The 57671-nt window shown below is 43.4% G+C and carries 49 protein-coding genes, 5 tRNA genes and 1 pseudogene (2 of these 55 running past the window's edge); 31 read left to right on the top strand and 24 right to left on the bottom strand.

Translation table 11 applies throughout. The features are described from left to right. The 4 genes from GPUN_RS05570 to GPUN_RS05555 form a co-directional block, all read right to left on the bottom strand. On the bottom strand, positions 1-230 hold the 5' portion of the coding sequence (locus tag GPUN_RS05570; protein WP_006004258.1) for a type II toxin-antitoxin system RelE/ParE family toxin. It extends 118 nt beyond the left edge of the window; only the first 230 of its 348 coding nucleotides appear in the window; the start codon lies at positions 228-230; its stop codon lies off the left edge, out of view. A gap of 275 nt (positions 231-505) precedes the next feature. After that, positions 506-943: a GNAT family N-acetyltransferase gene (locus GPUN_RS05565; protein ID WP_006004256.1), complete on the bottom strand. Its 438-nt coding sequence runs from the start codon at positions 941-943 to the stop codon at positions 506-508. Between the two features lie 210 nt (positions 944-1153). Continuing rightward, the gene (locus GPUN_RS05560; protein ID WP_006004252.1) at positions 1154-1996 is read right to left on the bottom strand and encodes a hypothetical protein; all 843 of its coding nucleotides are present in this window, start codon (positions 1994-1996) and stop codon (positions 1154-1156) included. A 3-nt stretch (positions 1997-1999) separates the two neighbouring features. Further along, positions 2000-2413, bottom strand: coding sequence for a GntR family transcriptional regulator (locus GPUN_RS05555; RefSeq protein ID WP_006004250.1), 414 nt, complete (start codon positions 2411-2413; stop codon positions 2000-2002). 895 nt (positions 2414-3308) lie between these two features. Between GPUN_RS05555 and GPUN_RS05550 the strand changes: the two genes are divergently transcribed. From GPUN_RS05550 to GPUN_RS05530, 4 genes and pseudogenes are all read left to right on the top strand, one after another. Continuing rightward, positions 3309-4811 carry a serine hydrolase domain-containing protein gene (locus tag GPUN_RS05550; RefSeq protein ID WP_006004245.1) on the top strand — a complete coding sequence of 501 codons (1503 nt, stop codon included), beginning with the start codon at positions 3309-3311 and terminating at the stop codon, positions 4809-4811. A 289-nt stretch (positions 4812-5100) separates the two neighbouring features. Continuing rightward, positions 5101-5466, top strand: coding sequence for a DUF6249 domain-containing protein (locus tag GPUN_RS05545; protein ID WP_006004243.1), 366 nt, complete (start codon positions 5101-5103; stop codon positions 5464-5466). A gap of 10 nt (positions 5467-5476) precedes the next feature. Next, positions 5477-5992 carry an RNA polymerase sigma factor gene (locus GPUN_RS05540; RefSeq protein ID WP_006004241.1) on the top strand — a complete coding sequence of 172 codons (516 nt, stop codon included), beginning with the start codon at positions 5477-5479 and terminating at the stop codon, positions 5990-5992. Between the two features lie 728 nt (positions 5993-6720). Beyond that, a pseudogene (locus GPUN_RS05530) lies at positions 6721-7110 on the top strand (IS6 family transposase); the annotation flags it as partial. A gap of 385 nt (positions 7111-7495) precedes the next feature. On the opposite strand, the gene GPUN_RS05525 reads toward GPUN_RS05530, so the two are convergent. Both GPUN_RS05525 and GPUN_RS05520 read right to left on the bottom strand, forming a co-directional pair. Next, a tRNA-Val gene (locus GPUN_RS05525) sits at positions 7496-7571 on the bottom strand. A 28-nt stretch (positions 7572-7599) separates the two neighbouring features. Continuing rightward, positions 7600-7675 (bottom strand) — tRNA-Val (locus GPUN_RS05520). A 355-nt stretch (positions 7676-8030) separates the two neighbouring features. Between GPUN_RS05520 and gltX the strand changes: the two genes are divergently transcribed. From gltX to GPUN_RS05480, 8 genes are all read left to right on the top strand, one after another. Next, entirely contained in the window at positions 8031-9440 is a 1410-nt protein-coding gene (gene gltX / locus GPUN_RS05515) for a glutamate--tRNA ligase (RefSeq protein WP_006004238.1), read from the top strand. Between the two features lie 117 nt (positions 9441-9557). After that, positions 9558-9633: transfer RNA gene (locus GPUN_RS05510), tRNA-Ala, on the top strand. 12 nt (positions 9634-9645) lie between these two features. Next, positions 9646-9721: transfer RNA gene (locus GPUN_RS05505), tRNA-Glu, on the top strand. 152 nt (positions 9722-9873) lie between these two features. Further along, a tRNA-Glu gene (locus GPUN_RS05500) sits at positions 9874-9949 on the top strand. A gap of 189 nt (positions 9950-10138) precedes the next feature. Next, on the top strand, positions 10139-11944 hold the full coding sequence (locus GPUN_RS05495) for a GGDEF domain-containing protein (protein WP_040520348.1): 1806 nt from the start codon (positions 10139-10141) through the stop codon (positions 11942-11944). Continuing rightward, a complete protein-coding gene (locus GPUN_RS05490; protein ID WP_006004236.1) occupies positions 11944-12870 on the top strand; it encodes a tRNA-dihydrouridine synthase in 927 nt (308 codons plus the stop codon). The genes GPUN_RS05495 and GPUN_RS05490 overlap by 1 nt, the downstream gene beginning before the upstream one ends. A gap of 130 nt (positions 12871-13000) precedes the next feature. Further along, complete coding sequence (locus tag GPUN_RS05485) at positions 13001-14398, top strand: amidohydrolase (RefSeq protein ID WP_006004235.1); 1398 nt, start codon at positions 13001-13003, stop codon at positions 14396-14398. Beyond that, a complete protein-coding gene (locus GPUN_RS05480; RefSeq protein WP_006004234.1) occupies positions 14395-15738 on the top strand; it encodes an amidohydrolase family protein in 1344 nt (447 codons plus the stop codon). The genes GPUN_RS05485 and GPUN_RS05480 overlap by 4 nt, the downstream gene beginning before the upstream one ends. 91 nt (positions 15739-15829) lie before the next feature. Here the strand turns inward: GPUN_RS05480 and GPUN_RS05475 are convergent, their stop codons facing one another. Then, positions 15830-16534 carry an arylesterase gene (locus GPUN_RS05475; protein ID WP_006004233.1) on the bottom strand — a complete coding sequence of 235 codons (705 nt, stop codon included), beginning with the start codon at positions 16532-16534 and terminating at the stop codon, positions 15830-15832. Between the two features lie 19 nt (positions 16535-16553). Between GPUN_RS05475 and GPUN_RS05470 the strand changes: the two genes are divergently transcribed. Both GPUN_RS05470 and GPUN_RS05465 read left to right on the top strand, forming a co-directional pair. Beyond that, entirely contained in the window at positions 16554-17246 is a 693-nt protein-coding gene (locus GPUN_RS05470) for an ABC transporter ATP-binding protein (protein ID WP_040520390.1), read from the top strand. A gap of 5 nt (positions 17247-17251) precedes the next feature. Continuing rightward, the gene (locus tag GPUN_RS05465; RefSeq protein ID WP_006004231.1) at positions 17252-19762 is read left to right on the top strand and encodes an ABC transporter permease; all 2511 of its coding nucleotides are present in this window, start codon (positions 17252-17254) and stop codon (positions 19760-19762) included. Positions 19763-19903: 141 nt separating this feature from the next. On the opposite strand, the gene GPUN_RS05460 is transcribed toward GPUN_RS05465, so the two are convergent. Beyond that, a complete protein-coding gene (locus tag GPUN_RS05460; protein WP_006004229.1) occupies positions 19904-20773 on the bottom strand; it encodes a DMT family transporter in 870 nt (289 codons plus the stop codon). Positions 20774-21114: 341 nt separating this feature from the next. Between GPUN_RS05460 and GPUN_RS05455 the strand changes: the two genes are divergently transcribed. Beyond that, a complete protein-coding gene (locus GPUN_RS05455) occupies positions 21115-23727 on the top strand; it encodes a VolA/Pla-1 family phospholipase (RefSeq protein WP_006004227.1) in 2613 nt (870 codons plus the stop codon). A gap of 1518 nt (positions 23728-25245) precedes the next feature. Here the strand turns inward: GPUN_RS05455 and GPUN_RS05445 are convergent. Then, positions 25246-26133 (bottom strand): TIGR01777 family oxidoreductase, encoded by an 888-nt coding sequence (locus GPUN_RS05445; protein WP_006004224.1) that lies wholly within the window; start codon positions 26131-26133, stop codon positions 25246-25248. A gap of 13 nt (positions 26134-26146) precedes the next feature. Next, positions 26147-26512 carry a dihydroneopterin triphosphate 2'-epimerase gene (gene folX / locus GPUN_RS05440; protein WP_006004223.1) on the bottom strand — a complete coding sequence of 122 codons (366 nt, stop codon included), beginning with the start codon at positions 26510-26512 and terminating at the stop codon, positions 26147-26149. Positions 26513-26691: 179 nt separating this feature from the next. Between folX and GPUN_RS05435 the strand changes: the two genes are divergently transcribed. Continuing rightward, complete coding sequence (locus GPUN_RS05435) at positions 26692-27750, top strand: AI-2E family transporter (protein ID WP_006004222.1); 1059 nt, start codon at positions 26692-26694, stop codon at positions 27748-27750. 83 nt (positions 27751-27833) lie between these two features. Here GPUN_RS05435 and GPUN_RS05430 read toward each other — a convergent pair whose 3' ends face one another. Genes GPUN_RS05430 through GPUN_RS05400 form a run of 7 tightly spaced genes read right to left on the bottom strand, consistent with a single transcriptional unit; the run spans position 27834 to position 34989 of the window. Continuing rightward, on the bottom strand, positions 27834-28133 hold the full coding sequence (locus GPUN_RS05430; protein WP_006004221.1) for a YciI family protein: 300 nt from the start codon (positions 28131-28133) through the stop codon (positions 27834-27836). 12 nt (positions 28134-28145) lie between these two features. After that, positions 28146-28970: a tryptophan synthase subunit alpha gene (gene trpA, locus GPUN_RS05425; protein WP_006004220.1), complete on the bottom strand. Its 825-nt coding sequence runs from the start codon at positions 28968-28970 to the stop codon at positions 28146-28148. Next, complete coding sequence (gene trpB / locus GPUN_RS05420) at positions 28970-30151, bottom strand: tryptophan synthase subunit beta (protein ID WP_006004219.1); 1182 nt, start codon at positions 30149-30151, stop codon at positions 28970-28972. The genes trpA and trpB overlap by 1 nt, the downstream gene beginning before the upstream one ends. 24 nt (positions 30152-30175) lie before the next feature. Further along, a complete protein-coding gene (gene trpCF, locus GPUN_RS05415; protein WP_006004218.1) occupies positions 30176-31594 on the bottom strand; it encodes a bifunctional indole-3-glycerol-phosphate synthase TrpC/phosphoribosylanthranilate isomerase TrpF in 1419 nt (472 codons plus the stop codon). Next, entirely contained in the window at positions 31594-32619 is a 1026-nt protein-coding gene (gene trpD, locus GPUN_RS05410) for an anthranilate phosphoribosyltransferase (protein WP_006004217.1), read from the bottom strand. Before trpD ends, trpCF begins: the two co-directional genes overlap by 1 nt. A gap of 1 nt (position 32620) precedes the next feature. Beyond that, positions 32621-33283: an aminodeoxychorismate/anthranilate synthase component II gene (locus GPUN_RS05405; RefSeq protein ID WP_006004216.1), complete on the bottom strand. Its 663-nt coding sequence runs from the start codon at positions 33281-33283 to the stop codon at positions 32621-32623. Next, entirely contained in the window at positions 33280-34989 is a 1710-nt protein-coding gene (locus tag GPUN_RS05400) for an anthranilate synthase component 1 (RefSeq protein WP_006004215.1), read from the bottom strand. Before GPUN_RS05400 ends, GPUN_RS05405 begins: the two co-directional genes overlap by 4 nt. Positions 34990-35741: 752 nt before the next feature. Between GPUN_RS05400 and GPUN_RS05395 the strand changes: the two genes are divergently transcribed. The 13 genes from GPUN_RS05395 (at position 35742) to fghA (ending at position 48045) form a co-directional block, all read left to right on the top strand. Continuing rightward, positions 35742-36587 carry a PHP domain-containing protein gene (locus GPUN_RS05395; RefSeq protein WP_006004214.1) on the top strand — a complete coding sequence of 282 codons (846 nt, stop codon included), beginning with the start codon at positions 35742-35744 and terminating at the stop codon, positions 36585-36587. A gap of 113 nt (positions 36588-36700) precedes the next feature. Beyond that, entirely contained in the window at positions 36701-37321 is a 621-nt protein-coding gene (locus tag GPUN_RS05390) for an L-threonylcarbamoyladenylate synthase (protein WP_006004213.1), read from the top strand. Positions 37322-37338: 17 nt separating this feature from the next. After that, complete coding sequence (locus GPUN_RS05385; RefSeq protein WP_006004212.1) at positions 37339-38166, top strand: segregation and condensation protein A; 828 nt, start codon at positions 37339-37341, stop codon at positions 38164-38166. Next, the gene (gene scpB / locus GPUN_RS05380; RefSeq protein ID WP_006004210.1) at positions 38153-38845 is read left to right on the top strand and encodes an SMC-Scp complex subunit ScpB; all 693 of its coding nucleotides are present in this window, start codon (positions 38153-38155) and stop codon (positions 38843-38845) included. The genes GPUN_RS05385 and scpB overlap by 14 nt, the downstream gene beginning before the upstream one ends. Next, positions 38845-39741 carry a 23S rRNA pseudouridine(2605) synthase RluB gene (gene rluB, locus GPUN_RS05375; RefSeq protein WP_006004209.1) on the top strand — a complete coding sequence of 299 codons (897 nt, stop codon included), beginning with the start codon at positions 38845-38847 and terminating at the stop codon, positions 39739-39741. Before scpB ends, rluB begins: the two co-directional genes overlap by 1 nt. A gap of 11 nt (positions 39742-39752) precedes the next feature. Then, positions 39753-40586 (top strand): tRNA pseudouridine(38-40) synthase TruA, encoded by an 834-nt coding sequence (gene truA / locus GPUN_RS05370; protein ID WP_006004208.1) that lies wholly within the window; start codon positions 39753-39755, stop codon positions 40584-40586. A gap of 228 nt (positions 40587-40814) precedes the next feature. Then, positions 40815-41705: an acetyl-CoA carboxylase, carboxyltransferase subunit beta gene (gene accD / locus GPUN_RS05365; RefSeq protein WP_006004206.1), complete on the top strand. Its 891-nt coding sequence runs from the start codon at positions 40815-40817 to the stop codon at positions 41703-41705. Between the two features lie 9 nt (positions 41706-41714). After that, entirely contained in the window at positions 41715-43049 is a 1335-nt protein-coding gene (locus GPUN_RS05360) for a bifunctional folylpolyglutamate synthase/dihydrofolate synthase (RefSeq protein ID WP_006004205.1), read from the top strand. A 39-nt stretch (positions 43050-43088) separates the two neighbouring features. After that, positions 43089-43739, top strand: a complete 651-nt coding sequence (locus GPUN_RS05355; RefSeq protein WP_006004204.1) for an SPOR domain-containing protein — start codon at positions 43089-43091, stop codon at positions 43737-43739. An 80-nt stretch (positions 43740-43819) separates the two neighbouring features. Continuing rightward, positions 43820-44314, top strand: a complete 495-nt coding sequence (locus GPUN_RS05350; protein ID WP_006004203.1) for a CvpA family protein — start codon at positions 43820-43822, stop codon at positions 44312-44314. Between the two features lie 21 nt (positions 44315-44335). Continuing rightward, positions 44336-45853: an amidophosphoribosyltransferase gene (gene purF, locus GPUN_RS05345; protein WP_006004202.1), complete on the top strand. Its 1518-nt coding sequence runs from the start codon at positions 44336-44338 to the stop codon at positions 45851-45853. A 145-nt stretch (positions 45854-45998) separates the two neighbouring features. Beyond that, entirely contained in the window at positions 45999-47144 is a 1146-nt protein-coding gene (locus GPUN_RS05340; protein ID WP_006004201.1) for an S-(hydroxymethyl)glutathione dehydrogenase/class III alcohol dehydrogenase, read from the top strand. A 1-nt stretch (position 47145) separates the two neighbouring features. Then, positions 47146-48045, top strand: a complete 900-nt coding sequence (fghA, locus tag GPUN_RS05335; RefSeq protein WP_006004200.1) for an S-formylglutathione hydrolase — start codon at positions 47146-47148, stop codon at positions 48043-48045. Between the two features lie 14 nt (positions 48046-48059). Here the strand turns inward: fghA and GPUN_RS05330 are convergent, their stop codons facing one another. The 3 genes from GPUN_RS05330 to GPUN_RS14525 all read right to left on the bottom strand — a co-directional run bounded on the left by GPUN_RS05330 (position 48060) and on the right by GPUN_RS14525 (position 51660). After that, the gene (locus tag GPUN_RS05330; protein WP_006004199.1) at positions 48060-48500 is read right to left on the bottom strand and encodes an ATP-dependent zinc protease family protein; all 441 of its coding nucleotides are present in this window, start codon (positions 48498-48500) and stop codon (positions 48060-48062) included. Between the two features lie 228 nt (positions 48501-48728). After that, positions 48729-51170 (bottom strand): S41 family peptidase, encoded by a 2442-nt coding sequence (locus GPUN_RS05325; protein ID WP_202946220.1) that lies wholly within the window; start codon positions 51168-51170, stop codon positions 48729-48731. Continuing rightward, positions 51094-51660, bottom strand: coding sequence for a PD40 domain-containing protein (locus GPUN_RS14525; protein ID WP_202946219.1), 567 nt, complete (start codon positions 51658-51660; stop codon positions 51094-51096). Before GPUN_RS14525 ends, GPUN_RS05325 begins: the two co-directional genes overlap by 77 nt. Before the next feature lie 307 nt (positions 51661-51967). Between GPUN_RS14525 and miaE the strand changes: the two genes are divergently transcribed. Beyond that, positions 51968-52762, top strand: a complete 795-nt coding sequence (miaE, locus tag GPUN_RS05320) for a tRNA isopentenyl-2-thiomethyl-A-37 hydroxylase MiaE (protein ID WP_006004198.1) — start codon at positions 51968-51970, stop codon at positions 52760-52762. Here miaE and GPUN_RS05315 read toward each other — a convergent pair. Both GPUN_RS05315 and GPUN_RS05310 read right to left on the bottom strand, forming a co-directional pair. Next, positions 52742-53464, bottom strand: coding sequence for a UDP-2,3-diacylglucosamine diphosphatase (locus tag GPUN_RS05315; protein ID WP_006004197.1), 723 nt, complete (start codon positions 53462-53464; stop codon positions 52742-52744). The two genes, miaE and GPUN_RS05315, sit on opposite strands and share 21 nt — an antisense overlap. Before the next feature lie 9 nt (positions 53465-53473). After that, positions 53474-53968, bottom strand: a complete 495-nt coding sequence (locus GPUN_RS05310) for a peptidylprolyl isomerase (protein ID WP_006004196.1) — start codon at positions 53966-53968, stop codon at positions 53474-53476. 131 nt (positions 53969-54099) lie between these two features. On the opposite strand from GPUN_RS05310, the gene cysS reads away from it, so the two are divergent. After that, complete coding sequence (gene cysS / locus GPUN_RS05305; RefSeq protein ID WP_006004195.1) at positions 54100-55479, top strand: cysteine--tRNA ligase; 1380 nt, start codon at positions 54100-54102, stop codon at positions 55477-55479. Positions 55480-55543: 64 nt separating this feature from the next. Here the strand turns inward: cysS and GPUN_RS05300 are convergent, their stop codons facing one another. Both GPUN_RS05300 and gloB read right to left on the bottom strand, forming a co-directional pair. After that, positions 55544-57226 carry a lytic transglycosylase gene (locus GPUN_RS05300; protein WP_006004194.1) on the bottom strand — a complete coding sequence of 561 codons (1683 nt, stop codon included), beginning with the start codon at positions 57224-57226 and terminating at the stop codon, positions 55544-55546. 60 nt (positions 57227-57286) lie between these two features. Continuing rightward, positions 57287-57671: the 3' portion of a hydroxyacylglutathione hydrolase gene (gene gloB, locus GPUN_RS05295; protein WP_006004193.1), read on the bottom strand. Its footprint extends 392 nt past the window's final position; 385 of the gene's 777 nt are visible here — the last part of the coding sequence; its start codon lies beyond the right edge, outside the window; its stop codon occupies positions 57287-57289.

The following is a 57671-nucleotide window of genomic DNA, read 5'->3' as shown; positions in this document are numbered from 1 at the left end:
TAAAGCGGAATTCGTTCATCATGGTAGTAGTAAATGACTCTTACGCCGCCGCTCTTTCCCTTATTGCCTTTGCTCCATCGCATTTTTCGAATACCACCAGTACCTTCTATTATAGCCCCTGCTTTGGGATGTTCAGATAAATAGTTGATAACACTTTTGCACTCTGATTCGGTTAGAAGAGAATCAGCACGTTTAATATATTCTGGTAATTCGGCGATTGTGTTTTGCATTGACGAAGTATAATCCATTGGATTATCTAAATCAAAAATAATTAACGGTAAATGTTAGTTTCAAGCGCTAGCCACCTATAAATTCCCCAGAGAAACGTGACTTTAGAATCTTCATCATTCGTAAAGTCTAATCTGAAAGTTGGAATGCTCTTATGTCGGCTATAGGTCGAAACTTACGTGAACCCTTTTGCAGCATACGTAGACAAATCCCTCATTTTTGGGACAGTACCGAAGCACTTTTGTAAAGCACCGATAGGCCTCATAATTCACCGCCCTTAACTTACTGATTGTGAGAGTTCTGCTGCCATATTAAAAAAACGTTCATCTTCAGCTTGTATAACAAAACCATTGCGTTCATATAATGTTAGTGCAGGACTTATTTTTAAAACCCTCAACGTCAGCGTGGTCAAATTAGCATTCAATGTTCTGCGCTTTGCCTCATTTAAAGCAGCTTTTCCAATACCTTTATTTTGCAACGTTGGCACAACTTGAAGGTCTCTCAAGTAACAATATTGGCCTTCAAATTGAAGCCGAAGCACACCGACGACTTCATGATTATATAAAATGTCGTAATTCTCTAGATCTTCGGTAGCCTGTAGCACTTTTGCCACATCCCAGTCAGGAGCTAAACGCTGATAATACTGGTACATATTATCAAAAGTAAATTGCGCGGCTTTCTGAAGATCAATTGAGCGCTTAAATGAAATACTCATTAAACCTCCTCATAAGTTTTTAAAAAGGCTCCATTGCAGCAACGGCTCATTTTCATTTTTTAACCCTTCTAATAACCAGCCCATAATAGTTTTATCTGTTTCTGATGATAATTTACACTATTTTGTGCAGAATAGGCGAACTCTTTAAGGTCAGCAATAGGTCACTCTTTGTCTTTTTGTTTGAAGAAAGAAAGCCCTTTGCACAAGGTTTTATACTTTAGATGTTGTATTTTGAAACACTGACTTCGGCAAAGTTAAAGAAAACGCACTAATAACCAGCACAACTTGAAAATACAAAGATTGAATAATAATTTTAAAAGCAACTAATTCGGTGCCTTGCACCCACATGCTTAATGAGATATGGAATACCGCAAGTGCTAGAATGAGCATGTTAATGTGGATAGCTCGTTTCTTAAGTGCATCACGATGCTCTGGAGACTCTAGACCATTTGTTTTGTTGTCTCGATAAAGAACAACAATAATGAAGGCAAACACAGCATCTAATGTAATCAAACCAAACAAGTTGGCATAACCCGCAAAGCCATCGAAGGGATGCTTCACGAAATAAATGACCGTTGTAACAAAAACAACGTTGGCAATCAGAACAAGAACTAAATTGGGTAATGATACATACTCTTTCCAAGTTCGAACCCGCAGTGAAGCGGTTCGCTTGTTGCCCGCATGCTGTTTAAAAATATTGAATAAGTGGCGATGGGTCAAAACCATGATAACAACGGGGATCATAGATAAAAGGTACATCACCATTAAGCCACTCTGGTCATCCCAATTAAGCAATTCTGTTTGATTCACAATAGCGTGAACAAGCATGAGACTCACCAACAACGTTACAATTACAACACTTGACCAATATCGCTTCTGAGAGGCTCTCAAATACTGCTCTACATCAGATTTGGCCTGCGGATAACGCACTAGTCCATACTGATTAGCTATATTTTTTAACTTACTAAAGCTCAATACTGGCACTATCACTAAAGTGACTAATACTTGTAAAATCATGATCATATAATTGGATTGCATTGACCAGTCAGACATTATTTATTCCTCAGTTTGCTTGGTGTCATTTGACACAATCGATTGTTTGTTACCTGATAAGACGTCTTGAAATACTATTCTGATTTCTGAGTCGGTAGCCCCCGCTTCACGGTATCGCGAAACATCTTGAGCAATGACTTCGTTCAACCATTTTTTAATGTCAGCATCTAGATTGTTAAGCGCCTCGCTATGCACAAATGAACCGCGGTAGCCTTTTGATTCAATCACACAATCTCGCTCTAACAATCGATAGGCTTTTGCTACGGTTTTGGCATTGATATCTAAATCAGTTGCTAATTGACGGATAGAGGGCAAAGCATCGCCGGGCAAAAGGTTCTTCTGCTGAACAGCTAATTTTATTTGCGTCATTAATTGGTTGAATAGCGGTTCTGGAGAATCAAGATCTATGGTAATCATCTAACTATTGTACCATCTATATAAGTGGTACAATTAAACACCATACGTGCTAATGGATCAAGAGGTACATATAAAATATTTTAGAAAATAGACATATTGGCTGGCCAAAGTATTGGAACAGCTAACTTGCGAGCGAGTATTCGGACAAGTAAAGTGAATCGGTATGAATATAAAAATTCATTGATAATTTGACCTCTCCTTATGTCGGCTATAGGTCGTAAATGCCCTTTTAGGCTGATAGCCAGAGAGACAACGTAGTGACAAAAATCAGTTCAAATTAAGTAAGTCCGACTGACCCCTATTGGCACTTGGCTGACAGACAGCACCGAGCGAGGCCGCCGTTCAAGCAGTCTGGATACTTTGAAATTTGGTGATGTTTTTGTTTGTTATCCTAATGAGAACTGCTCCGAAAGTGTGTTTGAAAACACATTTACTGCCGTTGACAATTCGTTGCTGTGTTAACGAAATAAAGGATCGGCCTCAAATCACCAGTAATATCGAATGTAGGAAAGGTTTTAAATTCAAACTACCTACGATAGTCCATAAATTGGATTTTTCACACGGTCTGCGCAGAAAGCGGCCCTTAGCAACAGTGAATCATTTTAGTGTTTTAGTTACCTTACACCATATTGACAAAGATAAGCTTGTGTATAAGGCCCAAAAGCTTGTGTAAATAATTATTAAATACAGAGGCTTAGCTATTATTTCTCAATTAACTCTTAAATCTGACATCCAAAGTCACCTCGGTGTGCATCTAAGTGTTAGTTAATTTAAAAGAGATTGTTATGAAGCAATTTGTACACCCCAAACTTATACATGCAGAACAGCGATCTCTCGACGAGACACTTTAATGCTTCATAAAAACAACCCAATAGAAAAAACAATAAGGAAGAGAATGATAAAATTTTTAGTAATTAATCCAATAGTGGCAATCTGTTTGTGCTTCACAACTTGCTTGTCTTTTGCACAGGTCGATCAAAACTCAGAGTTATTCAAAACGATAATGTCAAAAGATAGTCAGCTTTTTGAAGTAAGCTTCAACACATGTGATGTCAGTCAATTTGAAAATATATTAAGTACTGAATTAACGTTTTTTCATGACAAAGACGGTATATCTAATAAAAATGAGTTTTTATCCCAGCTAAGAAATGGACTGTGTAAGTCACCTAAAAAATACCAATCAAGAAGGGAGTTGATTGAGACAAGTACAGAGGTTTTTCCACTGTACAAAAAAGAGAATATATATGCTGCTATTCAAAAGGGTGAGCATCGATTTTATGAAACGTTAGCGGGATTTGATGAAAAATTTGCTAGTTCTGCAAGATTCACTAATGTTTGGTTCTTAGAAGAAAATGAATGGAAGCTCAGGACAAGCTTGAGCTATGATCATCAAGCCGACTTTAATATTTCTGAAGAAAATTCATTGTTCGACAATAATGAAGAAATCAATAGTTGGCTAAAATCGAACGGTGTACCAACGCTAGGGATTGGCGTTATTAAAAAAGGACAGCTACAGCAAGTTAGGGTCTTTGGGGAGCTTGAAGCAGGAGAATCAGCCCCTTACAACACCATTTTCAATGTTGCATCATTAGCCAAACCAGTTACAGCCATAGTTGCATTAAAATTAGTAAGTTCAGGCAAGTGGAGTTTGGATGAACCAATATTTAAATATTGGACTGACCCAGATGTTGCCAACGACACACGAAGTAAACAAGTGACTACGCGACATATATTAAGTCATCAAAGTGGTTTCCCGAATTGGCGATATATGAATAAGTCCGGAGAATTGGATTTTAAATCTGCTCCCGGGGAAAAATATCAATATTCCGGAGAAGGATTTGAATATTTGAGAAAAGCCTTAGAAAGTAAGTTTGGCAAATCTTTGAACGAGTTGGCAACAGAATTAGTCTTTAATCCTTCATCAATGATTGATACGCAATATGTTTTTAATTCCTCTATAGACCAGAGCCGATTCGCAAAAGGATATAATAGCGATGGTATTGCCTACGATACAATTAAAAATCAAACGGCAAACGGAGCCGATGACTTGCTCACTAGTATAGAAGACTATGGCAAATTTTTGGTGAGCGTTTTGAATAAGGATGGTATTTCTGAAGAGGTCTATAAGGAAATGACGTCTCATCAAGTAGAAAGTACCAAAGGAAAGCACTTTGGGCTTGGTTTTGAGATTTATGACTTTGATGATGGTGAATATGCATTATCTCACGGTGGCGCAGACAAGGGGGCACAGACGATAGTATTTATATTTCCAAATACAAAAGATGGTTTGATAATATTTACAAACGTAGATGACGGCTACAAAGTTTTCGAAAAACTTTTGTTACATTACCTCGGCAAAAGAGGAATGAGAATTATGGAAATTGAGATGTCTCAGTAGCTGTACTCTCTGGTTTTTCGGAAAATGACATCAAGTCAAGCTTCCCATACTCGGATTTTAGTTTGTTCTGGAAGTTCGCGACAGGTCGCTATGTAGTAATGCATACTGGAAAGGCGTGAACTTTTAAACCGATAACAATTTTTCCCTTAAAAAAAAGCTTGTGGTGTTTTTATGAAATGACATATTTCAACCAAGTTATTGAGTTCACTCTATCTGAGATATATATTTAGGTGACGAATTACGGAGTAGACATTAATGAACAATTACCCACTAACTAGAGTTTTCTTTCATGAACAATCCTGAAGAGATAGTTATACCCATCGCTGTTTTTACCGCGATGCTAATTTTTGTTGGGATACTGCTAATGTATTCCCTGTCAAAAAAACGTTTATTCTTAAAGTTCATAGGACAGCATGATGACCTTAGTCCTGATTCAATTAAAGCGATTGGAAAGGTACTATTTTCTGCAAATAACGATATGAGAAAAGGGGTTTTTTCACTATTGTTAGCTTTTGCTATTTGGGGCTTTTCTTTCATGGCTGACTTTCCACAGAATGGAAACCTAGATTTAAATGATGCTATTTTCGGGCTAGGCCTGTTTCCATTTTGCGGTGGTATTGCATATTTAATCTTGACCTTTGTCGAGAGAAAGTGAATCTATTCCAGTGAATAGTTATTCTGATGAACATTTAGTGGCAATCGCCCAGGTTACAGGCGACCATGCAGCTTTCACTGAGTTGTTTAAAAGGCACGACAAAGCGCTAAGGGGATTCTTATGCTCAAGGGTTACCGATCAACAGATTGAAGATATCACTCAAGAAACATACATCAAAGCTTTCGTGAAAATAAAACTATTTGATGGCAAGTCCTCATTTTGTACTTGGCTGTTCTCAATAGCAATAAATGAGCACCGACAAATGATACGAAAATCGAGTTTATTAACAAAGTTTAAAAAACTATTGGATATCCGTGATAGCTCCTCAGATCTAAAGAATCTTGACGTGTTTTTTGACTTTATAAAATTATCGGAAATACTCTCTAACAATCAGTACGATGCATATGTGCTGCACACTATATACGGTTATTCTCATTCTGAAATTGTCGCTAAGATTAGATTGCCGCTAGGAAGTGTCAAATCATACATCGCTCAAGCAGATAAACTTTTAAAGGCGAATGCGTAATGAATAAGCCTCTAACTATTATGAGGATGCTAAGAATGATTTGCTGGAAATATCGTAGAGGTCTTCTAGTCGGAAGCGCATTTTTAATGGCTGTAATATTGACTGGCTTCAACCTAGTTGTTAGGAATGATTTCTATACTTTTATCGATTTTTCCACTTGGTTGTGGGTGTTATTCCTAGGGGCTTTAATTGCAGTGATAGTGAATTTATTGAACGACTAATATTTACTTTTGTCAGCAATCGCAAAGTTGAATATCACAATACAACGACATGAAACTAAAACCTCAGCCTGATAAACAAGACTAACCATTATCGAACTAGTTAGACATCTTAAAGCACACTCATCGTAATGTAATAGCGTCTAAGTAAAAAATGTTAGGTTGTCGACTTTGTTACCAATTTTTCGAGTGGAATAACCGCTAGCTTATGTCCGTTAGGTGACAATGGTAATCCTTAGACAAAGTTTCATCGACTGGCCCCTATTGGCACATACTTGCCCGTCAGTAGACAATCGCTAATGCGCACTATGGATCTAAACGGCTATTAAGATAATACTAGTTATAGGCATTCAAACGCACAACAGCCATCAATACTTCACAAAAAAATAGAATCAGATAAATACTTTGGAGTTACAAATTTCACTTCATGGTCCATAAATGTAGTTTCAAACTTTATTACTCAGTTTCAAACATTAATGCACAGTTTCAAACTTTAATACGATCGCACATTTGCATTACCTTTGGCGAGCAGTCGATCAAGATGGCGATGAGCTGGACATTCTCGTTCAAAAACGCAGAAACAAAAAGGCCGCCATGAAGTTGTTTAAAAAGTTATTGAAGGGCCAGCAGGCAACGCCATTAAAGATAGTCACCGATAAATTGCGCAGTTATTCGGCTGCGAGAAGGGAAATTATGCCCAGCGTCGCTCATTCAAGCCAACAATACGAAAACAATCACTGTGAATTGTCTCACCAGCCGGGTAGACAACAAGAACGGCAAATGCGGCGTTTTACATCCCAAGGCCAAGCACAACGATTTTTAGCGTGTCATGGCATTGTAAATAATCTGTTTAGGCATGGCCGCCATAAAATGCAAGCCAATAATGACAGGATACTGTGAGAACGAGCATTTAATGAATGGGCTGGGGTTAGTTGCGTCCAGAATTTGGCATGAGCTACCGAAAATTTGTTCTTATCATCTTAATTCGATAAGTTGACAATGCCATAACGGGTGCAATAATAGAGTAACCTCATAAATTATAAAAATCTCTTGTGTACTATTTTAGTCCAACTGATGATATTAACTAAAACAGCTTTGCCCCACGGGAGATTCTTTTTAGGCCACGTGTGACGCGAGATACAGAAGATTAGTCATTTCCAATAGTCCCACAAAAGTCCCACAAAAGTCCCACTGGCGCCCCACAAAAAACCCACTGGCGCCCCACATACTTTTGCGTGCTTAATATTTGAACAGAGAATTGAAGCTAAGTGCTTGAAAAGTAAGATGGTGGACGCTACTGGGCTTGAACCAGTGACCCTCGCCTTGTAAGGGCGATGCTCTCCCAACTGAGCTAAGCGTCCGAAGTACTTGATTTTATTAGATAAGAAGTGGTGGACGCTACTGGGCTTGAACCAGTGACCCTCGCCTTGTAAGGGCGATGCTCTCCCAACTGAGCTAAGCGTCCATTTCTTAAAAATCTCTTGATATTGCCTTTATTAATGATTTAATAATACAGATTATAAAAACAAAGTAATACCCACCACGAAGGACGGTATTATAGAGTTGCCTTCATAACTGTCAACCCGATTTTGTAAAAAAAAGTGTGTTTGCACAAAAATAACGCAAATTCCTTTGAAACACTGCTACAAAGCTCGTCATAAGCGTCATTTGTGTCATTTGTGTCATAGGGTAACTAAGATCAGTATAGACTAAACGTTTACTATCTTTTATCGTAAATAATTAAGTGAAGTCCTTTAGAAGCGACATCCAACGCTGTAGAATATAAAATTGCTATTTATAATAAATATTCAGGAAAAAACATGTCTGTAGTTACTCGATTTGCCCCAAGCCCAACTGGTTACCTGCACGTGGGCGGAGCCCGCACAGCACTTTATTCATGGTTATATGCTAAAAGCCTAGGGGGAGAATTTATATTACGCATCGAAGACACCGATATTGAGCGTTCAAGCCCCCAAGCAAAGCAGGCAATTCTTGACGGCATGCAGTGGCTAGGCCTCAATCACGATAAAGGCCCTTACTATCAAACAGATAGATTTGACATGTATAATAAATTTATAGGTCAATTGCTCGAGCAAGGTCATGCTTACAAATGTTTTATGAGCAGTGAAGAATTAGATGCTATTCGCGCGCAACAAGAAGAGCAGGGCGAAAAGCCTAGGTACCCAGGCACATGGCGAGATCGCAACGATCATCCTGAAAACCAGCCTTACGCTATACGATTTAAAAACCCTAAGACTGGCGAGGTGGTGTTTGACGATCACGTACGCGGCGAAATTCGGATTTCAAACACAGAGTTAGACGACCTGGTTATTCGTCGAAGCGATGGCGCGCCCACATACAACTTTTGTGTGGTGATTGACGACTGGGAAATGGGTGTAAGCCATGTGGTAAGGGGCGAAGATCATATCAATAATACCCCACGCCAAATTAACATATTAAAAGCCCTTGGTGCACCAGTGCCAGAATATGCACATGTAAGCATGATTTTGGGTGATGATGGCAAGAAATTGTCAAAGCGCCATGGTGCGGTTAGCGTAATGCAATACCGAGACTCTGGCTACCTTCCGCAAGCAGTGCTTAATTACTTATTGCGTTTGGGCTGGTCGCATGGCGATCAAGAAATATTTAGCGTTGACGAAATGATAAACTTATTTAGCTTAGATCATATTAGTAAGTCGGCCAGTGCATTTAATACCGAAAAACTGATTTGGCTTAACCAGCATTATATAAAGACATTGCCGCCAGCAGAAGTGGCTGAGCATGCTCGATGGCACTTTGAGGACCAAAACATTGATACAAGCACTGGCCCAGACTTGAGCGATCTTATTCGTGTTCAGGCCGATAGGGTTGACACCTTGAAAGAGCTTGCGAGCGTGAGTCGTTATTTTTACGAAGATTTTGCTGAATTTGACCCAAGCGCTGCAAAGAAGCATTTACGAGTAGTGGCTAAAGCTAATTTAATTGCCGTGCAGGCTAAATTAGAAGCTTTAACATCATGGGATTCAGCCATTATTGGACAAGCAATAAACGACACCGCTGCCGATTTAGATATAGGCATGGGCAAAATTGGTATGCCTCTGCGTGTTGCGGTAACCGGAAGTGGTAATTCACCTGCGCTTGATGTAACCCTTGCGCTGTTAAAGCAAACCCAAGTTGTTCAAAGAATAAACAAGGCGATTGAATTCATCAATAATCGTGAAAATTCTTAAAAAAATCGTTGACATGAAGGCGCGCCATGCCTAAAATGCGCCCCGCTGTCACGTAAGAATAGTATTAAATGAAGCGCTTAGCGTAGAGCTTGCATTTGGCATTATGTGGCGACGCATGGGGCCATAGCTCAGCTGGGAGAGCGCTTGCATGGCATGCAAGAGGTCGGCGGTTCGATCCCGCCTGGCTCCACCAAGGACATATTGTGTCCCCTTCGTCTAGAGGCCTAGGACACCGCCCTTTCACGGCGGTAACAGGGGTTCGAATCCCCTAGGGGACGCCACTTTTTGTGAGTTGTTAATCAGCTTTTAAAATATGGCATCTAATAACTTAACCGTTACTAGGCTCAAGGTTAAGTTTATGTGAATATCAGCAGCATTACTGAAATCCACTAACAGTTTGAAATGTTGCGTACCGGCAAGAACAGCGTTTTTTGTCCCCTTCGTCTAGAGGCCTAGGACACCGCCCTTTCACGGCGGTAACAGGGGTTCGAATCCCCTAGGGGACGCCATTTTAATAAACAAAAAAACCAGCTCATTTGAGCTGGTTTTTTTGTTTTCGTAAAGGACTTTGCTAACAGCTATAAGCTAAGGTGCATCGGTGCCTACATAAATAAGCTTGGCAGTGTAAAACAAAGTACACTGCAGCTTTAAACAGTGTCATTAAAGTTTGCGTTAGCGCATTATCTTGGGGTTATAACTTGGTTTGTAAAACATTATTTTTTTTCTCTTTGGTTTATTCGCTTGGATTTCATGCGCTTGGTGAACGTACGCAAGAAACGCCAATTTTTGATAACGCCAACGTAAGTGCTTTTATTAAACAGGCTTACACACCCACTTTCGACTGTCCAAGTAGTGCATTGAACACGCAAATAGATACTGCGCTTGAATCAGCCTTGCTTTCACCCCAGCAGCAGCTTCAACTGTCGAGTATGAAAACTCATGGTCTAATTTGCGCTGGCAATGTGACCGATGCCCAGTCAATATTACAGCGTTTGCTTGCCAATGTGCAGTCTGACCGCAGCGCACAATACTATCTTTCCGCTATTTTCCAGTATGGTTTTATTTATGACATTCTCGAGAAGCCAGAACGCTGCGACTATTTCACTTTGGCCCGCGACTCCGCTAAGGGAAGATATGTAGACGTTCATTTAAGCGCTAGTCTTGGCTATATCACCGAATGTTCAACATCCGATGTTGATACAAAAGTATATGAGCTATACCAGTTACTCGTGGATGTAACCGCTATGGATAACGCCGCCGCGCTTGCTCACGCTCACAATAGGGTAGGGTTGTTTTATGCCACCAGAAGCCAGCAAGGCTTAGCTGCAGCCCAATATATGAAAGCTTTTGAAACAGCCCGAGATATATACACTAATGAAAATTTATTGTCTGTATTAGGCAGCGCCGTGGCGGCATTTCAATCCACAGGTAATTTAGCGCGCACGAAAGAAGCACTTGATAAATTTAGTGCTATAAATGAAGTAAGTGGTACCAAACGCACTTGGTTTTTACAATATTTTTTTGAAGCAGCCTACTATGTCGCCCTTAAAGACTTCCAAAGCTTAGAAACCAGTTTGCAGAATTGGCAAGAAGTCGCTGGGAACAGTAAAAACCCAGTCAATCAAGGTTTGCTCAGGTGGTATTTGTCTGAACTTTGCCTATATAAGAACAATAGACAGTGTTTAGTGGATTTTCTTGAAAATGAAAAAAATGCGCCTTCCTCGTATATAAATTATATCAGTGGCAGTAAGAACTACTTGCGCTTCATTGTTGAAGCGAATATGCGTATTGACAACCAGCAGGGCAGTATCGCGGCGTTTGAGCAATACAAAACAAAAATGGAGCGCATTGTCAGCCTAACGCACGATAATTACAGTGCCTCAGATCTAGGTCGCTTGCACAGTAAGATATTGAATCTTGAGGCCAGCCTTGAGCATGAAGAGCGAAATAGGCATAAAGTTATTGGCTTGCTAGTGGGTGGAATGCTAATCGCTTTTCTAGCCGTGTTTTTCGTTTTTTGGCGCAAATATCATGATAGTAAGTCTTATGACAACATTACAGGTGTGCTAACTAATAGCGCGCTGATTAAACAGTTAAGGTATGTTTCCAAGCCAAGCACCCACTGCACCAATGCACTCGTTATTTTTGATATAGCAAACTTCACCGAAGTGAATTTAACGCTTGGTTCAACTAAAAGCGATTTTGTACTTGAACAAATTGCCATCACCTTGAAAAAAATTACGCGTAGCTCAGACCTACTCGGTCGACTTGGGCCAGAGCAATTTCTACTATGCTTAGTCGACATTGAAGAAGACGCGGCGCAAGCGTTCTCTGAACGTGTAAAAGATGCGCTAACGAGCACCTTCGCTCAGCACAATAATCGTCATGCGATAAGCGTCGACTCGAGTATGAGTATTTACTGTAGCGCAGAGACCTTTCACGATTTAGACGAGATCCTTGAAAATATGTTGCTGTCACTCAGTATTAAGGCGGACAAACCCTAATGAAAATAATTTTAGCGCCTATGGAAGGCGTTGTTGATCATCTTATGCGCGATATGCTCACCCAAGTGGGCGGCTTCGATTTATGCGTGACTGAATTTATCAGAGTTGTGGCTACGCAGCTTCCCGATAAAGTTTTTTATCGTATGTGCCCTGAATTGCACAATGAAGGCTACACCTCCACCGGTGTTAAAGTGAAAGTGCAACTATTAGGACAAGATCCATATTGGCTTGCACAAAATGCTCAAAGAGCCATTGCATTAGGTTCACACGGCGTTGACTTAAATTTTGGCTGCCCAGCGAAAACGGTTAATAAATCAAAAGGTGGCGCAGTGTTATTGCAATATCCTGAAACGCTATACGACATAGTTAAAGCGGTGCGCGACGCGGTACCAAGCGAACATGAAGTGACGGCCAAAGTCAGGTTAGGTTATGAAGATACATCACTGGCCATTGAAAACGCGCAGGCAATTGAAAGCGCAGGCGCCTCGTCATTAGTCGTGCATGCACGCACAAAAACAGATGGGTATAGACCGCCAGCCTATTGGCCTTGGATTGCAAAAATAAAAGCGAACACGACCATTCCCTTAATTGCCAACGGTGAAATCTGGTCTCAAAAAGACGCACTAGCATGCATAGAGCAAAGCCACACTAGCGACATTATGTTAGGCAGGGGTGCACTGGCCTTGCCTAATTTAGCCGCTGCTATTAAATTCGGTCACAAGCCTTATGAATGGCATGAGGTTAAATCACTTTTAGTGGACTATACCGGCTATGAAATATATTCCGAAAAAGGCCTATATTTTCCTAACCGCATTAAGCAATGGTTTTCATATTTGAAGAAGCAGTACCCCGAAGCGCAAGAAATGTTTATGACGCTTAGAAGAATGAAAGACGCTGACGAAATCGTAAAAGTATTAAGTGCTTAATTTTCCCAATATTTATCTGAGTTTGATGTTTAGCCTGCTGTTCATAAAAAAAATTTGCGAAAAACACCAGAGCCGATTAGTCTGCGAAACACGGTAATCCCTCTTATCTATTATTTTAGCAAGGAAATTCATGTATACATTATCCACGCCTAAGCTGCTGCTTAGTCTAGTAGTTTCGTCATTATTATTGAGTGCATGCAGCGATAATGAAAGCGCTAAGCAGATCGCACTAGACAAAAATAACCCTTTTCCCAGCACCTATCAGCGCATTGAATCTGCACCGATTGTGATTACTAATGTGACTATTTTAGATGGTATTGGTAACAAGATAGAAGAGGGTGAAGTGCTCTTAAAAAACGGTAAGATATCAGCTTTTGGTATCGGGGTACCGGTGCCCCCAGACGCAATTGAAATTGACGGCACGGGCAAGTGGTTAACACCTGGTATTATCGATAATCATAGCCATTTAGGCGTGTATGCATCGCCCGGCACTAGTTCTCATGCAGACGGCAATGAAATGACCGGTCCCGTCACCGCAGAAGTGTGGGCAGAACACTCATTGTGGCCACAAGATCCAGGTTTTGGACGCGCCTTAGCGGGCGGGGTTACTTCATTGCAGATACTACCGGGTTCGGCAAACTTGTTTGGTGGCCGCTCGGTGGTGGTTAAAAATCTGCCGAGTAGAACCATGCAAGACATGAAATTTCCAGAAGCGCCATACGGCATAAAAATGGCCTGTGGTGAAAACCCGAAGCGTGTATATGGTGAAAAAGGCGGTCCAATGACGCGCATGGCAAATGTAGCAGGCTATCGTAAGGCATGGATTGAAGCACAAGCTTATCAGCAAACATGGAGCGATTATGAAGCCGGCGCAAAAGACGGTAAAGCGCCTATGCGTGATTTGCGTCTTGAAACGCTAGCCGGCGTGCTAGACGGCGATATTATTGTGCACATGCACTGCTACCGTGCAGATGAAATGGCCATAATGATGGACGTAATGAAAGAATTTAATTACCAAATTGGCACTTTTCATCATGCGGTAGAAGCATACAAAATTGCCGACAAGCTAGCTGAAAATAATGTCTGTTCTGCTATGTGGGCCGACTGGTGGGGATTCAAAATGGAAGCCTACGACGGTATACGTGAAAACGTGCCCATGGTACATCAAGCGGGTGCTTGCGCGATTGTGCATTCAGATGACGCTATTGGCATTCAGCGCTTAAATCAAGAGGCAGCAAAAGCATGGTCGGACGGTGTTAGAGCCGGCATTGATATTTCTCAAGCTGATGCTTGGCGGTGGCTGTCGGCTAACCCAGCAAAGTCATTGGGTATTTTTGAGCATACCGGCTCCATTGAAAAAGGTAAAAACGCGGATGTAGTATTATGGTCTGGCGACCCTTTCTCAAGCTATACCCAAGCTGAAAAAGTATTTATTGACGGCGCAATGGTATACGACAGAGCAGACCCTGAGAGCTGGCCGGTGAGTGACTTCGAGCTAGGTCAAATTGCGCAAGGAGACGCCAAATGAAATGTTCAGCAGTGATAAGTAATCTGATCCAAAATGTACGCTGTCAAAAACATACTTTGTTGGCCACGCGCGCTGCCAGTGCTTTATTGGTGTTAATGATCGCGTTAAGCGGCCATGCTTATGCGCAAAGAATCGCCATTACTGGCGGTCAAGTTCACACTATGTCAAGTAAGGGTGTTATTGAAGGCGGCACTGTGTTGATAGAAGATGGTACTATTAAGCAAGTGCTTAGCGGCGTTGCTGTTCCCGCAGGTTACACTGAAATTGATGCAACAGGCAAAGTAGTTTCCCCTGGTTTTATTGGTGCATTAACCAATCTTGGTTTGGTAGAAGTGAGCATGTCAGCGGGTGTTAATGACTCGCGGGTAAACGCTCATGCAGTATCAACTGTAGGTGCTGCTTACGATGTTCAATACGCTATTAATACTGATTCAACCTTAATTGGCGTTACACGCTTAGAAGGCTTTACAAGCGCGGCAACGGGCTTAGGATCTACCGGTCAGTTGTTTGACGGACAAGGCGCCTTTATAAGCTTGAGTACCGACTTTAATTCAGTGCTTAAATCGCATGCCTTTATGCACGTTGATTTAAGCAGCAGTGGCGCTGACAAAGTGGGCGATAGCCGCGCAGCATTATGGGTGGCACTTTATCAAAGTTTAGAAGAAGCATTATACGTGCAAAGCAATCCTATTACGCCGTCGTGGGAGTGGTTTGGCATGATTTCTCGCGCCGATGCAACTGCACTAGTGAAAGTGGTAAGCGGTGAAATGCCGCTGCTGGTAACCGCTAACAGAGCGAACGATATTTTGCAGGTACTGGCACTTAAAGAGCGTTTTAGCGATTTACAGCTGGCGCTGGTAAGCGCAAGTGATGGCTGGCGAGTGGCGCAGCAAATTGCGGCGGCAAACGTGGCGGTGGTATTAAGCCCTGAAGAAAACTTGCCGGGTCAGTTTGACCGTCTTGGTGCAACCCTGCAAAATGCCGCTAGGCTGCACGCTGCTGGCGTAGAGCTGTCTATTGGCATAGAAACGCATAACGCTCGCCTTGCACCGCAGCACGCGGGAAACGCAGTGGCAAATGGCTTACCGCACAGTGTAGCGTTAGCAGCTCTTACCATTAACCCCGCTAAGCTATATGGTGTAGATGATATAGTAGGAAGCTTAGAAGCGGGCAAGCAAGCCGATATAGTGATTTGGTCTGGCGATCCGCTTGAGGTAACGCAGGCCGCTGAAATGGTGTTCATTAAAGGGGAGTCTATGACCATGCAGTCTAGACAAACTAAACTGCGTGACCGTTATTTGCATCGTGATGTGAGCAAGCCTGCAGGCTACTCGCAATAAGCGCTTAGGCAAATAAAAAAGACTTCATATGAAGTCTTTTTTTTCGCGTGTAATTTACCTAAGCTGAGGCTGTACTAGCGTAAAGCAGGTATTAAGAGTTAATCGCCATTAATAACTTAGGCGCCATGAAATCAACAATTAAAGACTGAGCCTCTTTCGTTGGGTGAATACCATCTCGCTGCATTAAGCTTGCATCTAGTGCTATATCCTGCAGAAAAAACGGAATAAGCGGTATATCAAACTGTTTTGCTAAGTCGTGAAAAATAGCTGTAAAAGCTTTGGTATAGCGAGCGCCATAGTTGGTCGGTATTTGCATTTCTTGAATGATAACTTCAACGTTATTGTCTTTGGCTAATTCAATCATGTTAATTAAATTTTGTTTAATCTTACGTGGGTTATGCCCTTGCAATGCGTTGTTTCCCCCCAACTCTATATATAAATGAGTGGGCTGATGTAAGGCAAGTAAGCGTGGCAAGCGCGCAAGGCCGCCGTCGGTAGTATCGCCGCTTATAGCAGCGTTTATAACCTCAATAGGCGTGTTGCTTTGCCGCCATTGCTGGGCGAGTAAATATACCCAACCTTGATGCGCACTTAGTCCATACGCGGCGCTTAAGCTGTCGCCTAGAACCAGTAATTTGTGTTCACCAGCGACTTTTTGAGCACTGCCACTCTGATCTGAAACTGCAAAATTTGCGAATAAAAGACTAATTAATAATAGCCCTAAGCGGATACCTAAAAGTCCACTTTTTTTGCGTGCTGTACAGCTTGCTACCAATTTATAGGAAAAATGTGCCACTATGAGTCAAGCCCCTTTGATGATCGAAACAAAAAACGTTACTAAGAAAGTCACTACGAATGAAGGTGAGTTACAGATCCTTCATCCTATTAGCTTTCAAGTAAAAGCGGGCGAAAGTGTGGCAGTAATAGGCGCCTCTGGCTCGGGTAAATCAACCCTGCTAGGCCTACTAGCAGGCTTAGATGAGGTTAGCACCGGGGAGATTACATTAGACGGCGAGCCACTTCACAGCTTAGATGAGGAACAGCGCGCTCGCCTAAGAGGTGAAAAAGTAGGCTTTATTTTTCAAAGCTTTATGCTGGTACAAAGCTTAACAGCGCTGGAAAATATTATGTTACCGGCTGAAATCGCTGGTCTGCCTAATGCAAAAAAACTGGCTAATGACATTTTAGTCAAAGTAGGGCTTGAACATCGTGCGCAGCATTTTCCTAATCAGTTGTCGGGCGGCGAACAACAAAGAGTGGCCATTGCTAGAGCCTTTATTACCAACCCAAAAATTTTATTCGCGGATGAACCTACCGGCAACCTCGATTCAGTAAACTCCAAAAAAGTAGAAGATTTATTGTTCGCCTTAAACAAGAACTCTGACACTACGCTCATATTAGTCACCCATGACAGCCAGCTATCAGAAAAATGCGACCGGCAATTGCGCATGACCGCGGGCGAATTAGTGGAGCAGCAGCCGCGTCTTAAAGTGGTGTCGGGAGACTAATTATGATGGCTTTTAATTTAGCATGGCGCTTATTTAAGCATGAAGCGCGGCGTGGCGAACTAACAATCATATTGTTAGCAATAATATTGGCGGTAGCGTCAGTACTGTCCCTATCCTTATTCTCAGAGCGCCTGCAGCAGGCACTCACCGATCGCAGCGCCGAATTTATTGCCGCCGATAGTCAGCTTCGCGCAAGAGCGCCGGTCGATCCTCTGTGGATTGAAGAGGCCAGCAAGTATAATTTAAGCACGGCATTTCAGCTGTCCACACGCTCTATGGTATTCGCCGGTGACGAGTTAGCACTATCAGATGTTCGAGCGGTTGACGCGGCGTATCCGCTAAAAGGCAGTGTAAAATTAGCTGACATACCTTTTGGTGAAGGTATTGTCACTTCGCAATCAGTGCCCGCTGGCGAAGTATGGGCCGACTCGCGTTTAATGCAGGTGTTAGCCCTTAATATTGGTGATGAAGTAGAAGTAGGCGAAGCAAAGCTCAAAGTGACCCAAATCTTGAGTGAAATCCCTGACGCTGGGTTTAGCGTATTTAACACCGACCCAACCTTGCTAATGAATCAGCTCGATATTGAGCAAACCAAAATTACGGGCCCGGGCAGTAGAGTCCGATACAAATATTATTTTGCCGGCGAGCCTAGCGACTTAGACGACTATTATAATTGGCTACGTCCGCAGATGAATCGAGAAGTGCACCGGTGGACCAGTATTGAAGATGATGAATCGGCGATAGGCAATTCAATTGCGCGCGCCGAAGAGTTTTTCTTGCTGGCAAGTCTGTTGGCGATTGTATTAGCGGCGGTGTCTATCGCGGTGGCGGCCCAGCGTTTTAGTCAGCGTCATTTTGACCCTGTGGCAATAATGAAAACCCTGGGCGCGGGTAAATCAATGGTAAGAACTATTTACCTGATTCAAATCAGCTTTATTACGCTGTTGGGCATTATGCTTGGTAGTATTGTGGGCTACCTAATTCAGCAGGCGGTGGCGGTTGGTCTGCAGGGCCAAGTAGAGGTTGCCTTAAATACATGGTACTGGCGCCCCCTTGGAATTGCGGTATTTACCGGCGTTACCTGTGCTTTGCTGTTTTCTTTATACCCCTTGTTACAGCTGTTTTCGGTGCCGCCGTTGCGCGTGCTTCGTCGAGACATAAGCTCAACAGTGTCGTCAAAAGTGCTACAGTTTGCTTTGTCAGGCGGCGCTGTATTTTTACTGATGTGGGTATATAGCGGTAATTTAAAAATAAGTGGCATTTTGTTTGCAGGTGGTATTGTGTTGGTTGCAAGCTTACTGCTGATGACGCACGTACTCATTATTGTGGGTAGAAAATTAGGCAGCGGCAGCATGGGCGCATGGACCTTGGCATGGGCCAGAATTAGACGCCGTGCTATGGGTAACTCGGTCCAGCTAATTAGTTTTGCTATTACCATAATGCTGTTGTTAGTAGTGCTGGTGATGCGTAACGACTTGGTTAAGCAGTGGCGCGACCAGCTGCCAGAAGGTACGCCAAATTATTTTGTTGCTAATATTACCGAAGCGCAAAAAGAAGGTCTTAAAGAACACTTTACTGCCAATAACGTAAGCTACGAGAAATTTTACCCCGTCGCGCGCGGTCGCTTTGTGGCGATTAATGATGACAAAGTACGTACCGACGTGACCAAAGAGGGTGAAGAGGCAGCTAACGATGGACGCCAGGGCCTTGGCCGCGAGGCAAATTTAAGCTGGACCACGGTGCTGCAAAGCGGCAATGAAATTGTAGACGGTAAGTGGCACGACAACTGGCAAGAAGGCGAACCGGTGCCGCTGTCAGTTGAAACCGAAATAGCCGGCAGGTTAAACATTGAATTGGGCGACACGTTAACCTTTAATTTAGGCAGTGAAATCATTAACGCCGAAGTGACCAGCATGCGTAAAGTAAACTGGCAAACTCTGCAGCCTAATTTCTTTTTTGTGCTTCATCCTAAAGCAATGGAAAACTTCAGTGCCACCTACATCACTAGTTTTAATTTAGATGAGTCGCGCAAAAATGAAATAGCTGCGCTTATGGCGCCGTTTGCCAGCGTGACTTTATTTGACGTAGACGCCCGCATTAATCAGGTGCGCGAAATTATTGATCAGGTGTCTATGGCCGTTGAGTTTATTTTAATATTGGTCTTAGTGGCAGGCTCCTTAGTGCTAGTGGCCCAAGTGCAGGCCAGCATGGATGAGCGCCTAGAAGAGCTTGCCATTTTACGCACCTTGGGTTTAAAAGGCATCAGCATACGTTTTAGTGTCATAAACGAATTCTTTATTATTGGCGGGGTGGCAGGCTTAATGGCCGCATTAGCGAATGAATTCAGCTTATACTTACTGCAAACATTGGTCTTTCAAATGCCATTTTCGCTGCATTTTGAATACTGGATAATTGCTCCGCTAGTGGGTGCATTGGTTGTTGGTCTGCTGGGCGCGTTAAGCTGCTGGCGACTGTTGTCGCTGAACACCGCGCATTTGTTGCGTAAAATGGTATAGGTGAAGCTTTAAGGTTTGAGGTAGCCAGGTTTTATATCTGCAGGCTGATCACTGTTATGATCTCAGGTGTGTAGGTTTTTCACCTGCTGCCAATTAGCCTCCTTTATAATGCCCTGAACAAAATGGTAGGCGCACACGAGTTTATACTTGCGTGCGCTTGCGCGTTTCCACCCATACATTCAGGTAGTTGCCAGCAAATATAACAATGGCCCCTACAATAACCCACACGTCAATCGCTTCTTTATAAATGACCATTGCCGCTATCGCAACAATGGGAAGGCGCACAAAATCAAGTGGGGCAACAAAGGTCGCTGGCGCTATGGTGAGCGCTTTTGTGATACAAAAATGGGCTAATAGTCCGCAGCAGGCAAGCAGGCTTAGTAAAGGTATATCTGCTTTGCTAGGCGCGGCAATGTCACCATCGTAACCGGCGCAAATTACACCAAAAATAAGCTGCAGAACACAAAGATAGAACATAATTGTCCCGATACTTTCGGTGCGCGTTAAGCGTTTGGTAAATATGTAGGTAAGCGCAAAGAAGAATGCGCACGCTGCGGCGGCAAAAACGCCAGGATGTAAATTATCAACAGAAGGGCGCGTCACAATTAATATCCCCAAAAAGCCCATAAGAGCGGCAATAGAGCGTGTGAGGGTAAGACGTTCACCTAGTAAAAAGGGCGCAAGCAAAATAACCCACAGTGGCGAGGTAAATTCCAGCGCAAAAACCTGTGCTAAGGGAATAACACTTAGCGAAAAAAACCACAGGTTCTGACCGGTAAAATGAAAGACATTGCGTACTAGATGAGTGCGCCAGGCGCCAATCCCAATTTTGCTGTGTGCACCACTTGCATACAGTATCACTAGCACAATCAGCAGGCCAATAGCTGAGCGATACAGCATAATTTCAAAGGTATCAAAATTAGCGCTGAGTTCTCGTCCTGCAATCGCCATGGTGGTAAAACTAAATATTGCGCCCAGCATCCACAGTGCGGCTTGCAGGGTTGAACTCATAAAATACTCTATGTGCCTGAAAGTGGGTCAATATATCATAGAAGAACGCGCTTTTGCTGATCGCCGTAAATTTGCGCAAGCTGCGCCGCTTGAAGATAAGATGAAAGGTCGCGAAAAATAGCGCAGTATATGAAATATATATAAAGACTACACGAGTACATAGCGGGCGATAGTGCGGTTTTATTACATTACGTTTACAAACACTTTGCAAATTGAACATAAAGTCAATAATACAGGTCGCTATATTAACTGGTCATACTAGTACTTAGCATTAGCGTGTGTTTTTAAGCCGTATGCATAAAATAATTAATTACATATCTACATAAGAAGTGGGAGATAGAATGAAAAAACTGTTAGTGAGCACGTGTGTTGTGACTGCCTTAGGTTTAGCTGGATGTGGCACAGAAACGATTGAAGATCTACAAGCAGAGGTAACACCTGAAAGACCTGCATCACGAGTCATGTTTGACCCTTCCAACGGTGTTTTACCCGTGCCTACTGATTTGTTATTTGCATTAGCTGGCCAAACGCAAGATGGCACACTTGAGCTTCCTGCAGAGGTAGCATCTAGAGCACTCAATGAGGGGGTTGCCAACTACGCCGAACCTGGTATTGCTCTTGGTGCTCAAGATGGGTGGAGCACGCAGGCGGCATTTGCGATATCTACCGCTCACCCTGATGGGATTAGTTTAGATGCAGGGTCTGTTGCTACGCCCGGCTCAGTGAGGATATTTAGGGGCGCCATTGGTGGCGATCTAAGAGATCCAGACTGTACTAGTGCGCTCCCGTTAACTGGGTGCAAAATATATAATGAACTCAATTTTGGCGAGGATTTTGTAGCCCAAGCATCAGGCAACAACATTAATATTGTTCCATTAAAAGCCTTTGACGGCGCTACAAGCTATTACGTTGTGCTAACTGACGGGCTCAAAGCGAGTGACGGTCAATCATTACAAGGCTCAACAACCTATGATTTAGTACGTCAGCCTAGTGGGTCATTGCCGCTTGCTTCAGATGCACAGTTAGCACTACAGGGGCTTATAAATTCTTATGAGTCGGTTATTGTTGGTCAAGGTGGTGTTGCCGTAGATTCTATTATCTATAGCTCAACATTTACGACTCAAACCACCACTGGCATTTTCAACACCATAAAAGGCTTACAAATTGGTGGTTTTGCTCAAGCCTTTGGTGCTGCCTTAGCGGGAGGTGGCGATGTTGGAGCGGCAACAGCGGCGGCGGGTAAGCTTTTGCCTGCCATTGTGGTAGATGCATCATCACCAAAAACGGCTTTTGACGTTGTGGCGCCATTATTCTTAGGCGCTGAACGTTTTGGAGGATTACAAGCTGTAGGCTTAGGCACCTGTGGAGGACTTCTTGCAACACTAAATAACCAAGATTCACCGTTGTTTGCTACAGCAACAGCTACCTTTTCGACTTTTGGCCTACTATGTTCTGCTCAGGTGACTAAAGGGACAATCGACTTACCTTATTATTTAAGCCCAACCCAGCCATTAACAGACAGCTGGCAAGCAGCTTGTTCTAACGGCGTTGCATTACAAGGAATTGGTGCGGCCAATATTCCGACTCTCATTGCCAACGGCTCGTTACCTGTTGGACCTTTAAATGATTATTGTCAGGCAGCGTCTGGCGGTAATTTACTTGACCTAGATGTTTCGGGTTTAGGCATTCTTGATAGCCGACATTTAACCCGTTACAGTCCTATTCCTAGAGCCAAAGGTCGTAATGTTGATGGTTCAGAAACGCTCAATGTTCAAATATCGGTGCCAGACGTCAACTTAATTTCCGCTCTTGCTGCCCTTAATCCTGCGGTTACAGCAATAAGCAAACCTGATGCAGGTTGGCCTGTAGTGATACTAGCTCATGGTATTACAAGTAGTAAAGAAGCAATGTTGGCAGCTAGCGGCACACTCTCATTGGCTGGTTTTGCAACTGTTGCAATTGATCAACCTCTACACGGAGAGCGCGGGTTTGTATTAGAAGATGGCACTATTGTTAACGCTACAAACGGTGCTGGTGGGTCTACAACGGACTACTTTAACTTGGCAAGTTTATTGTCTTCTCGCGATAATAACCGCCAAGGTGTGGTTGATTTAATGGGCCTAAGATTAGGTTTAAACGCAGTGGTAGATGCCTCCGGTAGCGTTGACTTAGATGTGTCTAATGTGTATCTGGCTGGGCAATCTTTAGGCGCTATTGTTGGACATACCGCCGTTGCTATGGCTAACGAAAGCCTCGCTCAGGTGAATCCTGCATTAGCTGATTTTGACAGTATGTACGCATTTAAAGGTGCAGGCTTAAAAGTTCCCGGTGGCGGTATTGCTGGTTTCTTATTAGAGTCGGGATCGTTTGGTAATTTAGTTAAAGGCTCGTTGTTTGCTGCCTCATCAACCGAATTTCAAGCATTCTTAGGTCAGTTTGCCGCAGAAAACGAATTATCGGTAACGGCTGCCATACCAGGTGCTTATGCTGCGTTTTCTTCAGGGTTTAATGAGCAGCAACAAGCAAGCGCTGCTGCATTATTTGGTCAATTTGCCTATGCTGCACAAACGATGCTAGATGCGGGCGACCCTAATACTTATGCAAGTATTCTTGGGGCGCAAACTACTCCGGTATATATGGCAGAGGTTGTTGGTGGTGGCACCAACGACGACGGCAGCACAGCCTTGCCCGACCAAACTATTCCGAACTTTGTACCACCTCTTTCTGGCACCGAAGCGCTAGCTCGCCTAATTGGTCTACAAGGAGTGAGCACTACAAGTTCAGGCAGTGGACTTGTGCGGTTTATAGCCGGCTCTCATGGTTCGCTACTATCGCCAGTACCAAGTGCGCCAACCACGGTTGAAATGCAGCTACAGCTGGCACAGTTTTTTGCTTCTGCACAAGACGGTACAGCCACCATAGTGGTAACTAACCCTGCTGTTGTTCGTAACTAATCAGTTTTAGGTACTATTAAGGCCAAGTCATTGACTTGGCCTTTTTTGTTTGCCCAGCGAAGCTGACAAACCCAACCACTTAAAAGAAGGTCGAGTTACTTTGACTAAAAGGAAGATAACCTAAATGAAAAGGGCGTTATTCGCTAACGCAGAGGTGTTATATAAACAATAAGAAGGTGGCTTAGTAGCGCTGGCGGTATTGTTGAGGGGGCCTAAGGGTCAAGCTCATTAAAAATAAAATCCCGTATATGCACTGAAATATTAGTTTAAATTTGTCTGTGCCTATGAACAGTCGTTTTGAAATAAGCGCTATTTAGCGCTCAACGAACCTGATCCTTAGATCCTTTCTTTTTTACGAGGTACTTATCAGTCAAATAGACTATTACGATAATAATACCCAGGATACTCATTTCGATTAAAAATGAAAAATCAAAAAACCGGTCAAGAATAATTGATGTCAAAAATCCAATAAAAATAAAAAATAAAAATTTCATGTGTACCTAATCTTTATAGCTTAGTGAACAAGATAGGGCAAAATAAAGAGCCCTACCTACATTAAGTAAATACTAAATCGTTGAGTTGAAACGATGTCTGTTTATCAAAAAGAAACTGTTGCTTCCACTATGGTTTCTCGAACTAAAGCTATTTATGTGATTACTGAAGCTGCTACTTCCACTGTTAATTATTCTTTCTCCTACATACCCCAGTGCAACGCCAATGAGTACGTTCCCAAATATTCCACCGCTTACAATTGTTACTTGATCACATTTTAATTCTTGCATATTGTCTCTCCTTGAGATTATTTTAAGTTCAGGTTTACTCGGCACGCTTCAAGTATAGAAACTTGCCAAGCAACTAATTGATAAAGCTGCGTTGTTTAAGGCAATATCTAAAAGGCCAAACCCAAACGTTATAGCGCGCCTAGTTACAAGCAGGCTAATTTTGCGTAAGCTCTAGTTCCCTGCCCACTAAACAAGACTAACAAATGACGCACCAGCATGAAACTGGCCCTTAGTATTAATTATTGATTGATTGAACGGTATTTTTAACTAGACGATGCTAAACTTATGATTCTTTTTACTGCAGGAATAGGGCCTTATTTCTATATTGTTGGAACAGATGTGCATCGCTCGGTAGATTGGATAGTGCAAAACAACACGTTCAAAAGTATAGCCAGCCCAGCAAAGAAAGTAGCATTATTAGCAACAACCTTATTATTCATACCGCCACTTCGCATCCTTTTGCTGACGTGGGTATTGGTATAGAAAGCAGCCCCCCAGACAGTGGTTACAAACAATATCATTTCTTCAACGGGAAACTACCCAAACGCAATTGAATATAGGTTTGACAGAACCACTGGTGTGCTTATCTAAGAAAATATCACCAATAAATTTATTGCCGACAGAAATCGCCGGTGCCGCTACCCAAAAAGATAACGACACCGGCGGTAAACCTAAGCAGGTGGCTAATAGCATTCAATATTTACCTAAGAGCCAAGAGTAAGCTTAAAGGCACTACTTATATGTCTAAAGCGTTTAAAGCTTCCTCAAGGGTAGGGTAGCTAAAGGTAAATCCTGCCGCCATTAAGCGTTCGGGCAGCACTTTTTGCCCATAAAGGACTAAGTCAGACGATTCGCCCATGAGGGTTTTAATGACCACTTTTGGCACCCTGAATATGCAGGGCCTGTCTAAGCGTTTGGCCAGTTTAATCGAGAAAAATGCGTTGGTGTTAGGGTTAGGCGCGGTAAAATTATAAGGGCCCTTGCATTTGCCGTTGGTCAGCATAAATTCGAGGGCTTTAACCATATCCTCAATATGAATCCATGACATAAACTGGGTGCCAGCGCTAATAGGACCGCCTAGGCCTAATCTAAACGGCATAATCATTTTGGCTAATGCACCGCCGTTTTCGTCTAGTACAATACCTGTACGGGCGATACATACGCGGGTTTGTGCGCCAAGCGCAATGCTCTCCCACTTGCGACACACCTGCGATGAAAATTCGTCGTGATAGTCTTCAAAGTCTTCATCTATAGGAGTATCTCCTTGACGCCCGTATACGCCAACCGCTGAACCACTAATGAATACCTCAGGCTTGTCGCGGGCATTGTTAATTAGGTCAACGAGGCGGGTGGTAATGTCCCAGCGAGAGTCACAAATGACTTGCTTTTGATTATCGGTCCAGCGCTTATCCGCGATAGGCTCACCGGCTAAATTGATAATAGCGCTGTAGTCGTTTATATGTGAAATTTCACCAAGGCTCACGGTGCCTATGTTATCTCCTAAAAGACGCTTAGCGCGGCTTGGATCGCGACTAATCACGGTTATTTTGTATTTGTCCTGCAGGTTTTTAATTAAGCGCCTGCCAATAAGTCCAGTACCGCCTGAAATAAGCACATGTTGCATGATTATTCTCTCTTTAATCTTTGGTGCATGAAAGTGCTAAAGAAACTGAGTCAGAAAAACGCAGTGCGTGCGGTTTATCGACTTCAGCCTCTGCGAAAGTAACCGATGGGTGTTCAGCGGCTACAGCCAAAATATCTGCGGTAAGCTTTTCTAGTAATGAAAACCGGTTGTCTTCGACCAAACGTATGATTGCTTTAGTAATTGTTTTATAATTTAGAGCGTCTTGCATTTGGTCTGTGTCGGAGGCCTGTTTTGCATCGTAATGAATTAATATATTTATTACGACATCTTGCTGATTTTTTATCTCATCTTCATTGATACCAATGTAAGTGCGTAGCCTAAGATTTTTAATGCGAATAGTGGCAAGATTAAGATTCATAAAATATTGTATTCCTTGATAATACTGCGTTAGTGAAAACTGTTGCAACGTTGAGTTGTTAAAAATTGCCGTAAAAACGCTTCATTGAAAAATCAGATACACAAAAAATAAATGTATACTGCCTTAACGATTTTGCCATGCGACGGTATTGAAAAATCCTAACCCACCTTGGAAATAAAATGGAAAGTAATACACCCGTAATAAAAGCATTTATCCTAATGGCCAGTGTGATCATCGTTCTGGCGGGCATTAAAGCTGCCAGTGTCGTGTTAGTGCCCTTTTTATTATCTGTTTTTATTGCGATTGCGGTCAGCCCACTCATTAATTGGTCAAGCCAATACAAAGTGCCTCGATGGCTGTCCGTCACCTTTGTAATACTCCTAATAGTAGTGATTGGATTTATGTTGGCAGGATTAATTACCCAGTCAATGGCAGAGTTTCGGGCTAACTTGCCGAATTACAAAGAACAGCTCTCGGGTGAATTTGCATGGATAGTGAGTAAAATGGCGCTGGTAAATATTCATATTGACGAAAGTATTGTCGTTAACTACCTCGATCCAGCCATGGCGATGACCGTCGCGACTAACTTTATCGCAGGTATGGGCGCGGTGCTCTCAAACGTATTTCTTATTTTACTCACCGTTATTTTCATGCTTTTTGAAGCCGAGACTATGCCTAGACGAGTGCACATTGCGTTTTCAGATCCCGACATGAAGCTTCCTCACATAGACCGGTTTTTGAAATCGGTTAATCAATATCTAGTTATTAAAATGATGGTGAGCGTAGCAACGGGTATCATTATAGGTGCATGGCTATATTTTTTAGGCGTTGACCACTATATGCTGTGGGCGGTGCTATCTTTTATGCTCAACTTTATTCCTAATATAGGCTCAATTATTGCGGCGATACCGGCGGTGCTTATGGCCTTTGTTGAATTTGGTTTTGTACAAGCCGGATTAGCAGGCCTAGGCTTTATAACGGTGAACATGGTAATGGGCAATTTAATAGAGCCACGCTTTATGGGCAAAGGCTTGGGCTTGTCTACCTTGGTGGTATTTCTATCTTTAATATTTTGGGGCTGGCTACTTGGCACAGTGGGCATGCTGCTATCTGTGCCGCTAACCATGGTCGTTAAGATTGGTTTAGAGTCGCAAGAAAGCAGCAGATGGCTCGCTATTTTGCTGTCGGGAGATAATAAAGACTTGGTCACGCCTACTGCCGCTGAGCTTCCTCAATAGTCAGATTTTGCCTCGGCTGAATGGCTAAAAAAGCTGGATTAATTAACAATAGGTATTGCCTATCCTTAATCCAGCGGTTGTTGTTAAGGAAGTACCTTTTTAAACGGCTTCACCGTTACTTTTTCATATACGCCGGCGCTAATGTAAGGGTCGGCATCGGCCCATTGTTGTGCCTGCTCAAGACTTCCAAACTCAGCCACAATAAGAGAACCGGTAAATCCCGCAGGGCCAGGGTCGTGGGCATCTATCGCCGGGGTCGGCCCAGCGGCGAGCAGCCTGCCTTCATTGGCCAATAAGGTAAGTCTTGCCACGTGGTCAGGGCGTGCTTTTAAGCGATTTCCCAAGCTGTTTGGCACGTCTTGCGCATAAATCATATAATACATGCTGACTTCCTTTTATAAATGCGTGGCTGCTTTCATGGTGGCCACGAATTCGCCTAGCTGCTGGTGCATGTCTTTGCTGTTAGCTAAGTTTTTAGCAATTATATTCACCGTGGCTGAGCCTGATATAGCGCCTGCTGCGCCTGCTTGAATGGCTGAACTCACCTGCTGCGGCGTTGATATACCAAAGCCGATTAAAGGCGGCGCTACTTTGTACTTTTCCAGTTTAGCCACAAGTTCTGCAGCAGGTATTTCAACCGCCGATTCAGCTCCAGTAACACCCGAGCGGCCAAGTAAATAAGTGTAGCCACTAGATTTTTCGCCAATTAAAGACAGGGTTTCGTCACTCGCGTTAGGCGGGGCAATGAGTATTTGTTGAATGCTGTTGTTTATGGCAGCGTCAATAAAACGCTGGGCTTCACGCAGCGGTACATCGGCAATTAAAATTGAGTCAACGCCGGCTTCAAAGGCAGATTTATAGAACGTGTCTACGCCTTTTGCCAACACTAAGTTGCTATATAATAATAACCCGATAGGAATATCGGCATACTCAGCTCTAAGCTGCTTCAAAATGGCAAAGCAGTCATGGGGGCGTATGCCCGAGCCCAAAGCGCGTATGCTGGCCTTTTGAATAGTCGGGCCGTCGGCAATAGGGTCGGAATAGGGTATGCCAAGCTCTAAGGCATCTGCACCGTTCTTTACCAATGTGCGAAGGATATCAAGTGAGGTTTCAAAGTCAGGGTCGCCCAGCATCACGAAGGGCACAAAGGCCCCTTGTTTTTTAGCCGATAAGTTTGCAAACATTGTTTTATAACGACCAGTATCTTTTGGTGACTGCATTATAAATCATCTCCTAAAATTTTAATGACGTGCTCAAGATCTTTATCGCCTCGACCTGACAGGTTGACCACAATGATCATTTCTTCTTCGGCATCATCGGCCATGTTCAGCGCATGCGCTAGTGCGTGGGATGGTTCAAGCGCGGGAATAATACCTTCTTTTTTGCACAAGAGTTTAAATGCGTTTAATGCTTCGGTGTCGGTAACGGCGTAATATTCGGCGCGTCCTGTTTCATGCAAAAAGGCGTGCTGCGGGCCTACCGCGGGGTAGTCTAGTCCTGCACTGACCGAGTAAGACTCTTCAATTTGACCGTCTTTGTCTTGCATAATGTAGGTGTAAGCGCCGTGCAGTATGCCTTTGCTGCCGGTAACAATAGTCGCGCCATGCTCTTTGGTGTGCACGCCTTTACCAGCTGGTTCAACGCCTATAAGCCTCACGCTTGGTTCGTCGATGAAGTCGGCAAACATGCCAATGGCGTTTGAGCCACCGCCAACGCAGGCCACGACGGCGTCGGGCAGGCGGCCTTCTCTTTCCATAATTTGAGCACGGGTTTCTTCGCCAATCATGCGATGATATTCACGCACTATAGTAGGGAAAGGATGAGGACCTGCGGCGGTGCCTAGCAAGTAATGCGAGGTTTCGTAAGAGGCTGACCAGTCTCGCATTGCTTCGTTTACGGCGTCTTTTAAGGTGCCTGAGCCTGAATTGACGGGTATTACTTGTGCGCCCATTAAGCGCATTCTAAATACATTGGGCGACTGACGTTCAACGTCTTTAGCACCCATGTATATGCGCGCTTTTAAGCCAAGCAGCGCGCATGCTAGGGCGGTTGCTACGCCATGCTGTCCGGCGCCTGTTTCGGCAATTACTTCGGTTTTACCCATACGCTTGCATAACAACGCTTGTCCCAAAACCTGATTGGTTTTGTGCGCGCCGCCGTGCAATAAATCTTCACGCTTTAAATACAGCTTTACCAGCGGGTTTGAAACTAGGTTTCTAGACAAGGTCATGGCCGTAGGGCGACCCGCATAGTCTTTAAGTAAATCCATAAATTCTTTCTGAAACGCGGGATCATCTTTAGCGTCTAAAAAGGCTTGTTCTAATTGGTCAAGTGCCGGGATAAGGAGTTCTGGTACATACGTACCGCCAAATTCGCCAAACTTTGAGTCTAATTTATTCATATTATATGTCTCTTTATATGCGTTTTACGAACGCGCGAGCGCGAACAATTCTATTAATTTAGCCTGCGTTTTAATGCCAGGCGCATCTTCAATGCCTGAATTGACATCAATAATACCAACGCCTATTTGGCTTGCCGCTTGAATATTGGTGCTTGATAAACCGCCTGCCAATACAAGCGCAGACTTTTCTTTTATGCTGTCTAACAAGCGCCAGTTGAAACTATTGCCGGTGCCACCTGTTTGCTCACCCACTTTGCAGTCCAGCAATACACGCGACAATATACCAGAGTTTATTTGCGAGTGAAGGGTACTAAAGGCCGCATTTATCGATTGAGACTCAACCACGTCTACCGACATTGCCTTCCAAATTTCACACTGTGGCGGCAGTAGTTTTTTAAGATCTGCCGTATATTGTAAACCTTCTTGGCCGTGCAGTTGTACCGCCCGTAAAGACAGTTTGTGTGCATACTCAAGCACTTGCTCTAGGGGCTGATTAACAAACACGCCCACATAAGCCTGCTTCACCTGTTGGGTAATTTCAAGCGCGGTTTCCATGCTTATGTAGCGCTTCGAGTTTGGGCTAAAAATTAAGCCTAAATAACTAACCGGAAAACCTGCCACCAGCTTTGCTTGTTCAATACTGGTGATACCGCACACTTTAATGTCGCCATAAACAAGTTGCGAAACCGCTAGGTTTAGGTCAACTTTAGCCATTAGTGCACTGCCGACTAAAAAGCTGTCTACAAACGGGGAGAGTCTGCGGACATCCTGATTCGTGTAAATACCGGATTCTGAAATTATAACACCCTTAAAGCGTGCATCACTTCGAATAACTGGGGCTAAACGTTCGGTGGTCGCCAAATCGGTAGACAAATCTCGCAAGTCGCGATTGTTTATGCCGATGATGTTCGCACCAAGCGCAAGCGCTCGCTCGGTCTCTTGGGCGTTACTAACTTCGGTTAATACATCCATTTTTAAAGCGTGAGCTACGCTAGCAAGATGTGTATATTCTTCATCGCTTAGCACCGACAGCATCAGTAATACAGCGTTAGCGCCTAAATAGCGCGCTAAATAAACTTGGTACTCATCTACAAAAAAATCTTTATTAATAGTTGGCTGAGACACTTTGTTGCTTACATACTGTAAATACTCGAATTTACCTTGAAAGTATTTTTCGTCGGTTAGTACAGAAAAGCACGCAGCTTCTTTTTGATAAGCCTCGGTTATTTCATCAAGATCGAAATTTTCTCTTATTAGACCTTTTGAAGGCGACGCTTTTTTACATTCGAAAATATAGCTAGTGCCTTTTGCTGCTAGGGCGTCAAAAAACGAGTTGTCACTTAAGGTAAGTTTGTCTTTGAAGTGCACTAAGGGAAGCTGCTCTTTTTTTAGGATTAATTCTTCGCGTTTATCCGCAACAATCTGTTCTAACACATTTGCCACTATATACCTCCTTGACTGATAAGTGCTGCATGGGAAATGGTCTGCATAGGTTTTTTTTCTGCAATAGCCTGCATAACCGTATTGAAGTGGGTTCTAAATGGCTGCTGCGTGTCATGTAACCACAGCAGGCTGGCGGCGTTAATCGCAATGGCATGGATGTGTGCAGATTCGCCCTCGCCATTAAACACCTTATTTATTGCGCTCACATTATATTCAGGTGTATCACCTAGTATCGCACCTAGCGGCATTTCACTTATGCCGAAGTCGCTAGGCGCGAGCGTGAATTCGTGTAAAGTGTTATTATGCACATGAATGGCTGTAGATGGACCATGCAGCGCTATTTCATCAAGGCCTGAACCATGCACTACCAAGGCGTTTTTATGGCCCAAGTTTAATAAGGTTTGCGCGTAAATAGGCACTAATTTGGGATCGTATACGCCATATATGCCATGGCTTGGACTAGCAGGGTTTGCTAACGGGCCTAACACATTAAACAAGGTGCGCGTTTTGAGCGCTAAACGTACTGTCATAGCATGCTTGACACCGGTGTGATAAACGGGCGCGGCTAAAAAGCAAAAGCCAGCCTCGTCTAAACACTTGCGAGCAGTTTGCGGGCTCATATCAAGCTTGATACCAAAACCAGCGAATAGGTCAGAAGAGCCTGATTTACTCGACACACTTCTATTACCATGTTTAGCGACCTTAATACCACAGCTCGCCGCAACTACCGCCGCTGCACTTGAAATATTGATAGTGTTGTGACCGTCTCCGCCTGTGCCTACTAAATCGCTAAACGCATAGTCGGGTCGTGAAAATGCAACGGCATTGTCGCGCATGGCAGCAGCAGCGCCGGCTATCTCTTCACTGGTTTCACCCTTGAGTTTAAGCGCCACTAAAAAAGCTGTTAGCTCTAAATTGCCCATATCTCCGCGCATAACATCGTTGAAAATAGCGTAGCTTTGCGACTGACTAAGTGAGCCGCCTTGGTAAAGTGTTTCAAGCAAGTCAAAATATGCTGGGTTCATGTTATTTCCCTTCGCTTTGTGCATAGGTTTCATCTGCACTGCTTGCGGTAATAGGCGCACTAATTAAATATTGTATTGCTTGTAATAACAGTTGGCTACCTTGACTAGTTAGTACCGACTCGGGATGAAATTGGAAGCCAAGCATCTTATCATTGTTGTGCAGCACTGCCATGGGAAGCCCGTCTATATGTGCAATAACTTGCAAACATTCTGGTACATGCACTGCGGCCAAGGAATGATAGCGCGCAATGGGCATAGGCGATGGTAGGTTTTTAAACAGTTTAGGATAATCATGCTTCATCATGGACGATTTTCCGTGCATAACCTGCGGCGCTCTGGCTATTTTACCGTGGTAACTTTCCACTATAGCCTGATGCCCTAAACAGATACCCAGCACGGGAAATTTGCCTTTTACTTGTTCAAGAATGGCGGGCATGTTACCTGCATTGCTGGGTGAACCGGGTCCCGGTGATAGCATAAGAAGAGTAGGGCCGAGCTGACTATAGTGGTGAAGCTTATCCATTACTTTATGCGTATCTATGCTGTTTCTAAACACCGTTAGAGTGACGCCCAGCACACGTAGCTCATCTACTAAATTATAGGTAAACGAATCTTGGTTATCTATTAGTACCAGCTTAAGGTGACTCAAGGTTTGGCTCTTCACGGCTGCTTACTCCCTTGCTTTTGCATATTTTTATCATGTTGAAGACTCGTATCATCGGCCTTTTGCACTAATGTGGAAACTTTAGCAGTTTGCGTTTTTTCGCTTACCGCCGAGTTGCTGCGTTTTATTGCCGATATCACCGCCTGTGCTTTTGCGGTGGTTTCATCAGCTTCAAACTGCGGCACTGAATCATTCACCACGCCAGCGCCGGCCTGTATGTGCGCTAAGTTATGTTTTACAAAGGCTGAACGGATAACAATACAGGTATCAAAATCACCCAAGCCGTTAAAATAGCCAACCGCGCCACCGTAGCTGCCGCGCCTTTCTTTTTCGGTGTGTCTTATTAAGCTGGCCGCGCTAATTTTGGGTGCGCCTATTAAGGTTCCCATATTCATACAGGCTTGATAAGCGTGCAGCGCGTCTAAATCGTCGCGTAGTTCACCTACCACGCGCGACACTAAATGCATAACGTGCGAGTAGCGGTCAACTTTCAGCAGATCTTTAACGTGTCTGGTGCCGGGTTTACTCACCCGAGCCACATCGTTGCGAGCTAAATCTACCAGCATAATATGTTCAGATTTTTCTTTGTTGTCTTGCTGTAAATCGAGTTCTAGGCGGCTGTCTAAATCGACGTCAATACTGCCATCGCTGCGTTTACCGCGCGGTCGGGTGCCGGCAATGGGGTATATTTCAACGTAGTTTGTGGCTGCGTCGTATTTGAGCGCTGATTCAGGCGAGGCGCCGAATATAACAAAGTCATGGTCTTGCATATAGAACATGTAGGGAGACGGATTGGTTAACTTTAGCTGCCCGTAAGCAAGCAAAGGATTAGGGCAAGCAAGGGTAAAAGTGCGCGAGGGCACCACTTGAAATATGTCACCGTCGAGGATGTTCTCTTTTAGCGCGAGCACATCTTCACAATAGGCTCGGTCTGATTTATTCACTGAGACCTGCGTTGAAGGGTCTATAGGCAGTATGGTCTTGCTATTAATTGCTTCTGGCAGCTTTGCTATTTGATTAGTGATGAATTCTAATCGCTGATGGACTGAAAAGTAATGCTTGGCGACTTCTTCACCGCTAAATACACTGCCAATAATTTGGGTGCTGTTGGTTTGATGATCGACCAGTATGAGTGTTTCGGCCAAATAAAACACATAGTCAGGACAGGTATTACTCGATTCAGGCACCTCAGGCAGAGATTCAAAATTAGCTAATAAATCATAAGCGAACACACCGGCTAAAAAAACGGCGTGAGGATGTTGGCGAAGCGCTTTGAGCGATGATTGTATAATGCGCAGGGCATCAAATACACTGCGCTGCTTTAAACGTGAGTCTTCGTCTAGGTCGACATCGCATGTATTGAAGTTGAGCGTAAGCAAAGTGACCTGTGCATGCTCTGCCTCAGCCTGTAGCTGGGGGTTTGCATAATCGCTTAATAACTCTGCTATGAAAGGTAATAATGGCTGACCATTTTCAGACAGCGCTGTAATAACAACTGTATTTTTGTTGCATTCGATACGCAAAGCCGCGTCAATCAACAAAAGGCTCTTTAAGTTGTCTTTGCTGTCAATTTCTGCTGATTCAAGCAGTATAGAATGCTTGTTAGCAAGTGTATGGTATGCGTGTAATGGATTAGCAATATACGGTGCTTCAACCACTATACTTTCAACTGTGCCTGGCTGGCTTCCTAAATCCGACAAATTCATAGTTTACTGCGCCTCTTAGTATAGGGTGTATAGTCAATAGGTAATATGCCTGTCGGGCTTTCTTTGTGTTTATTGTATTAAAATTTGACAACAAAAAAGGCCCAGTATGTGGGCCTTGGATATGCGAACACGCACATGCAACCTGACCCTAAGTCTGGCTGTGCCACCAACAAATTGTAATTATGTGTGTTAAATGCATGAAATATCCAATATGTTTATGCGTTATCTCGGGGGTCTTGTTATCGATTAACTTTGTAAAGGTGTGATTGATAACACCGCAAGGCAAATAATTTGCTAGTTTTCTAAGCCCATAGGAGAAACCATAACGCAGTTAATGTCAACCACAAATATAAATTAAAATGCATCACCGGTGTAAAATACTTTTTGTCTATCTTGAGGACGGACAAAAGCGCAATGTACACTGTGTGTAATTGTGCGTTATAATACCAAAATGGTAAAATGGTAAAATGGTAAAATGGTAAAATGGTAAAATGGTAAAATGCAAAATGAGTTGAAGGTATGTTTCACCGTGCAGTGGTGATGGTTACTGACTTTGATGCCCTTACGGATTATCGCCTGTTAATGCGATAAAAAAGGGGCGGTACAAGTCACCACGATAAGTTGTCACATAAGCTGAGGTTGAAGTTAAAGCGTAAGCTGCTGTGTACGTCAATACGGGGCTCGTTTTATGTCACTTCTTTGCTTGTACAGACACCACTTTAAAACATTTTTTACGCGGGAAAGGTATATATTTGAAAATTGATTTACACAGTCATACTCATCATTCAGATGGTAAGCTAAGCGTTGCCGAATTGCTAATGCGTGCGCAGCAAATGCAGGTTGATGTGCTCGCTATTACCGACCACGACTGTATAGATGCGATAGCCCCCGCACGCGCAATTTTAGCCCGCAATAAGCAAAAACTTACGTTAATAAGCGGCACCGAAATATCAACTAGATGGCATGGCTTTGAAATTCATATTTTAGGCTTAGAGGTGGATCATGAATGCCCCGTTTTTGTACAAAGACTCGCTACGCAGCTTGAAAAACGCCAAATAAGAGCCCAAAAAATATGCGAAAAGCTCAGTAAAATAGGCATTCATGACGTATTACCCCTTGCGCAAAATATGGTAACCAGTGGCTGTATCTCGCGCGCTCACATTGCCCAAGTCTTAGTTGACAAAGGCGTGTGCGATTATTTTCAGCAGGCTTTTACTCAGTATTTAGGCAAGGATAAAAAAGCCTATATAGTACCTCAGTGGATAGGCATTCAAGAAGCTGTGCAGTGGATTCATGAGGCCGGCGGCAAAGCCGTAATTGCGCATCCGTTTCATTACGATATGACAACCAAGTGGCTGCGCCGTTTAGCCGAAGAGTTTGCATCATACGGCGGTGATGCCATGGAAGTTCAACATCCGAATTTAGCCAAGGAAAAACACGATCTCATGGTAGACATTGCCTTAAAAACAGGCCTTATGGGTTCAGCTGGCTCTGATTTTCATGCGCCGTCAAAGTGGACCGAGCTGGGCCGTAGGCTTAACATCCCAGCGAGTTTGACGCCCGTTTGGACAAGTTTTAAAACGCATTTAGGTGCGTAATAGTCAGGTTTCATGTGCGTAAAAAAGTAAACCTATATTATGAGTAGTTTTAGCGATTATAAATGCGTGGTATAATTTAGCGACATTCATTAGTATGTTTAGTAGCAGAATTTATGAGCCAGTTTTTTTATATTCACCCTGACAATCCTCAAGTGCGATTAATCAAGCAAACCTGCGAGCTGATTAAAAAGGGCGAGGTCATTGTGTATCCGACTGATTCAGGTTATGCCATTGGTTGTCAAATGGAAAACAAAAAGGCCCTTGACCAAATCTGCACTATTAGGGACATTCCTAAAGAGCATAACTTCACCTTAATGTGTCGCGATATGTCAGAACTATCCATATATGCACGCGTGAATAACGTCGCTTTCAGGCAAATAAAGAACAATACTCCTGGGCCCTATACTTTTATTTTAAAGGCCACCAAAGAAGTCCCGAAAAGATTACAAAATCCAAAACGTAAAACCATTGGAATTCGCGTGCCTAACAATGCCATTGCACTTGCTATATTAGAAGAGTTAGGCGAGCCGCTTATGTCTACCACACTAATTTTGCCCAACGCTGCAATGGCAGAAACCGATCCTGAGCAAATAAGAGACAAACTAGAAAAACGCATTGGATTGATTGTGCACGGCGGTTATTTAGGAGAACAACCCACAACTGTAATCGACATGTCAGAAGGTGAAACAACCATAATACGCCGTGGCAGTGGTGATCCTTCGCAGTTTGAATAGGCAATTTTGAAATACCTATGAACGGTTCAAAAGACAAATCGAAAATAACTGAGCAGCAGCCCCTAGCGCTCGCCTTTATTAATGGCGAGGCTTTCATTAATAAGCCTGAAGATTTATATATCCCTCCTGACGCTCTGGAATTAATTTTAGACACCTTTGAGGGACCGCTCGATTTACTGCTGTATTTAATCCGCAAGCAAAAATTCGATATTATTGAACTGCCGGTGCTGCAGGTAACGCGTCAATATATGGAATATGTAGAGGTAATGACAACGGTAAAGTTAGAGCTTGCGGGAGAATATTTAGTGATGGCTGCTATGCTGGCAGAAATTAAATCACGCCTGTTATTGCCTAAACACGACAGTGTGAATGACGATGAAGATGATCCACGCGCCGAACTTGTGCGCCGCCTCAAACAATACGGACAGATAAAAGCCGCGGCGTTTGAACTTGATAATTCTGTGCGCTTAAAACGTGATTTTTTTGTTGCCAGTGCTGATACAAGCGATAACGTGCAGCCCATAAAAAATGTGCCGCAAGTACAATTGCAAGAACTAACAATGGCGTTTTTAGGGGCAATAAAGCGCGCTAATGCTTATAGCCATCATCACATTGCACGAGAAGTGTTGTCGACGCGTGAACGCATGAGTATGGTACTGCACAAGCTCAATAGTCATACTTACATAGCACTTAGCGAATTGCTCAGTATTAACGAAGGCAGGGCAGGCATAGTTGTCACCTTTATCGCCATTCTTGAACTGGTAAAAGAATCTTTGATAGTTTTTGAGCAAGGTGAACCATTTGGCGATCTTCATGTTAAACTAGGCACCTATGAGCAAGATTAGCAACAGTCAACTAAAGCAATTGCTAGAAGCCGCGATTTTTGTGAATGAAAGTCCCTTGAGCATCGACAAAATGCGCTGTACTATTCTGAGTGAATTAGCAGTGTCTTCATCGCAGCTTAACAAGTCGCTAAAAGAGCTTGAATTAGACTACGCACCAAGAGGCATCAAGCTTATTAAAGTGGCTAGCGGCTTCCGGTTTCAGTCAGATACTGGCCTAGGCCGGCTGTTGAGCAAGCTTTGGCAAGAAACGGCGCCTAAGTATTCGCGCGCTATGCTAGAAACCTTAGCGCTTATTGCATATAAACAACCCATCACTCGAGGCGAAATAGAAGATATTCGAGGGGTGGCAGTGAGTAGCAATATTATTCGCTCACTAAGCGAACGCCGGTGGATTAAAGTAGTAGGACATAAAGAAGTACCGGGAAGGCCGTCACTGTTAGCCACCACCGCTACTTTTCTCGACTATTTCGCACTAACTTCGTTAACAGAACTGCCGTCGGCTGAGGTATTTGCCGAAAATATTGAGGCGGCTATGCAGGCCTCTAGCACAGTGACCATAGACATTGAAGAACACGCACCGCAGGCTGAAGCATTGGCGAAAAACAATGAATCTGGCTCGCAATCAGTGCTTGATGAAGTAAACACGATAAATACACCTAGCAAGGCAAATACACACTAATGAGTGACAATAAAAACGCATCTGAGAAGCTGCAGAAAGTACTAGCGAACAATGGTTTAGGTTCACGTCGTGAAATGGAAAGATGGATCCAAGAAGGTCGTATTTCGATTAATGGAACCAAAGCCACTTTAGGCGATAGAGTAGAAGTGAGTGTTCAAATAAGAGTTGACGGTCACTTAATAACACGCTCAAAAGAAAAGTCTCCTTGTAGGGTGCTGATGTACAACAAGCCTGAGGGCGAACTGTGTGCTAGGGTTGACCCTGAAGGCAGGCCTACCGTATTTGAACGCCTGCCTAAATTGACCGGCGAACGCTGGATAACCGTGGGTAGACTAGATATAAACACCAGTGGGTTGCTGTTGTTTACCAACGACGGTGAGCTTGCCAATAGACTCATGCACCCAAGTCATGAAGTAGAGCGTGAATACGCGGTAAGAATATTCGGAGAAGTGACACCCAAAATGCTGCGCATACTGTCGCAGGGCGTTGAGCTAGAAGACGGTTCGGCAAAGTTTAATCATATTCACGTAAGGCCAGGCGATCCTGAAAGTAACAATCGGTGGTTTAACGTGACTCTTTCTGAAGGCAGAAACCGTGAAGTTAGACGCCTATGGGAATCTCAAGGTGTGCAGGTGAGTCGATTAATGCGCGTGCGCTATGGTAACTTAGAGTTGTTCAAGCGCCTGCCCCAAGGCGCTTGGGTAGAACTTGATATTCTCAATGTGAATGCGCTTCGCAAAATGGTGCAGCTGCCGCTGGAAACTGAAACAAAAATGCATGTCGCTGAAAACCTCGACCATACAAAATTAAGCCGTATGCGCCGCAGCGTTAGAAAGCACAAGCAAAATAAAGCGGTGGGGCAGCGTAGCCGCCGAAATCAATCACAAAATAGGTAGTGATTGCAAAAATGACCTTTTTAGGGGCGCAAGACGACGGTGTTATTATTCATCCGGGGCGAGTTGCACTTGGAATAGAATACATGGGCGCCGACTACAGCGGTTGGCAGCGCCAATTAAGCGTCGACTCGGTGCAGTCTCGCGTAGAAGATTCACTCGCTAAGATCCTCAGGCAAGAGGTCTCGGTTAGCTGCGCTGGCAGAACCGACGCTGGGGTGCATGCTACCGCGCAAGTAGTGCATTTTGATGCGCCTGTTACCAGACCATTAAAAGCTTACACACGCGGCATGAATACTACTTTACCCAAAAACGTGGCAATTACTTGGGCTAAATCGGTAGACGATGACTTTCATGCGCGCTTTAGTGCTACCGCGAGGCGCTATCGTTACGTAATTTACAACAGTGCGCTGCGTTCCGGCGTATTCAACGCCGGAGTGACGCACGTATTTAAGAAAATTGACGCAGCGCTTATGCACCAAGCCGCACAAGGTTTAGTTGGTAAGCATGATTTCACTTCTTACCGCGCCGCTCATTGCCAAAGCAAAACCCCAATAAGATTAATGCACCATATACAGGTATATCGACTGCAGCAGTTTGTTATTGTGGATGTAAAAGCGAACGCTTTTTTGCATCACATGGTGAGGAACATTGTGGGTGCTTTATTAGACGTAGGCAGCGGCGAAAAACCCATTAGCTATATTGCTGATTTACTTGCGCTTAAAGATAGAAGTCAGGCGTCGACTACCGCTAAACCAAACGGTTTGTATCTGGTGCAAGTAGACTACGACAGCCGTTTTGCACTGCCTAGAACCAATGTTGGCCCTTTGTTTTTGCCAGATTGTTAGTGCTTCAATCAAGCGTCAAGTTACTACTAATTGCACAAAACAACAAAATATACGCTCAAGCGCAACACTTTAAAGCACTTAAACATTTAGAATACTTCAATTTTGTGGTTTAATTTGGTTATATTAGCTGGATAACGCTTAAGTAGGCCTCGCGTGTAAACGCATGCGGGGTTGTTTTGCACTCATTTATAAATTCGACATGAAAAACGAAAACAACAGGAATGCTTTATGAGCTGGATTGAAAGAATACTGCCAAAGACACAAAGTGGCGCCAAAGGAAATGTACCAGAAGGTATTTGGACAAAGTGTGCGGCTTGTAACGCGGTGTTATACAAAACTGAATTAGAAAAACAGCAGGAAGTGTGTCCTAAATGTGACCATCACATGCGTATAACCGCGCGCGGCCGCTTGAATAGTTTCCTTGACCCAAAAGATAGACAAGAAATAGCCAGTGAGCTTGAGCCGCAAGATATATTAAAGTTTAAAGACTCGAAGCGATATAAGGACCGAATAAGCGCGGCGCAAAAAGCCACAAACGAAAAAGACGCGTTAGTGGTCATGAAAGGCAGTTTAAACGGAATGCCCATTGTGGTCGCTAGTTTTGAATTTGCCTTTATGGGTGGCTCTATGGCTTCTGTCGTGGGCGCCAAGTTTGTCGCGGGCGTTAATGCGGCATTAGAAAATAACTGTCCGTTTGTCTGTTTTTCTACCAGCGGCGGTGCCAGGATGCAGGAAGCCTTACTATCGTTAATGCAAATGGCAAAAACCAGCGCAGCGCTGGCCAAATTGAGTAAACAAGGTCTGCCGTATATATCGGTGTTGACTGACCCGACTATGGGCGGTGTTTCTGCTAGTTTAGCTATGTTAGGCGACATAAACATTGGTGAGCCAAAAGCGCTTATTGGTTTTGCTGGTCCGCGAGTAATAGAACAAACAGTGAGAGAAAAGCTGCCTCCAGGTTTTCAACGCAGCGAGTTTTTGTTAGAAAAAGGCGCGATAGACATGATTGTAGATAGACGCCAAATGCGCGATAAAATATACAGTTTGTTGTCTAAATTGCATCATATGAACCTTGTTGATAAACCAGAGGAAGCGATTGAACTGCCTCCTGCCCAATAGGGTTAAATAGTGGATAACACGCGTAGCTTGCATGACTGGCTTGAATATATCGAGAGCGCGCACACGCAAGTAATTGATATGGGCCTTGAGCGCGTGCAAAAGGTCTTTAAGAGGCTGTCTCTTGATTTTGCCGCTCGCTGCGTAGTGACCGTTGCTGGCACTAACGGTAAAGGCACAACCTGTCGTTTTATAGAACAAGCTTGTTTGCATGCCGAAAAGACTGTGGGTGTATATGCATCTCCTCATATTTCCTTATTTAACGAAAGAATAAGAATAGGCGGGCTTGACGTTGACGATGCCACACTGTGCGCTGCTTTTACTAAAATTTATGAAGCGGCGAGCGGCTTAAAAAGCCACAATAATGATAGTGTTGAAACAATTTCGTTAAGCTACTTCGAATACGCGACTCTTTGTGCATTGCTTATTTTTGCTGAGAAAAATGTAGATGTGTGTGTATTGGAAGTTGGCTTAGGGGGAAGGTTAGATGCGACTAATATTATTGACGCCAACATTGGCGTAATTACCAGTATCGGGTTTGACCATCAGTCATATTTAGGCAATACCTTAGACGCTATTGCTGGGGAGAAAGCCGGTATTATAAAGCCTGCCCAAAGAGTGGTCATTGGCTATAGTAGTATGCAGGACAGCGTTGGCAAAATCCTGACGCAATTTTCTATTCACACCTTGTTGTGCGAGCAAGATTTTGGTTTAATCCAAAGTAAATCAAGCGCAGTCGCTTCCTCGCTTAGCACAGGCTGGATTAGGGTGGACAACACCCTTGAACATTTCTCACTGCAGCATACTCAAATTCCAGCGCAAAATGTGATGACCGCAATTGCGACACTGCACTTTATCGCGCAATTTTTTGCACACTCGGAACCCTTATTATTGCAGCATAAAACACTTGAAGCGTTAATTAATAAAGTTAACGTGCCTGGGCGCTTCGAAGTAGTCAGTCAATCACCGTATATAATTTTAGACGTCGCACACAATGAAGACTCTGCTAAATATTTGCTGTGGCGTTTGCAGCAAAAACAGTTTAATCAGTGTCACATCCTTATAGGTATGCTAAAGGATAAAAATATTGAGGCAACGATAGAACAACTCATCAGTGTAAATGCGCAGTGGTATTGTGTTGACTTGCCCGCACCGCGGGGTGAAAAAGCAGATAGATTGCAAAAAGCACTGCACTCACTCAATAAAAAATCGGAAACCTTTAATGATGTACCCACAGCGCTTAAGCGCTGTGTTCAAGAATGTCAAACCGGCGATATCATTTTGGTAGTCGGCTCATTTATATTGGCTTCAAATTTTATGCAGGCATTGTTAGACTACAAACGTTAATTTTAACGGCTTTCTTATTTACAAGGCAAACGAAATCCAATGACAAGTGCACTTCAAAACAGATTAGTGGGTACCATCATTGTGGTGGCATTGGTGGTAATACTCGTGCCAGAATTTTTAGACGGCGAAAAGCGTATTAGCAAACAAGAGTTTGTTGACATACCGCCAGTTGCAGAGCTTGTGCAAGTCCAAAACACCGCTGAGTTTGATACAAACAGTTTACAAGCGCAGTTAAATCAGGCTATTGAAGTAATTGACGAGTACCCCGTAGATGATCCCGAAATAGGCAGTGCGAAAACGCCCGTTAATCTTAAAGACAGTACCAATGGACAACTTGCTCAAGGTGAGAAACAAACTATCGTCGATATCGCTGCGTCTGCAGGCGCAAACCCCTTAGGTCCTTCTGAGCAAGGCGACGAATTTTCTCAAATAGATATAAAAGACTCTGGTTGGGTTGTGCAATTGGGCAGTTTTAGGCATGAAAAAAATGTTAAGGACTTACTCAGAAAGTTAAATGTTGCCGGATATCGCGCCTATAGCCGTCCGGTAATGACGTCAATGGGTAAACTAACCAAAGTATTTGTCGGCCCTGAGCTTGACAAAGAAAAGTTGGAATTGGCGCTTCCCCATCTAACAGAAATAACAAAATTAAAGGGCAGAATTACCCCATTTGAAGTAAACGCTGGGTAGTTACTTTTGCGAATCTTTGCTATAGTGCGCTCCACTCAAAAAGGCTAAAGCAACACCTTTTTACAGGATAAAGACAGCCCATGAACTGGTTTGATTTCACGATCATAAGCATTATTGCGTTTTCAACGCTTATTAGCTTAGTGCGCGGTTTTGTTAAAGAGGCGATATCTCTCTTTATTTGGATAGCCGCCTTTTTCGTTGCCCGTACTTTTTATCCTCAGTTAGCAGAACTCCTAAACCAAATAAATGAACCTACACTTCGAAACGCCACCGCCATTGGTATTTTATTCACAGGCACGCTAATTGTTGGCGCGCTCATAAACTATGTAATCTCTCAATTGGTTAGAGTCACGGGTCTTGGCGGCACTGATCGCGCCCTAGGCATGGTGTTTGGTGCGCTGCGTGGTGTGCTAATTGTGAGTGCTCTGTTGTTTGCTATTGACACTTTTACAACGTTTGCTCAAGCAGGGTGGTGGACGTCTTCGATGCTGGTGCCCGAGTTTGGCATTATTATAGAGTGGTTCTTTGAATTTATGAAAGAGCGCTCAAGTTTTTATCAGGTGAATAATGTTTAATTCAATCACAGGAAGTTAAATATGTGCGGCATTGTAGGTATAGTCGGTAAAGATTCAGTTAATCAGTTAATTTATGATTCGCTCATTGTATTGCAACACAGAGGCCAAGATGCTGCAGGCATAATGACCATAGAAAACAATATGTTTCATCTGCGCAAAGACAACGGACTGGTGCGCGATGTATTTCATACCCGCCATATGAAACGCCTAAGTGGTAACGTGGGTATTGGACATGTGCGCTATCCAACAGCAGGCTCTTCGAGCTCTGCAGAAGCGCAGCCTTTTTACGTAAATTCCCCTTTTGGTATTGCTTTTGCTCACAATGGTAATTTGACCAACGCGCATGAATTACAAGACGAAGTGTTTCGGGTGGCCCGCCGCCATATTAATACGACATCAGACTCAGAGATATTATTAAATATTTTTGCCCACGCGCTTACCCAAACTAGTGAGTTAGAGGTTACCGCCGAGGACATTTTCAAAGCCGTTGAAATTTCGCATAGTAAAGTAAAAGGTGCTTACGCCGCAGTTGCTGCCATAATAGGCTATGGCATGGTGGCGTTTAGAGATCCAAACGGCATTCGCCCTTTGGTGCTAGGCAAACGCGCCACCCTTCTTGGAGATGAATACATGGTGGCATCTGAAAGCGTAGCGATTGACGCAGCTGGCTTTGAATTTGTGCGTGATGTAGCCCCAGGCGAGGCAATTTATGTTACCGAACAAGGTCAGTTATTTACCAAACTATGTGCACCAAAAGCGTCTTTAAACCCGTGTATTTTTGAATTTGTATATTTTGCACGGCCCGATTCTTTTATTGATGGCATTTCAGTGTACGCCTCGCGTGTTAATATGGGCAAAAGGTTGGGTGAAAAGATTAAACGTGAATGGGCTGATATAGACATAGACGTGGTTATTCCAATTCCCGAAACGTCTATGGACGTGGCTCTTCAAATTGCTAACACGCTTGAAAAACCCTATAGACAGGGCTTCGTGAAGAACCGCTATATTGGTCGTACCTTCATTATGCCGGGTCAAGTTCAACGCAGAAAGTCGGTTCGCCGTAAGCTAAATGCGATTAAATCTGAATTTAAAGACAAGAGCGTGTTACTAGTTGACGACTCAATCGTGCGCGGCACAACCTCAGAGCAAATCATTGAAATGGCACGAGAGTCGGGCGCGAAAAAAGTATACTTTGCCTCCGCTGCGCCTGAAATTCGTTTTCCTAATGTTTACGGCATTGATATGCCATCGGCAAACGAACTTATTGCTTATGGTCGCGAGATACCGCAAATACGAGACTTGATAAAAGCAGACGGTTTAATATTTCAGGACATTTGTGACTTAATAGGCGCCGTTAAAGAAGAAAACCCCGCCATTAGTCGATTCGAAACTTCTGTGTTTGACGGCGATTATGTAACCGGCGATATAGATCATGAGTACTTAGAAGGCATCGACAAAGCGCGTGGTGAAGCAGGTAAAAGTAGTCCTACCGTTCAGGCTGAGCTAAGTAATTTAGAGATGTATAATATTGACGACTAAGCTTTGCTGCAAAGATACTTGGTTCTTACACTGATGGTTTTGACTTGTTTCAAGCTAATTGGTATTTAAGCACCTTTGACGTGTACTTTTATTCAGCTTTGCTTTTTATTTCACGCAAAACTTTATTCACACATAAGGACGACACATGTCACAATTTATTAAATCCAAAGCAGCGGTAGCATGGGCAGCTAATCAGCCACTGAGTATTGAAGAAATAGACGTAATGCTGCCTAAAGCTGGTGAAGTATTAGTAAAAATAATCGCAACAGGTGTTTGCCATACCGACGCTTTTACACTATCAGGCGAAGACCCAGAGGGCTTATTCCCAGTAGTGCTAGGACACGAAGGCGGTGGTGTAGTTGAACAAATTGGCGAAGGTGTTACCTCAGTGTCGGTAGGGGATCATGTTATCCCTTTATACACGCCAGAATGCCGTGAATGTAAATTCTGCTTATCCGGTAAAACCAATCTGTGTCAAAAAATTCGTGAAACCCAAGGTAAAGGCTTAATGCCTGACGGTACTAGCCGCTTTTATAAAGACGGCAAACCACTGTTTCATTATATGGGGTGTTCAACCTTTTCTGAATATACCGTATTACCTGAAATTTCCTTAGCCAAGGTAAACAAGAAAGCCGCTCTTGACGAAGTATGCTTGTTTGGCTGTGGTGTGACCACGGGTATTGGTGCGGTCATGAATACCGCTAAAGTACAGCCCGGAAACAGTGTTGCTATATTTGGTCTAGGCGGGATTGGTTTGTCGGCTATTATTGGCGCCGTTATGGCTAAAGCAGGCACTATTATTGCCGTGGACATAAATGAAAGTAAATTTGCATTGGCCAAGAAGCTTGGCGCGACGCACTGCATCAACCCAAAAGATTACGACAAACCGATTCAAGACGTCATTGTTGAGCTTACTGACGGCGGCGTAGACTTTTCATTCGAATGTATTGGAAACGTAAACGTTATGCGCAGCGCTTTAGAATGTTGCCATAAGGGTTGGGGGGAGTCAGTTATTATAGGTGTGGCCGGCGCTGGTCAAGAAATTAGTACACGGCCATTTCAACTGGTCACGGGCAGAGTTTGGCGTGGTTCTGCTTTTGGCGGCGTAAAAGGGCGCACAGAGCTTCCTGATTACGTTGAAAAATATTTAAAAGGGGACATAAAGCTAGACGACTTTATCACCCATAACATGTCACTTGAGCACATTAATGAAGCATTTGAGCTAATGCATGCAGGTAAAAGCATACGCAGCGTTATACATTTTGGTGATAGCCCTAAAGTGAGTCAGTAATATGTCCAATGAATCATCAACAAGCAAACAAATCGAAGAGCTAAAGAGGGTATCGCAAACCTTAGCTTTTAACGGCACGCTTAGCCAATACAGCCATTATTCACAGCATAATAACTGCGATATGCGCTTTGCTATTTATTTACCGCCCCATGCTACCGGTGCTGGTATTGAAGGTAAGCTTGAGAATGTGCCCGTTATTTATTGGCTGTCAGGTTTAAGTTGTACCGATGAAAACTTTATGCAAAAAGCAGGGGCGCTCAAAATGGCGGCGCAATTGGGCATTGCTATTGTTGCGCCCGACACCAGTCCACGTGGAGAGGACGTGCCTGATGATCCTGATAAAGCTTATGATTTTGGCTTAGGCGCAGGCTTTTATCTTAATGCGACACAGCCACCATTTGATCGCAACTACCAGATGTATGACTATATTCTTAAAGAGCTTATCCCTGCGGTGGAAGCTAGCTTTGCGGTAAGCAGTAAAAAAGCGATCAGTGGTCATTCAATGGGCGGGCATGGCGCATTAACCATTGGTTTGAGAAACCCCGAAGTCTTTACTTCTATTTCAGCCTTTAGTCCCATTTGTAACCCCGTTGAATGTCCATGGGGAATAAAAGCATTCACGCATTATCTAGGAGATAACACCGACACATGGACGATGTATGACGCTTCACATCTGATCAAAAAAGCAAATATAAAAACGCCTATTTTGATTGACCAAGGCGCAGACGATAGTTTTTTAAAGAGTGAATTAAAACCAGAGAGCTTGCTCAAAGCGGCTTTGATAAACGACTATACTATCCAATTAAATATGCGCCCTGGCTATGACCATAGTTACTATTTTATTAGCAGTTTTATTGAAGAGCATATCGTGTTTCACGCGCAGTTTTTGCAAGCAGTTTAACGCAAGTTTAACTATTACGAATCCGAGACTAAAAACTCTTGGCTAGGATCAACTAATATTTTATTCGCCATTGCTTGGCGACCAAGTAGCATTAGATAGGTCATTTCTGTTCTATCGGTGAGATTGATCCTTATTGGCCACTTATGTTCACCTATCGCTAGCGTGGTTGCGATGACGTATCGGTGTTCGAGTGTCTCGGACGAGCTTCTGACTTTGCGTCTTGCTTTGACAACGCTTGAATGTCGGGTTATTTTTGCTACATTGTACACATCGGGGTGGATGTCGAAGCTAATCCACGATTTCCCGCCTTTTTCATATTCTTCGACATTTTCTACATGTAGTGAAGACGTCGCGGCGCCGGTGTCTACACGCATGACTAAATTAGAGATGCCTAAATCGGGCAAATCACATTTTTCTAATGCGCCAACAACTAATTTTCCAGCAGAACTATCCATAAATACCTATTATATCAATAAAAACCCAGTGTCTGCTTGTCCGACTTATGTAGAGTTTCCTAAATGAAAAGCCTTGCTTTGCTATTAGTGCCTATACATCTCATATAATCGCAAAACTTGCAGCGTCCTATATTGGAGGTAGTGTAAAGGATGAAATAAAAATCGCCTACAACTACCCGCTATTTTATGTGCATTTTACTTATCGCGTTCGGCTTTTGGCGCACCGCGCTAAAAGTCTTCAAGCATCTGCTTAATAGCATGCTCTAACTGCTGATCGCGGCCTTTGTCAATCATGCCTGGCGCATTTTTAACTTCAATATCAGGTGCGGTTTGATTGTTTTCTAGCCATTCTCCCTTTTGGTTTTTGGCGCTTATCGGCACTACACCCCAATAGCCGCCCATGGGTAAACTTTCCCATCCTGCAAAACTGCAGGTGCCCGGTACTGGCATGCCGACTGATTTGCCTAATTTTAAGTCGGTAAAACCACTGGCGTAGCAATGTCCATCGCTATACATTGATTCGTTAAACAGCGAAACAACAGGTTTGGTATACCGAGATGTAGGCTCCCCGCCTACCACTTTGCCTTCAATAGCGTAGGTTAAAAAAGATTCGCCAGTAAAGAACATGGCTAAATCGGCAACTAGATCACCGCCGCTGTTAAAGCGCGTGTCTATAATCATGGCTTCTTTATCAAAAAATCGACCCATCATATCGTCGTATATATCGCGATATGGGCCATCGCCCATCCCTGGAATATGCACGTAACCGAGTCTTCCATCACTTTTTGCTAATACTTCTTGCTCATTTATTTTAACGAAGCGTTCATATAAAAGGTCAGACTCTTGCGAGCCTGAAATAGGCTTAACCGTTACTTGCTTGCTTTTGCCTGTGGCACTATCGAGTATGTCAAGTAGTGTAAATTTGCCTGCTTTACGATTAAGCAACATAGGCCAGTCGAGACTATTGGTAATTGTTTCACCATCAATTTTGACAATAAGCATGCCTGCTTGTACATTAAATCTAGCTTTGTCTAAAGGACCGCCGTTAATAACTTCTGTAATTTTAACGCCATCACCTTGGTGTTTGTAGTCATAAAATATTCCCAATGAAGCTGTGCTGTCACCGGTTTCATTGCCACCTCGTATACCTGCGCCAGCGTGAGATACATTCAATTCACCCAGCATTTCACTGAGTAATTCGGTGAACTCATGTGTGTTGCTAACATGAGCAACCTTAGGTTTATATTCGCTTCGCATTAGGGGCCAATCAGTGCCATGAAAAGTGGGTTCATAAAATATTTTCGCGGTGCGCAGCCACACATGGTCGAATGAATGCTGGCGCAAGGCATCGCGGTCAATGAGAACTTCACCATTAATAAAAACCCTCTCGCTGTTACCTTCGTCTATAAGCAGTTTGCTAATGTGCCCATCGCTTAGTAAATACAAATTTTCCATATTTGGGCCCCACATTAGGCTGCCGTTTGGCGTATTTAAACTAATGGTCTTGGCAGTTTCTTGGGTGCGTAAATCGGTTTCCCATAAATCGAATTCGTCTTCAAAACGCGATAAATAGTAAAGTTTGGTCGCGTCTTTGTTAAGCACGGCATCGGCTAAAAAAGAGGAGTGTATGGTCAGCTTACTGACTCTATCGTTTAGATCGTCCCACTCAATTGTAATTGGTTCAAAGTCGAGTTCTTCACTTTCAATATTTTTATCATCGCTGGAAGCGTCGTTATTATCAATATCAGTATTAGCTTTTTCTTTGTCGAGTTTTTCTTGTGCGGCCTCTTCTATAGCCGTTTGCAAGGCGTAGTCATCTTCACTTAAGTTGAATTTATCCCAATCGACTTGGTTTAAGAAAAGGGTGTACACATCATTTTGTGAACGTCCACTGGTAGCATAGCTTTTCAAACCATTGCGATTACTAAACCATATTATTTGCTTGCCTTGATTTACCCATTTAGGCTGGGCATCATAATAGCCGCTGGGAATAACTACCCTCATGTCTTGTTCGCCCGTCACGTGGACCATGGCGATGTCAGCATTATTCAATAGTTTGCGGTATTCAAATAAAATCCATTCGCTGTCTGGGCTCCAGCTAAAGGTTTGGTCGCCATCGCGCATGTGTATCATGTGTTCGGGCGTAACTAATACAACCGTTTCTAAGGTGTTTAAATCCATTATTTTTAAGGTGCGTCTGTCTTCAATAAACGCCAATTTTGAGCCGTCTGGTGAAATACGTGGTTGGTAATTATCGGCCTTGTTACTGACCAAGATTTGCTCGTTAATTAAAGTGGCTGCGAAGAAAAACGGTTCTTCCTCACGTTTTTTACTGGCTTTGAAAATACTCCATTTGTTATTGCGCTGGGCAGCATATAGCAGGTAGTCACCGTCGGGCGAAAAGCTTATGAAGTTTTCTTGTGAGGCGGTATTGGTAATTTGCTTGGTAAACGCACCGTCGCTTGACGATACAAACACTTCACCGTTTGAGATAAAGGCTATTTCTCTGCCATTTGGAGATACTGCCATATCGGAGATGTCGCCGTTGATACTGACCATTTCTTCGCTGTTTTCGACGTCTTGGGTACGAATGCTAATCTCTAATGGCGTTGGTGTGCTGCCGGGGATCATGGTAAATAATTTGATCACCGGCGTTGTTAATTTGAACATCTTCTAGCGCTAGGCTTAAAAACTGATCAACACGGCCGCCGTTTACTGGCACGCTGTAAAGCTCGAACTGTCGTGACGTTGGATATTGCCTATGCTCAACACTGTCCATGCGCTGGCCTTTAAACAATATTTTTTTATCGTGCGTGAAAGTATGCGGTTGCTCATCGCTGGAGTGAAACGTAAGTCTTTTGGCTTTGCCGCCTAAAGCATCCATAACAAACACATCGAAATTGCCAAAACGGTCAGAGGCGAAGGCTAATTGTTGACCGTCTTTGCTCCAAACAGGTTTAAAATCATGAGCCTTATGAAAAGTTAAGCGTGTTGCTTCACCGCCAGTTGAAGCAACACTATATATGTCGCCTTTATAGGTGAATGCAATACTCTCACCATTGGGTGAAATAGCGGGATAACGCACCCACTGCGGCGAAACTTGAGCAAGTGTGGTAAAACAAAAAGACATTAAAATAATGCCCGTTAATAGTATTTTCATAAATTCTCTTTTAATGGCCAAATCAATTAGCGAATCTCTATCAATAAGATTCAGCGAGGCACAAGTTATAGGCCGATAATATCGTGAAAAGTCGTAATGCTCAATGCACGTCTTAATGCCTCACAAGATAACAATTTGTTTATCAGTAAAACGCTATGCACTAAGCGATATTTATATATTGCAATGTATTTGATAGCATAGAAGTGACGATTGAGCTCAGCACTTTTTATGCTATAATTTTAGGTAGTACACTGATTATTTTCTTGGCTATGTTTATGCCATATCTTTTTTATAAGGCTATCTTGGTTTGGATACAATATTACACCCTATAAAGCATTTCTTGCACTGCGCCACACCACAAAGTTGGGTAGATGAGGCTGTAAAGCCGGCTAATTTACCTACGCTTTTGAACGACCATCTAGTATGCGAGCTAAAGGCAGCGCAAAGTGCGATGTTTCTCATTCGCCGCTATGCTGTAGACGCTACCAGCGCAAAAGCACTGCTGGAGTGGTTGGCGCCTTACGAAAAATTTACTTATCGCCAAGAGGGTAATTGGCAAGACTTACCTAAGTGCAAATTAAATAAGTCGATGATGGCGAAAAGTGATTCACCCTACAGCCAAAACCTCATTGATAAAATGGTGCTGTTGATAAAAGAAGAGCTGCATCACTTTTATCAAGTACTAGAAATGATGGATATTTATGCTATTGAATATACAAACATCAGTTCTAGTCGCTATGCAAAAGGCTTACTGACGCACTGCAAAACCCACGAGCCCGACGCGTTAATTGACAAGTTAATTTGTGGTGCTTATATAGAGGCGCGCTCATGTGAGCGTTTTGCCAAAATAGCGCCGCATTTAGATCCTAAACTTGGTGAGTTTTATACCAGTTTGTTACGCTCAGAAGCGCGTCATTATCAAGATTATTTAACCTTGGCCACCGATATTGCACAAATAGATATTGCCCCCAGAATAGCGTTTTTTGGTGAAAGAGAAGCTGAGCTTATCAGCACGCACGACTCAGATTTCAAGTTTCACAGTGGTGTTCCATGTGCAGCAATTAACAGCGCTGAGCAGAGCTTAAAAGCGGCGAGTTTCTAAAGACAGCGAATCAGCGTTGGCGATCAAAATACTGCCTTGGCTATACCAATCGCCTAACACAATGCGCTGCACGGCTTGATAATTAAGCGTGAAATTGTGTATGTTTGGGCGATGGGTATGCCCGTGAATAAACAACTTAACATCAAAGTGCAGCATGGCTGATTCCACCTCTGACTGCGTGACATCCATTATTTCTTCGCTTAAGGTCAGCTGATTTTTTTTACTTATTTTTCGGCCCTTGTGCGCCATTTTTATGCGCAGGCGAAGCGGTATCGCTAACATCAATTTAGGCCACCACCATCCGCGCGCTTTCTTACGAAACTTCATGTACTCAATGTCTTTGGTACACAGTTCATCACCGTGGGATATAAGCGTTTTACGCCCATATAAATCAATCACGAACTGCTCTGGCAGCAGCTTCATATTGCAGCGCTTGGCAAAGCCTTGGCGCACGGCAAAATCTCTATTTCCGTGTATAAAAAACACCTCTGTGCTGTTAGCTACCTTCGCTATCGCTTGAGCGACCTGTTGCGAAAAAGGCGTGTTGTGATCATCGCCAATCCACACTTCAAACAAGTCACCTAGAATATACAGGGCATCGCAGCCTGGCGCTTCGTGTTCCATGAAATTAAAAAAGCACTGAGCGATATCACTTCGCTCAGCGCTTAAATGTAAATCAGAGATAAACAGCGTTTTCGACATAATCGCTGCTTATGACTGCAGGGTCGCCGATTCAATAACGACGTCTTCTAGCGGCACATCGCCGTGCATGCCAGAGTTACCGGTTTCAACGTTCTTTATCTTTTCAACAATATCCATGCCTTCCACTACTTCAGCGAATACGCAGTAGCCATAGCCTTGTGAATTAGCAGCACTAAAATCTAAAAAATCATTGTTTTTCACGTTGATAAAAAACTGACAAGTCGCTGAATGAGGATCATTAGTACGAGCCATTGCCAAGGTGCCTTCTTTATTGCTTAGGCCGTTGTTTGCTTCGTTTTCGATAGACGATTTAGTTTTTTTCTGACTCAGTCCTGGCTCAAACCCGCCGCCTTGGATCATGAAAGAGCTAATCACTCGATGAAAGATAGTCCCGTCGTAAAATCCTTCTTCTACATGCTCTTTAAAATTGGCGACTGTATTGGGTGCTTCTTTTTCAAATAATTTGATTTTAATATCGCCAAAGTTTGTTTTTAACAAAACCATCTTGTTTTCCTTTTATATCTATATGTGAGTTGAATAACTATACCATACAAATAGTAGCCTATATGGCTAGCAAAATGCTAGAATTCTATGCATCTTTTTACGCACCAGAGTTTAATTAAGCCCTATAATTTATGCTGCAAATTTACAATACCCTATCTAAAGAAAAACAGCCTTTCACGCCTATCGTTAAAAATAAAGTAGGGCTGTATGTATGTGGAATTACCGTATATGACCTTTGTCATATGGGTCACGCGCGCACCTATTTGAGTTTTGATATTGTGCTTAGATATCTTAGACACCTTGGTTTTGAGGTAAAGTATGTACGAAACATAACAGACGTTGACGACAAGATTATTCAAAGGGCGCAGCAAAATAATGAAACGCCGGGTGAGTTAACGCAGCGCACTATTACAGAAATGCACGCAGATTTCGCCGCCCTGAATCTTCTTAAACCAGATGTCGAACCTCGCGTTACTACGCACATGCCTGAAATTATTACGGTAATAGAGCGCTTAATCGACAAAGGTTATGCCTACCAGTCATCTACCGGTGACGTGCTGTTTAAGGTCAATGCGTATGAAGGCTATGGCAAACTAAGCAAACAAGACCTTTCCCAATTGGTTTCAGGTATTCGAGTACAAACCACAAGTGATAAACATGATCCGCTCGACTTTATTCTGTGGAAAGGGGTGAAAGAAGGTGAAATATCATGGGCTTCACCTTGGGGTGAGGGTCGTCCAGGCTGGCATATTGAGTGTTCGGCCATGAACCACAAGCATTTGGGTGAACACTTTGATATTCACGGTGGCGGTTCTGATTTGATTTTTCCCCACCATGAAAACGAAGTTGCGCAGTCTTGCTGCGCCTATGATACGCCGTATGTAAACACGTGGATGCACACAGGTATGGTGCAAATTAACAATGAAAAAATGTCTAAGTCTTTGGATAATTTTTTCACCTTACGCAGCGTGCTTGAAAAACATGATGCAGAAACTCTTCGTTTTTTCTTAATGTCGGCGCACTACCGCAGTCAGCTTAGCTATTCTCAAGAGAATATAGATCAAGCGCGTGCTAGTTTAGAAAGGTTTTATACTTCCTTGCGTGACGTTAAAGCTAACGTAGACGTTGAGATGTCATACGGTGGATATTTAGCGAAATTTGAAGCGGCTATGAACGACGACTTTAATATGCCAGTTGCCGTAGCGGTGCTCTTTGATATTGTAAAAGATCTAAACAAGCTAGACAGCAACAGTGATGAGGCTAAAGATACCGCAGGGGCTTTGCGACACTTGGGGAAAATATTAGGCATACTAGAAAACGAACCTGAACAGTTTCTGCAGGGGGATCTTAGTCAAGATCTTACAGCGCAAATTGAAGCCCTCATTGCCAAGCGTATTCAAGCCAGAACCGATAAAAATTGGGCATCCGCTGATGCTATACGCGATGAATTAAGCGCTTTGGGTGTTATTCTAGAGGAAAGTAAAACAGGGACTACTTGGCGTAAGGCCTAGTACTGTATGCGACACAAATAAAAAGGGGTGTATAGGCCCTTTTTATTTGTGTAGTGTTCATACTTTAGGTTCGCTTAACATCTACTCGAATCTTCAATTTCTGTCCTGGTTGTAAATATTTTTCACCTTCTAGGTTATTCCACTGCGCGATATCAGCGATTCTTACCTTGAAGCGACTTGCTATAAGCGCTAAAGAATCCCCAGAGCGTACGGTATACACAAGATTTCGCATAACCGGAGAATTGGCGTCTGGTATGGCAATGTCGTCTGTCCAAATCACCAAGTTTGCGCCCACTTTTAAGGTGTCAGTTGGCGCCATTTTGTTCCATTTTGCTAACTCTCTTACGCCTACCTTGTGCGCTACTGCAAGGTCCCAAAGGGTGTCACCGCGGTTAACTGTATGTTCTATTTTATGATTAGCGCGTTTGATTGACTGCGTTTTTACCAATCGCTGATCTGCCGACAGGCTATAAGCATCCAAGTCTTTTAGCGACACGGGGATCAATATATAGTTATTTGCCACGATCATGTTAGATTTTAAGTTGTTTACCTGTTTTATGACGCTTACGCTGGTGGAATATTTGCGTGCAATAAGCCCTAAACTTTCACCACTTTTAACTTTATGGCGCACCCAGTTCAGCCTGTCCTTGCTGCTTGTTTGTGCCAGCATGGCAGTAAAAGATTCGGCCTTGTCTATGGGCAATAATAGGCGGTGAGGGCCGTCGGGGTCGGTTGCCCAGCGGTTGTATCCTGGGTTTAGTGCTTGCAGTTCGGCAATTGTCAAATTAGCCATGCGTGCCGCTACCGCTAAATCTATTTGTGAGCTCACATCAACGATTTCTACAACGGGTGCATTAGCAATTTTGGGCCAGCTAAAATTATATTCGTCCTGACTCTTTAAAATATCGGCCAATGCAAGCAATTTAGGCACATAAGCACGGGTTTCTCGGGGTAAGTCAAGCGACCAAAAGTCGGTTGGTTTGCCTGCGCGCTTGTTTTTCTTGATGGCACGCATTACTCTGCCTTCACCACTGTTGTAGGCGGCTAATGCGTGCAGCCAATCACCGTCAAACATATCGTTTAGGTAGCGCAGGTACTTTATAGCCCCTTCAGTAGATGCTATTACATCGCGGCGTCCGTCATACCACCACGTTTGTTTCATGCCAAAACGCTTGCCTGTACTGGGAATAAATTGCCACATGCCCGATGCTCTGCCGTGCGAATAAGCAAAAGGGTCAAAGGCACTTTCAACGATGGGCAATAGAGCCAACTCCATGGGCATGTTTTCTTGTTCAAGTCGTTGGGTAATGTGGTAAAGAAAGGGACGGGCGCGTTTTGACACTCTTTGCATATAGGCGGGATGGCGCAAATACCAATTTTTTTGAGCGTCTAATCTGGGCTGATTTTGGGGAATTGGCAACGTCATTTGATATTGAATTTTTTCCCACAGATCATTCAGCGTATTAGGATCGATCGGATCTGGCTGCTCAAGCGCTATGTCAACTTCTTGCGTGAGATGAATCACTTTTATAACACCGTCTGACTGGGTTTCACAGTCTTGTAAATGGCCTGCATTTTGATCTGAAGAATTAAGCTCACCGGAACAAGGCAGCAGATTGTCGATAATAAGTTCGTTCACTTCACCAATAGTGTCTTGGACGTCCTCGTATTCTTTTTCAATCACTAGAGGGTTAACAGAGCAAGCGCTAAGCGCGATAACAAGACCAACAGGCAATATAAACTTCATAACTTCCTTTTTCACTAATAAGGTTGAAAACTGACAGGCTTAGACTGGGTTTACATTACATTAAAAATTGTCTTTTAATTCTCGTAATTTAGCAAAGGTGCCTATTTGTGTCGTCAAAGCGCTATTTTCGCTATAATTTTCAAAAATTGTTTTTCTGATAGCGTTGCTATGACAGCGCAGAAACGGATTAATTTCACGTTCTTTGCCAATTGTGCTAGGTAAGGTAATTTTATTTTGTTGTCGTTGAGCGTTTACCCATTTTGAATAGCGGTTTAATTCGCTGTTGGTGCCATCAACGCTGAGCGCAAACGCTAAATTGGCTTGGGTGTATTCGTGAGTGCAATATACTTTTGTGCGGCTAGGTAAGGCGGCTAGTTTTTGCAACGACGTGTGAAACACGTCTGGAGTTCCTTCAAACATTCGACCGCAGCCGCCTGAAAATAGG

This window comes from Glaciecola punicea ACAM 611 (genome assembly GCF_000252165.1).
Lineage (GTDB): Bacteria > Pseudomonadota > Gammaproteobacteria > Enterobacterales > Alteromonadaceae > Glaciecola > Glaciecola punicea.
This window is presented reverse-complemented; position numbering and strand designations above follow the sequence as displayed.

Coding starts and splice junctions, on each gene's coding strand:
- GPUN_RS05565 (WP_006004256.1), bottom strand. CDS start 943: ATGAGTATTTCATTTAAGCGCTCAATTGATCTTCAGAAAGCCGCGCAA.
- GPUN_RS05560 (WP_006004252.1), bottom strand. CDS start 1,996: ATGTCTGACTGGTCAATGCAATCCAATTATATGATCATGATTTTACAA.
- GPUN_RS05555 (WP_006004250.1), bottom strand. CDS start 2,413: ATGATTACCATAGATCTTGATTCTCCAGAACCGCTATTCAACCAATTA.
- GPUN_RS05550 (WP_006004245.1), top strand. CDS start 3,309: ATGATAAAATTTTTAGTAATTAATCCAATAGTGGCAATCTGTTTGTGC.
- GPUN_RS05545 (WP_006004243.1), top strand. CDS start 5,101: ATGAACAATCCTGAAGAGATAGTTATACCCATCGCTGTTTTTACCGCG.
- gltX (WP_006004238.1), top strand. CDS start 8,031: ATGTCTGTAGTTACTCGATTTGCCCCAAGCCCAACTGGTTACCTGCAC.
- GPUN_RS05490 (WP_006004236.1), top strand. CDS start 11,944: ATGAAAATAATTTTAGCGCCTATGGAAGGCGTTGTTGATCATCTTATG.
- GPUN_RS05485 (WP_006004235.1), top strand. CDS start 13,001: ATGTATACATTATCCACGCCTAAGCTGCTGCTTAGTCTAGTAGTTTCG.
- GPUN_RS05480 (WP_006004234.1), top strand. CDS start 14,395: ATGAAATGTTCAGCAGTGATAAGTAATCTGATCCAAAATGTACGCTGT.
- GPUN_RS05470 (WP_040520390.1), top strand. CDS start 16,554: ATGATCGAAACAAAAAACGTTACTAAGAAAGTCACTACGAATGAAGGT.
- GPUN_RS05465 (WP_006004231.1), top strand. CDS start 17,252: ATGGCTTTTAATTTAGCATGGCGCTTATTTAAGCATGAAGCGCGGCGT.
- GPUN_RS05460 (WP_006004229.1), bottom strand. CDS start 20,773: ATGAGTTCAACCCTGCAAGCCGCACTGTGGATGCTGGGCGCAATATTT.
- GPUN_RS05455 (WP_006004227.1), top strand. CDS start 21,115: ATGAAAAAACTGTTAGTGAGCACGTGTGTTGTGACTGCCTTAGGTTTA.
- GPUN_RS05445 (WP_006004224.1), bottom strand. CDS start 26,133: ATGCAACATGTGCTTATTTCAGGCGGTACTGGACTTATTGGCAGGCGC.
- folX (WP_006004223.1), bottom strand. CDS start 26,512: ATGAATCTTAATCTTGCCACTATTCGCATTAAAAATCTTAGGCTACGC.
- GPUN_RS05435 (WP_006004222.1), top strand. CDS start 26,692: ATGGAAAGTAATACACCCGTAATAAAAGCATTTATCCTAATGGCCAGT.
- GPUN_RS05430 (WP_006004221.1), bottom strand. CDS start 28,133: ATGTATTATATGATTTATGCGCAAGACGTGCCAAACAGCTTGGGAAAT.
- trpA (WP_006004220.1), bottom strand. CDS start 28,970: ATGCAGTCACCAAAAGATACTGGTCGTTATAAAACAATGTTTGCAAAC.
- trpB (WP_006004219.1), bottom strand. CDS start 30,151: ATGAATAAATTAGACTCAAAGTTTGGCGAATTTGGCGGTACGTATGTA.
- trpD (WP_006004217.1), bottom strand. CDS start 32,619: ATGAACCCAGCATATTTTGACTTGCTTGAAACACTTTACCAAGGCGGC.
- GPUN_RS05400 (WP_006004215.1), bottom strand. CDS start 34,989: ATGAATTTGTCGGATTTAGGAAGCCAGCCAGGCACAGTTGAAAGTATA.
- GPUN_RS05390 (WP_006004213.1), top strand. CDS start 36,701: ATGAGCCAGTTTTTTTATATTCACCCTGACAATCCTCAAGTGCGATTA.
- GPUN_RS05385 (WP_006004212.1), top strand. CDS start 37,339: ATGAACGGTTCAAAAGACAAATCGAAAATAACTGAGCAGCAGCCCCTA.
- scpB (WP_006004210.1), top strand. CDS start 38,153: ATGAGCAAGATTAGCAACAGTCAACTAAAGCAATTGCTAGAAGCCGCG.
- rluB (WP_006004209.1), top strand. CDS start 38,845: ATGAGTGACAATAAAAACGCATCTGAGAAGCTGCAGAAAGTACTAGCG.
- truA (WP_006004208.1), top strand. CDS start 39,753: ATGACCTTTTTAGGGGCGCAAGACGACGGTGTTATTATTCATCCGGGG.
- accD (WP_006004206.1), top strand. CDS start 40,815: ATGAGCTGGATTGAAAGAATACTGCCAAAGACACAAAGTGGCGCCAAA.
- GPUN_RS05355 (WP_006004204.1), top strand. CDS start 43,089: ATGACAAGTGCACTTCAAAACAGATTAGTGGGTACCATCATTGTGGTG.
- GPUN_RS05350 (WP_006004203.1), top strand. CDS start 43,820: ATGAACTGGTTTGATTTCACGATCATAAGCATTATTGCGTTTTCAACG.
- purF (WP_006004202.1), top strand. CDS start 44,336: ATGTGCGGCATTGTAGGTATAGTCGGTAAAGATTCAGTTAATCAGTTA.
- GPUN_RS05340 (WP_006004201.1), top strand. CDS start 45,999: ATGTCACAATTTATTAAATCCAAAGCAGCGGTAGCATGGGCAGCTAAT.
- fghA (WP_006004200.1), top strand. CDS start 47,146: ATGTCCAATGAATCATCAACAAGCAAACAAATCGAAGAGCTAAAGAGG.
- GPUN_RS05330 (WP_006004199.1), bottom strand. CDS start 48,500: ATGGATAGTTCTGCTGGAAAATTAGTTGTTGGCGCATTAGAAAAATGT.
- GPUN_RS05325 (WP_202946220.1), bottom strand. CDS start 51,170: ATGTTCAAATTAACAACGCCGGTGATCAAATTATTTACCATGATCCCC.
- GPUN_RS14525 (WP_202946219.1), bottom strand. CDS start 51,660: ATGAAAATACTATTAACGGGCATTATTTTAATGTCTTTTTGTTTTACC.
- GPUN_RS05315 (WP_006004197.1), bottom strand. CDS start 53,464: ATGTCGAAAACGCTGTTTATCTCTGATTTACATTTAAGCGCTGAGCGA.
- GPUN_RS05310 (WP_006004196.1), bottom strand. CDS start 53,968: ATGGTTTTGTTAAAAACAAACTTTGGCGATATTAAAATCAAATTATTT.
- cysS (WP_006004195.1), top strand. CDS start 54,100: ATGCTGCAAATTTACAATACCCTATCTAAAGAAAAACAGCCTTTCACG.
- GPUN_RS05300 (WP_006004194.1), bottom strand. CDS start 57,226: ATGAAGTTTATATTGCCTGTTGGTCTTGTTATCGCGCTTAGCGCTTGC.